This is a genomic window from Gammaproteobacteria bacterium, from assembly GCA_036381015.1.
In the GTDB taxonomy this organism is placed as follows: Bacteria; Pseudomonadota; Gammaproteobacteria; order Steroidobacterales; family Rariloculaceae; genus ZC4RG20.
The window spans coordinates 1-57,402 of sequence record DASVDR010000041.1 but is presented as its reverse complement, the minus strand read 5'-3'; the positions used below and the strand labels follow the sequence as shown (position 1 = coordinate 57,402).

At 69.9% G+C, this 57,402-nt stretch carries 50 protein-coding genes and 1 tRNA gene (1 of these 51 only partly in view); 21 read left to right on the top strand and 30 right to left on the bottom strand.

The genetic code is table 11. The annotated features are described in order from the left end of the window. The 5 genes in view from VF329_14005 to VF329_13985 are tightly spaced (each overlapping or abutting the next) and all read right to left on the bottom strand, a layout consistent with a single transcriptional unit that may run on beyond the window. Positions 1-294 carry the 5' end (the start) of a hypothetical protein gene (locus tag VF329_14005; protein HEX7082118.1) on the bottom strand. 693 nt of this gene lie to the left of the window's left edge, so only the first 294 of its 987 coding nucleotides appear in the window; it begins with the start codon at positions 292-294; its stop codon lies beyond the left edge, outside the window. Continuing rightward, on the bottom strand, positions 291-1,280 hold the full coding sequence (mvaD, locus tag VF329_14000) for a diphosphomevalonate decarboxylase (GenBank protein HEX7082117.1): 990 nt from the start codon (positions 1,278-1,280) through the stop codon (positions 291-293). Before mvaD ends, VF329_14005 begins: the two co-directional genes overlap by 4 nt. Then, on the bottom strand, positions 1,270-2,283 hold the full coding sequence (gene hpnA, locus VF329_13995; GenBank protein HEX7082116.1) for a hopanoid-associated sugar epimerase: 1,014 nt from the start codon (positions 2,281-2,283) through the stop codon (positions 1,270-1,272). Before hpnA ends, mvaD begins: the two co-directional genes overlap by 11 nt. After that, the gene (locus VF329_13990) at positions 2,280-3,017 is read right to left on the bottom strand and encodes a purine phosphorylase (protein HEX7082115.1); all 738 of its coding nucleotides are present in this window, start codon (positions 3,015-3,017) and stop codon (positions 2,280-2,282) included. The genes hpnA and VF329_13990 overlap by 4 nt, the downstream gene beginning before the upstream one ends. Then, a complete protein-coding gene (locus VF329_13985) occupies positions 3,007-4,128 on the bottom strand; it encodes a phytoene/squalene synthase family protein (protein HEX7082114.1) in 1,122 nt (373 codons plus the stop codon). The genes VF329_13990 and VF329_13985 overlap by 11 nt, the downstream gene beginning before the upstream one ends. 31 nt (positions 4,129-4,159) lie before the next feature. Here VF329_13985 and VF329_13980 point away from each other — a divergent pair, with 31 nt between their 5' ends. Continuing rightward, positions 4,160-5,068, top strand: coding sequence for a farnesyl diphosphate synthase (locus VF329_13980; protein ID HEX7082113.1), 909 nt, complete (start codon positions 4,160-4,162; stop codon positions 5,066-5,068). Positions 5,069-5,252: 184 nt separating this feature from the next. Here VF329_13980 and VF329_13975 read toward each other — a convergent pair whose 3' ends face one another. Then, the gene (locus tag VF329_13975) at positions 5,253-5,780 is read right to left on the bottom strand and encodes an adenine phosphoribosyltransferase (GenBank protein ID HEX7082112.1); all 528 of its coding nucleotides are present in this window, start codon (positions 5,778-5,780) and stop codon (positions 5,253-5,255) included. A gap of 78 nt (positions 5,781-5,858) precedes the next feature. Here VF329_13975 and VF329_13970 point away from each other — a divergent pair, with 78 nt between their 5' ends. After that, on the top strand, positions 5,859-7,091 hold the full coding sequence (locus VF329_13970) for a sulfotransferase (protein ID HEX7082111.1): 1,233 nt from the start codon (positions 5,859-5,861) through the stop codon (positions 7,089-7,091). Between the two features lie 68 nt (positions 7,092-7,159). Here the strand turns inward: VF329_13970 and VF329_13965 are convergent, their stop codons facing one another. Next, a complete protein-coding gene (locus tag VF329_13965) occupies positions 7,160-9,019 on the bottom strand; it encodes a M2 family metallopeptidase (GenBank protein ID HEX7082110.1) in 1,860 nt (619 codons plus the stop codon). A gap of 242 nt (positions 9,020-9,261) precedes the next feature. Continuing rightward, positions 9,262-10,551, bottom strand: coding sequence for a M48 family metallopeptidase (locus tag VF329_13960; protein HEX7082109.1), 1,290 nt, complete (start codon positions 10,549-10,551; stop codon positions 9,262-9,264). Positions 10,552-10,711: 160 nt separating this feature from the next. On the opposite strand from VF329_13960, the gene VF329_13955 reads away from it, so the two are divergent. Beyond that, a complete protein-coding gene (locus tag VF329_13955; GenBank protein ID HEX7082108.1) occupies positions 10,712-11,539 on the top strand; it encodes a tetratricopeptide repeat protein in 828 nt (275 codons plus the stop codon). On the opposite strand, the gene VF329_13950 is transcribed toward VF329_13955, so the two are convergent. Further along, positions 11,511-12,623 carry a glycosyltransferase family 4 protein gene (locus VF329_13950; GenBank protein HEX7082107.1) on the bottom strand — a complete coding sequence of 371 codons (1,113 nt, stop codon included), beginning with the start codon at positions 12,621-12,623 and terminating at the stop codon, positions 11,511-11,513. The genes VF329_13955 and VF329_13950 overlap by 29 nt on opposite strands. Before the next feature lie 305 nt (positions 12,624-12,928). Here VF329_13950 and VF329_13945 point away from each other — a divergent pair, with 305 nt between their 5' ends. Next, positions 12,929-13,273, top strand: coding sequence for a TraR/DksA C4-type zinc finger protein (locus VF329_13945; GenBank protein HEX7082106.1), 345 nt, complete (start codon positions 12,929-12,931; stop codon positions 13,271-13,273). Between the two features lie 58 nt (positions 13,274-13,331). Here the strand turns inward: VF329_13945 and VF329_13940 are convergent, their stop codons facing one another. Further along, positions 13,332-16,811 carry an indolepyruvate ferredoxin oxidoreductase family protein gene (locus VF329_13940; GenBank protein ID HEX7082105.1) on the bottom strand — a complete coding sequence of 1,160 codons (3,480 nt, stop codon included), beginning with the start codon at positions 16,809-16,811 and terminating at the stop codon, positions 13,332-13,334. Between the two features lie 101 nt (positions 16,812-16,912). Between VF329_13940 and VF329_13935 the strand changes: the two genes are divergently transcribed. Next, positions 16,913-18,490, top strand: a complete 1,578-nt coding sequence (locus VF329_13935; GenBank protein HEX7082104.1) for an ATP-binding cassette domain-containing protein — start codon at positions 16,913-16,915, stop codon at positions 18,488-18,490. On the opposite strand, the gene VF329_13930 is transcribed toward VF329_13935, so the two are convergent. Then, positions 18,462-18,878: a MerC domain-containing protein gene (locus VF329_13930; protein ID HEX7082103.1), complete on the bottom strand. Its 417-nt coding sequence runs from the start codon at positions 18,876-18,878 to the stop codon at positions 18,462-18,464. The genes VF329_13935 and VF329_13930 overlap by 29 nt on opposite strands. Positions 18,879-19,022: 144 nt before the next feature. On the opposite strand from VF329_13930, the gene VF329_13925 reads away from it, so the two are divergent. From VF329_13925 to VF329_13900, 6 genes are all read left to right on the top strand, one after another. Next, entirely contained in the window at positions 19,023-19,784 is a 762-nt protein-coding gene (locus tag VF329_13925) for an SDR family oxidoreductase (GenBank protein ID HEX7082102.1), read from the top strand. A 104-nt stretch (positions 19,785-19,888) separates the two neighbouring features. Then, on the top strand, positions 19,889-20,572 hold the full coding sequence (locus VF329_13920; GenBank protein HEX7082101.1) for a DUF2064 domain-containing protein: 684 nt from the start codon (positions 19,889-19,891) through the stop codon (positions 20,570-20,572). Beyond that, the gene (locus tag VF329_13915) at positions 20,569-21,273 is read left to right on the top strand and encodes a TVP38/TMEM64 family protein (GenBank protein HEX7082100.1); all 705 of its coding nucleotides are present in this window, start codon (positions 20,569-20,571) and stop codon (positions 21,271-21,273) included. The genes VF329_13920 and VF329_13915 overlap by 4 nt, the downstream gene beginning before the upstream one ends. Next, entirely contained in the window at positions 21,266-22,762 is a 1,497-nt protein-coding gene (locus VF329_13910; protein HEX7082099.1) for an FAD-dependent oxidoreductase, read from the top strand. The genes VF329_13915 and VF329_13910 overlap by 8 nt, the downstream gene beginning before the upstream one ends. Position 22,763: 1 nt before the next feature. Then, positions 22,764-23,549, top strand: a complete 786-nt coding sequence (locus VF329_13905; GenBank protein HEX7082098.1) for a TIGR04283 family arsenosugar biosynthesis glycosyltransferase — start codon at positions 22,764-22,766, stop codon at positions 23,547-23,549. Positions 23,550-23,618: 69 nt separating this feature from the next. Continuing rightward, complete coding sequence (locus tag VF329_13900) at positions 23,619-24,533, top strand: radical SAM protein (protein ID HEX7082097.1); 915 nt, start codon at positions 23,619-23,621, stop codon at positions 24,531-24,533. A gap of 83 nt (positions 24,534-24,616) precedes the next feature. Here the strand turns inward: VF329_13900 and hisN are convergent, their stop codons facing one another. The 14 genes from hisN to VF329_13830 all read right to left on the bottom strand — a co-directional run bounded on the left by hisN (position 24,617) and on the right by VF329_13830 (position 40,928). Beyond that, the gene (hisN, locus tag VF329_13895) at positions 24,617-25,414 is read right to left on the bottom strand and encodes a histidinol-phosphatase (GenBank protein HEX7082096.1); all 798 of its coding nucleotides are present in this window, start codon (positions 25,412-25,414) and stop codon (positions 24,617-24,619) included. A 112-nt stretch (positions 25,415-25,526) separates the two neighbouring features. Continuing rightward, a complete protein-coding gene (locus VF329_13890) occupies positions 25,527-26,531 on the bottom strand; it encodes an AgmX/PglI C-terminal domain-containing protein (protein ID HEX7082095.1) in 1,005 nt (334 codons plus the stop codon). 10 nt (positions 26,532-26,541) lie between these two features. Beyond that, complete coding sequence (locus tag VF329_13885; protein HEX7082094.1) at positions 26,542-27,060, bottom strand: biopolymer transporter ExbD; 519 nt, start codon at positions 27,058-27,060, stop codon at positions 26,542-26,544. Between the two features lie 21 nt (positions 27,061-27,081). Continuing rightward, complete coding sequence (locus VF329_13880; protein HEX7082093.1) at positions 27,082-27,594, bottom strand: biopolymer transporter ExbD; 513 nt, start codon at positions 27,592-27,594, stop codon at positions 27,082-27,084. Positions 27,595-27,597: 3 nt separating this feature from the next. After that, positions 27,598-28,263, bottom strand: coding sequence for a MotA/TolQ/ExbB proton channel family protein (locus tag VF329_13875; protein ID HEX7082092.1), 666 nt, complete (start codon positions 28,261-28,263; stop codon positions 27,598-27,600). A 5-nt stretch (positions 28,264-28,268) separates the two neighbouring features. Continuing rightward, complete coding sequence (locus VF329_13870; protein HEX7082091.1) at positions 28,269-28,802, bottom strand: hypothetical protein; 534 nt, start codon at positions 28,800-28,802, stop codon at positions 28,269-28,271. Continuing rightward, a complete protein-coding gene (locus VF329_13865; protein ID HEX7082090.1) occupies positions 28,799-29,479 on the bottom strand; it encodes a tetratricopeptide repeat protein in 681 nt (226 codons plus the stop codon). The genes VF329_13870 and VF329_13865 overlap by 4 nt, the downstream gene beginning before the upstream one ends. Then, positions 29,460-32,264, bottom strand: coding sequence for a tetratricopeptide repeat protein (locus VF329_13860; protein ID HEX7082089.1), 2,805 nt, complete (start codon positions 32,262-32,264; stop codon positions 29,460-29,462). Before VF329_13860 ends, VF329_13865 begins: the two co-directional genes overlap by 20 nt. Beyond that, a complete protein-coding gene (locus VF329_13855) occupies positions 32,261-34,174 on the bottom strand; it encodes a hypothetical protein (GenBank protein HEX7082088.1) in 1,914 nt (637 codons plus the stop codon). Before VF329_13855 ends, VF329_13860 begins: the two co-directional genes overlap by 4 nt. 4 nt (positions 34,175-34,178) lie before the next feature. Continuing rightward, positions 34,179-34,832 carry an AraC family transcriptional regulator gene (locus tag VF329_13850; protein HEX7082087.1) on the bottom strand — a complete coding sequence of 218 codons (654 nt, stop codon included), beginning with the start codon at positions 34,830-34,832 and terminating at the stop codon, positions 34,179-34,181. Between the two features lie 79 nt (positions 34,833-34,911). Next, positions 34,912-35,421 (bottom strand): TlpA disulfide reductase family protein, encoded by a 510-nt coding sequence (locus VF329_13845; protein ID HEX7082086.1) that lies wholly within the window; start codon positions 35,419-35,421, stop codon positions 34,912-34,914. A gap of 431 nt (positions 35,422-35,852) precedes the next feature. Next, positions 35,853-39,746 (bottom strand): phosphoribosylformylglycinamidine synthase, encoded by a 3,894-nt coding sequence (gene purL / locus VF329_13840; GenBank protein HEX7082085.1) that lies wholly within the window; start codon positions 39,744-39,746, stop codon positions 35,853-35,855. Positions 39,747-39,804: 58 nt separating this feature from the next. Then, positions 39,805-40,560 (bottom strand): MBL fold metallo-hydrolase, encoded by a 756-nt coding sequence (locus VF329_13835; GenBank protein HEX7082084.1) that lies wholly within the window; start codon positions 40,558-40,560, stop codon positions 39,805-39,807. An 11-nt stretch (positions 40,561-40,571) separates the two neighbouring features. Continuing rightward, positions 40,572-40,928, bottom strand: a complete 357-nt coding sequence (locus tag VF329_13830; protein HEX7082083.1) for a DUF1820 family protein — start codon at positions 40,926-40,928, stop codon at positions 40,572-40,574. Positions 40,929-41,193: 265 nt separating this feature from the next. Here VF329_13830 and tagH point away from each other — a divergent pair, with 265 nt between their 5' ends. Continuing rightward, positions 41,194-42,951, top strand: a complete 1,758-nt coding sequence (gene tagH, locus VF329_13825; protein ID HEX7082082.1) for a type VI secretion system-associated FHA domain protein TagH — start codon at positions 41,194-41,196, stop codon at positions 42,949-42,951. Between the two features lie 75 nt (positions 42,952-43,026). On the opposite strand, the gene VF329_13820 is transcribed toward tagH, so the two are convergent. Both VF329_13820 and VF329_13815 read right to left on the bottom strand, forming a co-directional pair. Next, positions 43,027-43,908, bottom strand: a complete 882-nt coding sequence (locus VF329_13820; GenBank protein HEX7082081.1) for a protein phosphatase 2C domain-containing protein — start codon at positions 43,906-43,908, stop codon at positions 43,027-43,029. Next, on the bottom strand, positions 43,905-45,206 hold the full coding sequence (locus tag VF329_13815) for a serine/threonine-protein kinase (GenBank protein HEX7082080.1): 1,302 nt from the start codon (positions 45,204-45,206) through the stop codon (positions 43,905-43,907). Before VF329_13815 ends, VF329_13820 begins: the two co-directional genes overlap by 4 nt. A gap of 416 nt (positions 45,207-45,622) precedes the next feature. Here VF329_13815 and VF329_13810 point away from each other — a divergent pair, with 416 nt between their 5' ends. The 3 genes from VF329_13810 (at position 45,623) to VF329_13800 (ending at position 50,106) form a co-directional block, all read left to right on the top strand. Continuing rightward, positions 45,623-46,402 carry a MerR family transcriptional regulator gene (locus VF329_13810; GenBank protein ID HEX7082079.1) on the top strand — a complete coding sequence of 260 codons (780 nt, stop codon included), beginning with the start codon at positions 45,623-45,625 and terminating at the stop codon, positions 46,400-46,402. A 53-nt stretch (positions 46,403-46,455) separates the two neighbouring features. Then, the gene (locus VF329_13805) at positions 46,456-48,738 is read left to right on the top strand and encodes a cation-translocating P-type ATPase (GenBank protein ID HEX7082078.1); all 2,283 of its coding nucleotides are present in this window, start codon (positions 46,456-46,458) and stop codon (positions 48,736-48,738) included. Between the two features lie 225 nt (positions 48,739-48,963). Next, positions 48,964-50,106, top strand: a complete 1,143-nt coding sequence (locus tag VF329_13800; protein ID HEX7082077.1) for a fumarylacetoacetate hydrolase family protein — start codon at positions 48,964-48,966, stop codon at positions 50,104-50,106. Here VF329_13800 and VF329_13795 read toward each other — a convergent pair. Beyond that, complete coding sequence (locus VF329_13795; protein HEX7082076.1) at positions 50,103-51,527, bottom strand: FAD-binding oxidoreductase; 1,425 nt, start codon at positions 51,525-51,527, stop codon at positions 50,103-50,105. The two genes, VF329_13800 and VF329_13795, sit on opposite strands and share 4 nt — an antisense overlap. A gap of 139 nt (positions 51,528-51,666) precedes the next feature. On the opposite strand from VF329_13795, the gene VF329_13790 reads away from it, so the two are divergent. Beyond that, a tRNA-Ser gene (locus VF329_13790) sits at positions 51,667-51,757 on the top strand. Between the two features lie 110 nt (positions 51,758-51,867). Here the strand turns inward: VF329_13790 and VF329_13785 are convergent. Next, positions 51,868-52,110, bottom strand: coding sequence for a hypothetical protein (locus tag VF329_13785; GenBank protein ID HEX7082075.1), 243 nt, complete (start codon positions 52,108-52,110; stop codon positions 51,868-51,870). Between the two features lie 612 nt (positions 52,111-52,722). Between VF329_13785 and speD the strand changes: the two genes are divergently transcribed. From speD to VF329_13765, 4 genes are all read left to right on the top strand, one after another. Then, on the top strand, positions 52,723-53,217 hold the full coding sequence (gene speD, locus VF329_13780) for an adenosylmethionine decarboxylase (GenBank protein ID HEX7082074.1): 495 nt from the start codon (positions 52,723-52,725) through the stop codon (positions 53,215-53,217). After that, entirely contained in the window at positions 53,214-54,095 is an 882-nt protein-coding gene (gene speE, locus VF329_13775; GenBank protein HEX7082073.1) for a polyamine aminopropyltransferase, read from the top strand. Before speD ends, speE begins: the two co-directional genes overlap by 4 nt. A 295-nt stretch (positions 54,096-54,390) precedes the next feature. Beyond that, positions 54,391-54,600, top strand: coding sequence for a hypothetical protein (locus tag VF329_13770; GenBank protein HEX7082072.1), 210 nt, complete (start codon positions 54,391-54,393; stop codon positions 54,598-54,600). An 82-nt stretch (positions 54,601-54,682) separates the two neighbouring features. Then, positions 54,683-55,654, top strand: coding sequence for an isoaspartyl peptidase/L-asparaginase (locus tag VF329_13765; GenBank protein ID HEX7082071.1), 972 nt, complete (start codon positions 54,683-54,685; stop codon positions 55,652-55,654). Here the strand turns inward: VF329_13765 and VF329_13760 are convergent. Continuing rightward, positions 55,651-56,556 carry a mechanosensitive ion channel domain-containing protein gene (locus tag VF329_13760; protein HEX7082070.1) on the bottom strand — a complete coding sequence of 302 codons (906 nt, stop codon included), beginning with the start codon at positions 56,554-56,556 and terminating at the stop codon, positions 55,651-55,653. The two genes, VF329_13765 and VF329_13760, sit on opposite strands and share 4 nt — an antisense overlap. Before the next feature lie 167 nt (positions 56,557-56,723). Between VF329_13760 and VF329_13755 the strand changes: the two genes are divergently transcribed. Continuing rightward, positions 56,724-57,402: TonB-dependent receptor plug domain-containing protein (locus VF329_13755; protein ID HEX7082069.1), on the top strand; the 679-nt coding region annotated here is incomplete at its 3' end.

Here is a 57,402-nt window from a genome sequence, read left to right as displayed (position 1 = left end):
GCCGGCGACGAAGAAGGCCCGCGAGTCGAGCGTTGCGGCCCACGGCTCGCGCTCGCCCCCGAGCGCGTCGCGGACGACGTCGACGAGGCGAATGCCGGTGGACGTGCCGGGCGCGGTTTCGGTCACGAGCGCGTCGGGGAAGCGGGTCTCCAGCCGGTTCACGGCTCCGCGGCCGGCGCCGATCTCCGCGCGGCAATGTCGGTCCACGGCGAGGACGAGCGCCGGCGCGCCGTCGAGCACCGCGTACTCGCCGAGCACGGCAACTTTCCCCGGTGCGCGCGCGCCGACTTTCACGCCGGCTCCGGCTCGCGGACCACCTCGAGGCCGGGGCCCAAGCCCGTCCGCAGCACCTCGATCACGCCCGGCACCTCGGCGAGCGCCGCCTCCACCCGCGGCCGGGCCTCCGGCAGGCAGACCGCCTTCAGCTGCGGCCCGGCGTCGATCGTGAAGAAGACCGGCACGCCCGCGCCGCGCAGCGCCCGCACCGCGGCGATGCATTCGACCGTGACGCCGTTCCAATAAATGAGAGGCGGATCGGCGGCGATCGCCGCCGCGTGCATCTTCAAGCAATTGTGCTCGGCGACGGCCGCCAGAGCCTCGAAGTCGCGGGCCGCGATCGCACGCCTCGCCCGGTCGAGGTCGTCGGGCTGCCCGCGGACCCAGCTTTCGTAGTACGGGGACGAGCCGGCCGAGCGCGCCATGCCCTCGCCCGAGCCGACGGCCTTCTCGCCCCGGGCGGTGATCGCGATGACGACCTCGAGGGGCCACTCCTCCGCCGCGAGCAGCGGCTCCGCATAGCTGTCGGCGCCGTCCGGGCGCCGCCCTGCATGCATCTCGACGTACCCGCCGAAGATCGATCGCGCGGCGGAGCCCGATCCGCGACGCGCGAGGAGGCTGAGGTCGCGCGGACCGAGACGCAGGCCGAGCGCCGCCGCCGCCGCGCCGACGAGCGCAGCGAAGCCGGAGGCCGACGACGCGAGCCCGGCCCCGGTCGGGAACGTGTTGCGGCTCACGACGCGCGCGCGAAGCTCGGTGCCGGCGCGCTCGCGGAGCAGGTCCAGGCAGGCCGACACGCGGCCGAGCCGCTCCGGGCGGGGCGCGCCATCGAGGATCAGCTCGTCCGCGTACAGCGCCGTATCGAAGCGGACGTCGGTGTCGGACCAAAGGTCCGCGAGCGTGATCGAGATGGAGCCCACGGCCGGAATCTTCAGGCGCTCGTCGGCCTTGCCCCAATACTTCACGAGAGCGATGTTCGCCCGGGCGCGCGCGCTAGCTTGCATTCGCCAGATCCTTTCCGTTCAAGTACCCGTTGCGCGCAAACCAAGCGATCGCATCGGTCACGGCCTCGGCCGGATCGCGCCACCGATAGCCGAGCTCGCGCTCGGCCTTCCGGCTCGAGAAGTACATGTGCTTTGCAGACATCCGGACGCCGTCGAGGCTGACCCTGGGCTCCCGGCCGGAGAAGCGCGCCGCGATCTCGGAGGCGACCGCCACCGGGTAGACGGACCAATGAGGCAAGCGAACTCTCGGCGGCGCGCGCCGGCATCGCTCCGCCACGAGCCGCAGGATCCGCTCGAGGCTCATGTCCGCGCCGCCGAGAATATAACGCTCCCCGGGGCGTCCTTTCTCGAGCGCGAGCAGATGCCCGCGCGCGACGTCGTCGACGTGAACGAGATTGAGGCCGGTGTCGACGAAGGCCGGGATGCGGCCGCGGGCCGCGTCGAGGATGATCCGGCCGGTCGGCGTCGGCTTGACGTCGCCGGGACCGATAGGCGTCGACGGGTTGACGGTGACGACGTCGAAGCCGAGCTCCGCGGCACGCCGGGCGACGGCCTGCTCGGCGAGATACTTCGATCGCTTGTACGGACCGATCATGTCGGCGAGCGAGACCGGCGTGTCCTCGTCCGCCGGCGCGCGGTCGGCGCGCAGGCCCAATGTCGCGACGCTCGACGTGTAGACCATGCGCCGCACGGCGGCGCCGGACGCCGCTTCGAGCACGTTCAGCGACCCGCGCACGTTGGTCTCGAGCATCGCGTCCGCGTCCGGTACCCACAGCCGGTAATCGGCCGCGACATGAAACACGGCCGTGCATCCGCGCATCGCGCGGGCGAGCGTGTCCGCCGCGCGAATGTCGCCTTCCGCGATCTCGACGTCGAGCCCCTCGAGATTGCGCCGGTCGCTTCCGGCGCGGACGAAGGCGCGCACGCGCTCACCGTCATCGAGCAGCGCGCGCACGACGGCCGCGCCGACGAAGCCGTTCGCACCGGTCACGAGCGCCGTCATCGCTCGAGCAGAAAACCCTGCGGGGCGAGCGCTCGCCCGACGCCCTCCAAAGCGCGGCGCGCCGTGCGGTGGCGCAGCGCGAGGGTCCAGAGCGCGGGCCAGCAGGAGGGCCGAAGCACGGCATCCACGGCCGGCGTCAGACGCAAGTTGCCGTGCGCATCGATCCACCGCTCGATGCCGGGAGGCAGCGCGTCTGCCGCGCCGTCCGCGACCGCCCGCACGACGACGAACGGCACGCGGGCCCGCACGGCGGCCGCGGCGATCGCCGCCGATTCCATGTCGACGGCCGCCGCGTCGTGGGCTCGCGCAGCGCGGCGCTTCGCCTCCGGTGCCGAGAGCACGGCGTCGGCGGCGAGGAGCGCGCCGCGGATCAGCCGGAAGCGCCCGTCGAGAGCCGCCGCGATACGCTCCGACCAGGGCCGATCCGCCGAGAACTGCTCCCCTCGAGACGTGACCACGACGTCGGGCAGCACGATGCTTCCCGGCGCCGCATCACCGTCGAGGCCGCCGGCGAGCCCCCAAGACACGAGGCCTTTCGCACCGCGCTCGAGAGCACGCGCCGCGGCCGCGGCGGCCCGCGCGGCGCCCGGCCCGCATTGCATGACCGAGAGCACGGACGGCGCGACGGCGAGGCGCGTGAGACACGCGCCTTCGAGGCCGAGGGCCGCGATCACGGCAACCGGCGCCCGCACGGCCGAAGGCCGAGCGAGCGCCGCGGGACCGTCAGCGAACATCCAGCCGGCCCGACAGCCGATAGGCCCTCTCGAGCATCGCGCGCGGCTCGAGGCTGACCAGCGGAAGCCCGTCGGCCGCCCGCTCGAACATCAAGCGCAGCGCCCGATTGCTCATCAGCGTGAGATTGGTGGTGACGACAGTGGCCTTCACCGTGCGGCGCGAGACCTTGACCTCCGCGCCGGAACGGAAGCCGGGGTTGCGGTGAATCTTGCGCAGCGTGAGGACGGCGAGACCGATCGCCCACAGACAGAAGCGGCGGATACCGACCTCGCGCTTCGGGATGAGGCACGTGTACTCGAGCGCGTTCCGAAGATGCGCGTGGGCCACGCCGAGCAGATGATTGAGGCCCTCGCGGAAGCTCGTGGACAGATGCGCTTCCTCGAGGCGCTCGAGGTTGAACGTATCGCTGCCGAATACGGAGCGCGGCAGCCAGCACGCGTCGGCGTGACGGTCGTCCCAGATGTCCTTCAGGATGTTCGTCATTTGCAAGCCTTGTCCGAACGACACGGCGAGCCGCATCAGACGCTCGCGGTGGCGCTCGAGATCCGGGCAATGCAGCAGGAACAGCTCCGTGAGCATCTCGCCGACGACGCCGGCGACGTAGTAGCAGTACTCCGTCATCTCCTCGAGATCGCCGAGACCGCGCAGGCTTCTGTTGCGCTGGAACTCGGGCATGCCCTCGCACATGACGCGCACGCAGCGCGTGAGCGCCGCACGCTCGGCGGGCATGAAGCTGTGCGTCACCCGGATCACGGCCGGTGTGTTCGCGACGAGATCCTTCTCGGCCGGCAGCGCCCGATCGGACAGCAGCGGCGCGAGCTCCGCGGCGAACGGCTCGACGGGCTCACGCCCTTCGACTACCGCGATGAAGCGCTCGTGGAAGCGGGACTTTTGCTCGTTGTCGAGACCGATGTCGTCCTCGACCGTATCGGCGATCCTGCAGAGCAGGTATGCGTTCGTGACGACCTCGGCAAGACGCTCGGGCAGGACCGGAATCGTCAACGCGAAGGTTCGCGAGACGCCCGGAAGGATCTTCGCCTGATACTCGAGATCGGAGGCATCGGCGCCGTTGCTTCGGCTCGATTCGACGTTCACGAATGCTTGCGCCACGCGCGGCATTTCAATGTTACGATGGCCCGCCATGATAGCACGAGGCCCGAAGCAGACGTTTGAGAACCGCGTCGAGCAATACAGACGCAGGGTCGAGGCTCGTCTCGAGCAGATCCTCGCCGTCGACGACGGCACGCCGGAAAGACTGCGTGCTGCAATGAAGTATTCGGTGCTCGGCTCCGGCAAGCGTATTCGGCCGCTGCTCGCCTATGCGAGCGGCGAGCTTTGCGGGCTCGACGACGCAGACGTGGACGCGATCGCGGCGGCCGTAGAGCTCGTGCACGCCTACTCGCTCGTTCATGACGACCTCCCGGCGATGGACGACGACGACCTGCGTCGAGGCAGGCCGACGACCCATCGCGCCTTCGACGAAGCGACCGCGATCCTCGCAGGCGACGGGCTCCAGGCCCTCGCGTTCCAGATCCTCTGCGGAGACGCCGCGCTCGCCGCCCGCCCCGAACGGCAGATCAAGATCATCGCGCAGCTCGCGGAGGCCGTCGGTCCGGCCGGTATGGTCGGCGGACAGGCGCTCGATCTCGATGCGGAAGGAAGGCGGGTGAACGAGCAGGCGCTCGAGGACATTCATCGCCGCAAGACCGGCCGGCTGATCCGCGCCTCCATCATGATGCCGAGCGAGCTCGCGGATCTCGACGATCGATCGCGCGCGCTGCTCGATCGCTTCGCCGGCGACATCGGTCTCCTCTTTCAGATTCGCGACGATCTGCTCGAGGTCGAGCAGGACACGCAGACGCTCGGCAAGAACGCGGCGAGCGACAGCGCGAACATGAAGTCCACCTACCCGTCCGTGCTCGGCATAGACGGCGCGCGGCAGCGCGCGGACGAGGTCCACCGCGGCGCGATGGACGCGCTGGCCTCGCTCGGCCCCGGCAGCGAAGGGCTGCGTTGGCTCAGCGAGTTCATCCTGAACCGCGCATATTAGATCGTCCCGCAAATACCTATACATCGTGCTTGCAGGGACGCTCGCGCACGCCACCCCAGCGCCCACTCCGTTTGCGCTGGGGACCCCGGCGCAGGGACGCGCGCGAGCGAGCCTACAGGGACGTATTCACGGCGGTCCCTGCAAGCACGATGTATAGGTACTTGCGGGACGCCACATTGAGGAATCACGCCGAGCAATCGATCAGCGCGACGATCGGCGCGTCGCCTAGGGCGCGACGGCCGTCGAGGAACGAGAGCTCCACCACGAAGGCATAGCCCGCGACGACCCCGTCCTGCCGCCGCACGAGCTCCGCGGCGGCGGCCGCGGTGCCGCCGGTAGCGAGCAGGTCGTCGACGATCAGGCAGCGGCCTCCCGGGCGCACGGCATCGGCATGCACCTCGAGGTGATCCACGCCGTACTCGAGCTCGTAACGCACGCTGACGGACTTCCTCGGCAGCTTCCCGCGCTTGCGCACGAGGTGCATCGGCAGCGCCATCCGCCGCGCGAGCGCGGCGCCGAAGATGAAGCCGCGCGACTCGATCGCGAGAATGCGCTCGGCGCCGAGCTCCGCCGCGCCTTCCGCGAGCCGCTCCGTGATCTCGCCGAACGCAAGCGGATTCTCCAGCAGCGGAGTGATGTCCTTGAAGACGATGCCGGGCTTCGGAAAATCCGGAACGTCGTGGATGAGTGTGCGAAGCTCTTCGGGTGTCATGCCTGCGTTACCGTTGCCGCCGTGAGGCGCGTAAGGGACAATGCCGCGCACGAATAGTAGCAAAGCCCGTTCCACCCGATGAATTTCTCCCGGAGCTGCGTTGCGGCCGCCGTTGCCGCGCTGAATGCAAGCGGCCGCGCGCTGCGCGGCATCGGCGTGGAAGCCCCCGCGCTCGACCAAGCCGCGCTCGTGCGGGCGGCGCGGCGCCGCGCGGAGTTGCACGATTTCGGTGCGTGGCCGTTCGATGCGCCGCTCGAGCGCCTGCTCGACGCGTACCGCCGCGAGGCGAGCCTCACGATGCTCGGGCGGATCACCGTTCGCGAAATGGTCGTGAGCCTGCTCGAGAACCTGCTCCACCTCGAAGCCGAGCGCGCGGCGCAGCCGGACGTCGAGCGGCGGCCCATCGCGCGCCCCGTCTTCATCATCGGTCTGCCGCGCACCGGCACGACGCTGCTGCACGGGCTGATGAGCCGAGACCCGGCGAACCGTGTGCCGCTGACATGGGAAACGATGTTCCCCGCGCGCAAGGACCGGCCGGACGTTCTTCGCCGCCGCACGGCCGCAAGGCTCGGGTGGGCGAATCGTCTCGCACCCGAGTTCAAGCGCATCCATCCGATCGCGCCCGATCTGCCGCAGGAGTGCATCGCGATTACCGCGAACGTCTTCATGAGCATTCAGTTCCACACGACCCACGACGTGCCGTCGTACGAGAACTGGCTCGAGCAGGATTCGCAGCGACTCGCCTATGACTTCCATTATCGTTTTCTGCAGCACCTCGATGCTCGGGCGCCGGGCCGGCGCTGGGTGCTGAAGGCCCCCGGGCATCTCTTCGCGCTTCAAGCGCTCCTCGAGCGATACCCGGACGCGAAGATCATCCAGACGCATCGCGACCCGCTTCGCGTGATGGCGTCGATGGCGAGCCATGCCACCGTCTTGCGGCGCGCGTTCAGCGACCGTGCAGAGCCGGCTCGAATCGCGGCCGACTGGGCGGATCGCTGGTCGCGCGCGCTCGACGGCTTTCTCGCCGTCCGCGATCGATCCGCGCCGGAGAAGTTTCTCGACGTGGCTTACGACGACGTCGAGCGGCGGCCCGCCGAGACGATCGAGCGGATTTACGACTTCCTCGGCTGGCCGTTCACGGAGGACGCACGCGCGGCGATGCAGACGTTCCTCGCGGCGAACCCGAAGAACAAGCACGGCGTGCACCGCTACTCGCTCGCCCAGTACGGGCTGGACCGCAAGACGGAGCTTGCGCGCTTCCGGCGCTATACCGAGCGCTTCGACATCCCCGTGCAGCCCGAGGGCGCCTGAGCCGGATCCGCGCGGCCTACCCCGCTGTCGGGCCCGCGCGCCCTATCCCACCGCCGGCTGCTCGGGCATCACCACCCGCATTGACGGCCGGCGTTCCGCTCCTCGAGGTAGGCCATCAGCGGCTCGAAGTAGGCGATGATCGCCGAGCCGTCCATCTCGCGCGTGCCGGTGAACCGCTCGAGCGCGTCCTGCCAGGGCACCGACTTGCCGAGCTCGAGCATCGCTCGGAGCCGCCGCCCGACTTCCTCGTTGCCGTAGATCGAGCAGCGGTGCAGCGGCCCCTCCCATCCGGCCATCTCGCACGCCGCCTGATGGAACTGGAACTGCAGAATGAACGCGAGGAAGTAGCGCAGGTACGGGACGTTCGCGGGAATGTGGTACTTCGCTCCGGGATCGAACGCCTCCGGCGGCCGCTCGCCCGGTGGCCGCACGCCCTGATAGCGCTCACGCATCGCCCACCACGCGTCGTTGTAGTCCTCGGGGCCCACCTCGCCCCGCAGCACGGCCCAGCGCCACTGATCGACGAGCATGCCGAAGGGCAGGAACGCGATCTTGTCGAGCGCCTGCTGCATCAGCAGGCCGAGGTCGGCGGAAACGCCGGGAACCTCGTCGATGAGGCCGATCTGGCGCAAGTATTCGGGCGTGATCGACAGCGCGATGAAGTCGCCTAGAGCCTCGTGGAAGCCGTCGTGCGCGCCTTCCCGGAACAGAAAGTCCTGATCGCTGTAGGCCCGTTGATAGAAGTTGTGGCCGAGCTCGTGATGCACGGTCTGAAAATCCTCGGCGTTGATCTCCGTGCACATCTTGATCCGCAGATCGTTCATCGCGTCGACGTCCCACGCGGAAGCGTGGCAAACGACGTCGCGGTCCTGCGGCTGCACGAACAGCGAGCGTTCCCAGAACGTCTCCGGCAGCGGCTCGAAGCCGAGCGACGTGAAGAATGCCTCGCCCGTCTCGATCATCCGGCGCGGCGTGTAGCCCTTCTCGCGCAGCAGGCTCGTGAGGTCGATGCCCGAGTCGGCGCCTTCGGGGGCGACGAGGTCGTAGATGTTCGACCACTGCTGCGCCCACATGTTGCCGAGCAGGTCGGCGCGGATCGGCCCTTCGTCGGGCTGCACCTCGTCGCCGTAATGCTCGTTGAGCCGCGCGCGCACCTCGCAGTGAAGCTGCTCGTAGAGCGGCTCGACCTGGCTCCAGAGCCGGTTCACCTCCGCCTCCATCTCCTCCGGCTCCAAGCCGTACGTCGACAGCCACATCTCGGCGAGATTCTCGAAGCCGAGCTCGCGTGCGCCCTCGTTCGCGATCTCCACCATGCGCGCATAGCGCTCGGCCATAGGCGGCGAGACCGTTCGCCACCCGGTCCACACCTCGGCGAGCTCCTGCGGATCGCGCGACGTGTCGATGATGCGCTCGAGCGCCGGCAAGTCGAGCTCCTCGCCCCTATACTCGTACGTGCCCGTCGAATACGTGGACTCGAGCCAGGTCGTGATGTCCGCGAGCTCTTGCGCCGCGCCCTCGCGCGACGGCGCCGGCAGCGTGATACCCGTGCGCAGAATGTTCATCTTGCGCTCGAGCGTCTCGGGCAGCTCGAGCCCCTCGAAGCGCTTCGTGCCGTTCGCGAGCCGCACCGCGAGCTCGGTGCTCTCGGCGCCCGCGCGCGCGGCGAGCCAGTTCGTGTCGAAGGTGATGAAGTTCGCCTGCACCCAGAACGTGCGCCCGACGAACTCGGCGTTCTCTTCGAGCTCGGCCTCGGCCGCCTCGATGAACGCTCGCGCGTCCTCCACGGAGACGTTCGAAGCCGCCACGCCGGCCGCGGCGGTACCCTCCGACGGGCTCGACGAGGACGGCGGCTGCGCGGGCGCCTCGCCCGTGCAGCCGTTGAGCGCGAGCGCGACGGCGGCGGCGAGCAGGCTCGGACGAACGTTCATGTGTCCCCTCCTTCTGCAGCGGAGCCGGAAGACGGAGGCCTTCGGACGGCTCCGTTTTAGTGTGGCGTCCCGCAAATACCTATGCATGCTGCTCGACGGGACGCTCCGCGTACGCCACCCCAGCGCTCACTGTGTTCGCGCCGGGGCCCCGGGCAGGGGCGTCGCGGAGCGAGCCTACAGGGAGGCATTTACGGCGTTCCCGGCAAGCATCATGTATAGGTATTTGCGGGACACGATACGCTCTACTGTAGCACCGGCTGCTCGGACCGCGGGCCGGCGCACGGCGGCGGCAACGGGACGGCCCTGAGGCGCGCGACCCGCACGAGCGCGGGCGGATGCGAGTCGTAGAACGCGGAGTACCAGCGATCCGGCAGGAGATTCGACGCGTTGTCGCGGCAGATCTTGAGCAGCGCTCCGGCGAGATCCCGCGCGTTCGCGTGGCGCACCGCGAAATCGTCGGCCTGAAGCTCGTGACGCCGCGACCACCACGCGGCGAGGGGCGTCGCAAAGAACGTGAACGCGGGCATCGCGATCGAGAACAGCAGGAGCGCGGCGTGCGCGGAAGGCGAAGGGACGCCGAGCGCCGCATAGAAGCTCGGATGGCGCGCGAGCCACGCGAGCAGCGCGAGGCTTCCGAGCGCAAGCGCGGCGGACACGACGAGGCGCTGGCGAACGTGATGCAAACGAAAGTGACCGAGCTCGTGAGCGAGCACGGCCTCGATTTCCGCCGGCCCGAGCTTCGCGAGAAGCGTATCGAAAAACACGACTCGCTTGCTCCGTCCGATGCCGGTGAAATAAGCATTCGAGTGGGCCGACCGGCGCGAGCCGTCCATCACGAACACGCCGCCGGAAGTGAAGCCGCATCGCTCGAGCAGCGACGTGAGACGCTTCTCGAGCGCCGTGTCGGCGAGCGGCGTGAAGCGATTGAACCAGGGCGCGACGAACCGCGGCCAGGCCCAGGTCGTTCCGAGCATCACGGCGAGCCAGCCGACCCAAGCGAACAGCCACCACGCGGGCCCGGCACGCTCCATCAGCAGAATCGCGCCGGCGGCGAGCGGCCCGACGATCGCGACGGCGAGCACGGTGCGCTTCGCGAGATCCGCCGCGAACAGCCGCGGCGGCGTGCGATTGAAGCCGAAGCGCGCCTCGAGGCCGAACGTGCGCCAGACGGAGAACGGCAGCTGCACGAGCCGGAACACGGCGAGCACGGTCAGCACGACACCGACGCCGAGCCACGGCTGCGCAAGCCCGGTGCTTCGCCAGAGCGCATCCGCGGCGGCCACGCCGCCGCCGAACGTGAGCACGAGCGCGAGTACCGCGCCCGCCACGGCGCCGACGCGGGCGATGCGCATGCGGGCGACCGCATAATCGGCCGCGGCCTCGTGATCGGCGACGGCGATCTCGTGCGCGAAGAGCCGCGGCACCTTCGAGCGACGCGCCCGCACGGCCGCGATCTGGCGCGACGCGAGCCACAGCCGCACGCCTACCCTCGACAACACGGCGATCAGGAAAGCCGCGCCGATCCAATGCATGACCTCGACTCCTCCGTCCTCGGCGTCGCTCGCGTTCGAGCCGGATCAAGATACCCCGACGGCGCTCGCGCGGCCATCTCGGGACGCGCTCGGCGGCTCCCTCGATGCCCGTCGCTCGTTGCAATAGAATCGCGGCACACGTAAAGGGGAGCGACGCCCGATGAGGGCCTACTCGACGCGCGAAGTGGCAGAGCTGCTCGGCATGGCTCCGGAGAGGATTCGCGCGCTCGCCCGCACGGTGTTCGTGAACCCCGATCGCGACGCTCGCGGGCGCCTCCGGTTCTCGTTCCAGGACATCGTGCTGCTGCGCACGGCGCAAGGCCTGCTGAAGAACGGCAGCCGGCGGCGCGTGTGGCGCGCGATGCGCACGCTCGGGCGGCAGCTTCGCGGACGGCCGCTGTCGTCGATCCGAATGCGCATCGAGGGCCGCGACGTGCTCGTCTCGGCCGGCAACACCACGTGGAATCCCGAGTCCGGCCAGACGCTGTTCGACTTCTCCGCCGACACCCGGGCCGATCGCGTGTCGCTCGCGGAGCGGCGATCGGCGGCCATCGCGTCGCGCCTCGCCAAGTCCGCGGACGACTGGTTCGAGCTCGGAATCGCGCTCGAGAGCGTCGGCGCCACGCTCGACGCCGAGGCCGCCTATCGCAACGCCTTTCGCGTCGACAAGATGCACGTCGACTCGCGGATCAACCTCGGGCGGATGCGCCATGCCGCCCAGGCGCTCCAGGAAGCGGAGTCGCTCTACCGGCAGGCCATTGGAATCTGCCCCGGCCACGGCGTCGCTCACTTCAATCTCGGCGTCGTGCTCGAGGATCGCGGAGAGGTCGACGAGGCGATGGCGATGTATCGGCGCGCGCTCGAGTGCGAGCCGCCGGTTCCGGAAGCGCACTTCAACCTCGCCCGCCTCTATGAGCAACGCGGCGACGAGCGCGCCGCGATCCGCCATCTCGCGTCCTTCAAGCGCCTGAAGGATCGCTCGAGCTGACGAGCTCGCGATAGAGCGCGAGCGTTTGCGCCGCCGTACGCTCGACCGTGAAAGCGGTCGCGATGCGACGGCGGGCGTTGCGGCCGAGGTCGCGGCATGCGTCGCGGTCCACGTAGAGCCTCAGGATCGCGGCGGCGAGCGCCCGCGCGTCCCCGGCCGGGACGATGAGCCCGGAGCGCTCGTGCTCCACGAGCTCGGGGCTTCCACCGGCATCCGTCACGATCGGCGTCGTCTCGTACGCCATCGATTCGATGACCGATCTCGGCAACCCCTCGCGGCGCAGGCTCGGAAGCACGGTCACATCGCTCGCAGCCATGATCTGCGGTGCATCCTCGCGGAAGCCGAGCACATGGAAGCGGTCCCGGTACGGCGACCGGCGAATCAGGCGCGTGATCTCTGCCGACGCCGTGCCGACGCCGACGAGCAGCACGTGAATCGGCAGCCCGGCCGGCAAGTGGTCGCAGGCCCGTATCAGCACCGGAATCCCCTTCCGCGGCCGCACGTTCGCGACGCAGGTCACGACGAACGCACCGCGCGGCACGCCGAGCACCGCGAGGTCGAGCGGCGCGTCTCGATACCACGAGAGGTCGTGCCCCTTGTGAATCGTGACGACCTTCTCCGGCGGCAGCTTGAACGGCGGCACGCCGAGCTCGAGAAAGCTGCGACGCACGGCTTCCGCGACGCAGACGATGCGGTCGACGCGCGGATTGAGGAAGCTCATCCAATCGAGCGGATTGAGCATGCTGACGTTGCCGACGATGCCGCGGTACAGCACGATCTTCACCGGCCGCCCTTTCGCCGCAGCGAGCCCGTTGAAGATCGGGCGCTTTCTCATCAAATGCAGGATGCTCGGCCGGAAGTCGTCGAGGTGCCAGCGAATCGCTTCGATGCCGGAGCGGTCGCGCTTGCCGAGCAGCATGAGCGGGACGAACGGGACGCCCTCCCGCTCGAGCCACTCCGCATACGGGGAATCGCTCCAGCCGAGCACCTTGACCCGCACGCCGGCGCGGTGGAGCGCGATGAAGAGGGCCGTCTCCGGCCGATCGCCCCGGTCGGTGACGACCAGGGCGGAAAGGTCCCTCACGTGAGCCGCTCCCCCCCGTCGCCGCTCGGGCTTTTGGCGACGAATACGCCCCTTGCGGGAAGCTTTCGAGCGGCGCGCGCCGGCTTCGGGGCATCGCCCGGGGACGGTTGGGGATCGCGGCTGGACGAGCTATGCTTGAGTGAAAGCATGGTACCGACGGCTGCGGATGCCGCCGCATCCTAGACGGGTCTGACCGAAAACCGCAAGCAGCCGAGGAACGCCGCCGCCCCGCATTGAAGTGCTCTCGGTCCGGCCAGTCAGGCGAGAGCGCGGCGGCGTAGACACCCGAGGGGAGAGCGCTGACGATGGATCCTTACGCCGACATTCGCGAAATTCTGTTAGCCAAGCAAAGGGAACTGTCCGTGCGCCTCGAGAATTTGAAGCAGAATTTGCGCAGCGCTCGCAGCGCGGATTCGCAGGAGCAGGCGCAGGAGCTCGAGAATGCGGAGGTCGTGGACGCGCTCGGCAACGAGACGCGCATCGAGCTGAACAAGATCGCGAAGGCGCTCGATCAGATCAAGAACGATACGTACGGCATCTGCGTGGATTGCGGGCAGGACATTCCGATGGCGAGGCTCAAGGTGCACCCGTTCGCCGACCGCTGCATCCGCTGCGCCACGGCCGCGGAAGAATCGCGGGGGAGACGCTGATCGCCGAAAAAGGGCCTGCCATCCCCAGGCTTCTCGCTTCCCCGCTTCCGGCCCCCGCTCACGCCGACATCGGAAACACGGATCCGATCCCTTCGTCGGCGCCGGGTGCGGTCGACCAGCGCTCGAGCAGCTCGCGGCGCTCCCGTTCGTAGCGCTCCACCGCGCGCTCCTTCACCGGCCCGAAGCCGCGCACGCCGTCGGGAAGCTTCGCGAGCGCAACGGCGAGGTCGAATCGTTCGTCGTCGAGCTCGGCCTCGACCCGGTCGAGAAAGCGCTCGTAGTCCGCGATCAGCCGGCGCTCCATCCGCCGCTCCTTCGAGTAGCCGAACACGTCGAGCTTCGTGCCGCGCACCCTCCTCAGCCGAGCGAGCAGCCTCATCGGCCCGAGCACCCACTCGCCGACCTCGTACTTCCGCGGGCGCCCGGAATCGGGATCGATCCGCGCAATCAGCGGCGGCGACAGCTGAAAGCGCAGCTTGAAGTCGCCGCCGAAGTGCTGCCTGAGGCTCTCGAGGAAACCGGTTTCCGTATGGAGGCGGGCGACCTCGTACTCGTCCTTGTAAGCGAGCAGCTTGAAATAGTTGCGCGCCACGGCGGCCGTCAGCGCCGAGCCGCCGGGTCGCACCCGCTGCTCGCTGCGCCGAATGCGCTCGATCCGGTCGCGGTAGCGCGCGGCGTACGCGCGGTCCTGGTACTGCTCGAGAAAGGCCTCGCGCCGCTCGATCGCTTCGTGCAAAGAGCGGCTGGCCGGCACGGGCTTCCGCCGGCCGCCGGCCGCGAGCGTCTCGACGGCCGCGGGGTCGTGCGCCGTGAACCGGCCCCAATCGAACGCGAGCTTGTTCTGCGCGACGTTCACGCCGAAGAGCTCGAGCGCGCGGTAGAGGGCGGCGCCGCTCACCGGAAGCTTGCCGCGCTGGAACGCGAAGCCGAGGAGGAACACGTTCGCGGCGACGCTGTCGCCGAGGAGCGCTACGGCGAGACGCGTGGCGTCGAGCGTCGCGAGATCGCCCGGCCGGCAGCGCTGCCCGAGCGCGTGGAGCAGGCGTTGATCGTCCACCCGGAAGTCCGGATCGCGGACGAATTCCGGGGGCATCTCGTGGTGCGTATTGACGATCACGGCGGAGCGTTCGGTCGAGAGCGACGCCAACGCCTCCTCGCCCCCGGAGACGACGAGATCCGCGCCGAGCAGCAGATCCACCCGGCCGCGCGGAATACGCGGCGTGTGCAGACGCTCGCGCGAGCCCGCGATCCGCACGTGCGACAGCACCGCGCCGAAGCGCTGCGCGAGACCGGTCTGATCGAGCTGCCGGACGGCCTTGCCTTCGAGATGTGCGGCAAGGCCGATCAGCCCGCTCGCGGTGACGATGCCCATGCCGCCGACGCCCGCGAGCAGGATGTTGTAGCTGTCGGCGATCTCGGCCGCGGCCGGCTCGGGCAGGCTCGGCACGGCTTCCGCCGCGAGCGGCACCGGCGGATTCCGGTGCGCGCCGTCGAGGATCACGAAGCTCGGGCAGAAGCCCCGGAGGCAGCTGAAATCCTGGTTGCACGACGACTGATTGATGCGGCGCTTACGGCCGAACTCCGTGTCGAGCGGAACGACCGACAGGCAGTTCGACAACGTATTGCAGTCCCCGCAGCCTTCGCACACGAGCTCGTTGATCGCGACGCGCCGCGTCGGCGTCGGGACCTGCGCGCGCTTGCGCTTGCGGTGCAGCTCGGCCGCGCAGGGCTGATCGTAGATCAGCGCGGACACGCCGCGGCACTCGCGCAGCTCGAGCTGCACGCGGTCGAGCCGGCTCCGAGGCTGGACGCGGACGCCGGCCGGAAGGTCGGCGCGGCCCGCGTGCTTCGCCGGATCGTCGGTGACGACGACGATCGGATCGACGCCTTCGGCCGCGAGCTGCGCGGCGATGCTCGCGACCGTCGGCCGGCCCTCGATCGGCTGGCCGCCGGTCATCGCGACCGCATCGTTGAACAGGATCTTGTAAGTGATGTTGACTCCCGCCGCGACCGCCGCGCGGATCGCGAGGCTGCCGGAGTGGGCGTACGTCCCGTCGCCCAGATTCTGAAACACGTGCCGCGTGTCGGTGAAAGGCGCCTGCCCGATCCACGTCGCGCCTTCGCCTCCCATCTGCGTGAACGTCGCGGTGCTGCGATCCATCCACGCCGCCATGTAATGGCAGCCGATGCCGCCGATCGCGCGGCTGCCGTCCGGCACGACGGTGGACGTGTTGTGCGGGCAGCCGGAGCAGAAATGCGGCAGCCGCGCCTCGGACGCGAGCGCCTCCGCCGAGCGCACGTGCTCGTCGTGCGCACGGATGTGCTCCTCGAGCAGGGGCACCGGCCCGAAGCGGCGCAGCCGCTCGACCAGCACCCGGGCGATCAGCGCGGGCCGGAGATCGCCGGAGGACGGCAGCAGCGGAGCGCCCCGCTCGTCGTGCTTGCCGATCACGAGCGGCCGCGATGCCGCGGGCCGATGATAAAGGTGCTCCTTGATCTGGGTCTCGACGAGCGCGCGCTTCTCTTCGACGACCAGAATCTGCTCGAGCCCGTCGGCGAACTCGAGGACGGCCTCCGGCTCGAGCGGCCACGTCATGCCGATCTTCAGCAGGCGGATGCCGAGATCCGCGGCGCGGGCGCGGTCGATGCCGAGATCCTCGAGCGCCTGAAGCGTGTCGAGATGCGCCTTGCCGGCAGTGACGATCCCGAGACGCGCGTGCGGCGCGTCGAGGATGATCCGGTCGAGACGATTGGCCCGCGCGAATGCGCGCGCCGCGGGCAGCTTGTACCGCTCGAGCCTGCGCTCTTGCTCGGTCGGGGGATCGGGCCAGCGAATATTCAGCCCGCCCGGCGGGATCTCGAAGTCCGGACGGACGATCGAGAGCGGCGGGTCGAGCCGCACGACCTCGGTCGCGTCGGCGGTCTCCTGCGTGAGCTTCAAGCCGACCCAGCATCCGCTGAACCGGGACAACGCGTAGCCGAGCAGCCCGAGCTCGACGATCTCCTCGACGTCGGCGGGGCTCAGCACGGGAATCATCGCGTCGACGAACGCGAGCTCGCTTTGATGCGGCAACGACGACGATTTGCAGGTGTGATCGTCGCCCGCGACGACGAGCACGCCGCCGTGAGCCGAGCTGCCGGCGGCGTTGCCGTGCTTCAGCGCGTCGCCGGACCGATCGACGCCCGGGCCCTTGCCGTACCAGAGCCCGAACACGCCCTGGTGGCGGGCTCCGGGAAACAGATTCGCCTGTTGCGAGCCCCAGATCGACGTCGCGGCGAGATCCTCGTTCAGGCCCGGCTGGAAGCGAATCTGCGCCGCGTCGAGAAAGCGCTTCGCCCGCCAGAGCTCCCGGTCGAGCCCGCCGAGCGGCGAGCCGCGATAGCCGGAGACGAAGCCCGCCGTGTCGAGATTCTCGCGCCGGTCGCGGTAACGCTGGCCGAGCAGCAGCCGGACGATCGCCTGCAAACCCGTGATCAGCGCGACGCCGGCTTCGGGGTCGTAACGTTCGTCCAGATCCTCGATTCGGCGCAGCGGCATCGGCCGCTATTATGGTCGATTCTCGCCGCCACGCACGAACGGATTCGCGGCACCGCTTTTGATGCTAAGGTACGCGCCGAGCGCCGCGCCCGATATTCGCAATGAACCGCAGCCCTGCTCCGCTCGTCGACCTCGACGGCGTCGACGTCGACATCGACGGCACGCCGATCCTGCGCTCGGTCGACTTTCGGCTCGAGCCCGGCCGGCATTGGGGCGTCGTCGGCGCGAACGGCAGCGGCAAGAGCACCTTCCTCGCGCTGATCGCCGGTCTTCGATGGCCGGCCCCGGGGCGCGGCACGCGCACCTACGATTTCGGCCGGGGGCCTGCGCGCGACGCAATCGACGCGCGGCGCGAGATCACCCTCGTCGGACACGAGCTCCAGGACCGGTATACGCGGCTCGAGTGGAACTTTCCCGCCGAGGACGTCGTGCTGTCCGGCGTCTTCCGGACGGACGTGCCGCGAATGGAGCCGACGCCCGCGCAGACCGCGCGCGTCCGCGCGCTCCTCGACGAGCTCGCGCTGTCGCACCTCGCGGACCGGCCGTTTCTCGAGCTGTCGCGTGGCGAGCAGCGCCGCGTCTTGATCGCGCGAAGCCTCGCGTTCCGGCCCCGCGTGCTGCTTCTCGACGAGCCGGCGAGCGGTCTCGACGCGAGCGCACGCGCGGCGCTCGACGCGATGCTCGCGCGCGTCGCCGAGCACGTGCAGCTCGTGATCGCGGCGCATGCGGCGGAGGATCTGCCGGACGTCGTGACGCACGTCCTGGTGCTCGAGCACGGGCGCATCGCCGCGTCGGGTCCCCGCGAGCGGCCGGCGCCCGCCGCAGCCGCGCGGGCCGCGGGCGGTCCCGCTCCACGGCCGGCGCGAGTCGATGCGGCCGCCGGGCGCACCGCGCACGGATCGGGGGGCGCGACGGCCGGGCCCGCGGGCGCGGCACGCGCGCCGAGCCCGGGCGCTCCGCCGCTGATCGACGTGCGCGGCGCCGACGTCTGGCTCGGCGCGCGCCGCGTCCTGCACGGTATCGACTGGCAGCTCCGCGACGGCGAGCACTGGCTCGTGAAGGGACCGAACGGCGCCGGCAAGAGCAGCTTTCTGCGCCTACTGCACGGCCAGCATCGGCCCGCGCGCGGCGGAACGATCCGCTGGCCCGGTCTCGGCGACCCCGCGAGCGTCTGGACGCTCCGCCGCCGCGTCGCGTGGGTCTCGCCCGAGCTTCAGGCCGGCTATCGCTACCGTGCGACCGTGCGCGATGCCGTCGGCTCGGGATTCGACTCGAGCCTGGGCCTCGTCAGGCGCCTTCGGCCGGACGAGCGCGAGCGGGTCGAAGTCCTTCTCGGGCGGTTCGATCTCACGGCGCTCGCGGATCGGCTGTTGACCGAGCTCTCGTACGGGCAGTTCCGGCGCGTGCTGCTCGCGCGCGCCCTCGTGCATCGCCCTCGGGTGCTGCTGCTCGACGAGCCCTGGGAAGGCCTCGACCGGACCACGGCGGCCCTGCTCGCCGAGCGGCTGGACGAATGCGCGGCCGAAGGCACGCAGCTCGTTTGCGCCTCGCACCTCGCGATCGACGGCGCGCGGTACACGCACGCGCTCGCGCTCGAGGAAGGGGTCGTCGTTGCGGCGGGGCCCGCCCGGTCGTTCGGCGGCCGGCCGGTTATTCCCCGTGCCGATGCAAGCGCTTGACCTCGCGGAAGTTCATCCAATGCGCGGAGGCGAGCGCGAGGCTCGCCGCGACGCTCGCGCCGGCCTCGGCCAGCAGCGGCCAAACGCCGTGCGCGTAGATCGAGACCGCGGCGAGCGCGATGACGGCCGCGGCGCCGAGCGCGACGATGCGGCGCCGGCGGTGGACGCGCCAGCCGAGCACGAAGCCGAGCGCGCTCGTCGGGACGACGACCCACAGCATCAGCGCGTGGAAATGGCCGCCGCCGAAACCGAACGCGGCGATCGGCAGCACGGCGACGATCAGCGGCACGGCGAGGCAGTGGACGATGCAGATCGTCGACAGCGCGATCGCAATCCGGTCGAAATGCCTGGACCAGCTCATCGGGGCGGGGTCGTGATATCGGGTCAACGGAAGCGACTCGCAGTGCGGGGCGGCGAGCATATCACTATTTGGCGCCGCGGCCCCCAACCGTGACGGACCGACCCCGTTCGGCGGCGGAGGGCCGGAAGGGCTGATAAGCTATCCGCCGGTAGGACGTCGTCTCGGTATCGCATGGACCTCCAAGGCAAGACCGTTCTGATCACCGGCGCGGCGCGCGGGCTCGGCGCCGCGATGGCCAAGGCGCTCGCGGCGCGAGGTGCCGATCTCGCGCTCGTCGACCTCGACGCGGCCACGGTCGAGCCGACGCGCGCCGCCTGCGCGGAAGCGGGCGTCGCCGCCCGCGCCTACGCCGCGAATGTCGCCGACGAGAGCGACGTCGTCCGCGTCTACGAGCGCGTGGTCGAGGATTTCGAGCGCCTCGACGCGTCGATCGCGAACGCCGGCATCCTGCGCGACGGTCTGCTCGTGAAGGCGAAGGAAGGCAAGCCGATCGAGAAGCTCGCGCTCGCCGACTGGCAGGCCGTCATCGACGTGAACCTCACCGGCGTGTTCCTGTGCGGGCGGGAAGCCGCGGCCCACATGGCGCGGCTCGGCCGCGGCGGATGCATCCTCAACATCTCGAGCCTTTCGCGCGCAGGAAATTTCGGCCAAAGCAACTACTCGGCCGCGAAGGCGGGCGTCGCCGCGCTGACGGTCGTGTGGGCGAAGGAGCTCGCGCGTCACGGCGTTCGCGTGAACGCGATCGCGCCCGGCTTCATCGAGACCGAGATGGTGGCCGCCATGCGCCCCGAGATTCTCGCGAAACTGACCGCCGGCATTCCCGTGGGCCGGCTTGGGCGCCCCGAGGAGATTGCGCACACCGCCGTATATCTGCTCGAGAACGACTATGTGAACGGGCGTGTGGTCGAGGTCGACGGCGGGCAGCGCATCTGACCGCGGCGGCGCACGCCGTTCCCGCGTCCGGCCCGGTTGCACGCACCGAACGCGTTGCCGCCGGGTCCGAGCGGCCGGGGCGCGCCAATGCGCCGGACCGAGCGATGTCCGACCGCGCCGCGCGTGAGACCTGCCTCGTGCTGATGCTGAAGGCGCCCGCGCGGTCGAAGCGCCGCCTCGCGGCCGAGATCGGCCGTTCGGCGGCCGCGGAGGCGGCCGCGAAGCTCGCGGCTTGCGCGCTCGAGGATCTCGCGTCGTGGCCGGGGCCGACCTGCGTGGCACCGGCCGCCGCGGCCGATCTCGACTGGCTCGCCGAAAGGAGCGCCGCCGAGCACACGGTAGTGCTCCAATCACGGGGCAATCTAGGGGTGCGGATAAATCGGTTGAACCGGACGCTGCACGCGCGCGGACTTACCCGGCAGATTTTCATCGGGATCGATTGCCCCGAGATCGACTGCGCCTACCTGCGTCGCGCCGCGGCGCTTCTCGGCGAGCGGGATGCGGTGCTCGGTCCAGCCGACGACGGCGGCGTGGTTCTGATGGGCGCGCGTCGCCCATGGCCCCCGCTCCGGAATCTCGAATGGAGCACGCCTCGGCTCGGCGCGCAGCTTCGCGCCGCGTGCGAGGCCGCAGGGTTCGGCGTTGCGGCGTTGGACCCGCGGGCCGATATTGATACTTTCACCGACCTCATCGGGCTCGGCGCGAGGCTCGGGACCGATCGGCGTCCGGCACGCGAGGCGCTCGCCGCATGGCTCGCGTCGCTCGCCGCCACGCGGGACGGAAGATGACGACACGCCTGAAGCCGCTCGTTCTCGTCGTGCTGCTGTGCGCGCTGATCGCCGCGGCGCTCCTCTTTCCGCTCGGCGAATGGGCGGTGCTCGGCGCGGCATGGATCGACAGCCATCCCCGCGTCGCGTGGATCGCGTTCATCGCCGCGTATGTCGCGGCCGCCGTGCTCGTCGTGCCCGGGTCGATCCTGACGCTCGCGGCCGGCTTTCTGTTCGGCCTGCCGGTCGGCGTCGCGCTCGTCTCCGCGGGAAGCGTGCTCGGCGCGGCGGCCGCGTTTCTCGTCGGACGGTTCCTGGCGCGCGATTGGGTCGCCCGCCGCATCGCCGGGATGCCCCGCTTCCGGGCGCTCGACTCGGCCACGCGCCACGAGGGCTTCGTGATCGTGCTTCTCGCGAGACTGTCGCCGCTCTTCCCGTTCAATCTGCTGAACTACGGGCTCGGCCTCACGGCTGTGCGCTTCCGCGACTACGTGCTCGCGTCGTGGGCGGGCATGCTCCCGGCCACCGTCGTCTACGTCTACATCGGCACGCTCGCGAAGGATCTGACCCAGATCACGACCGGCCGCATCGAAGGCGGCCCCGCCGGCACGGCGCTGCTCGTCGCGGGATTCGTCGCCACCATCGTGCTGACCGTTCTCGTCACACGCAAGGCGAACCGGACGCTCGCCGCGCACCTCGAGCGGGAGGCGGGCGATGCCTGATCTCGTCGGCCGAACCGATGCCGCGCTCTACCCCGGCAGCGAGCACGACGCCGAATGGCGCCGTCTCGTGATTCCGGCCGAATACCGCGCGCCCGAGCCCCGCGAACGTTACCACCTCGTCGTCATCGGCGCCGGACCGGCCGGGCTCGTGACCGCGATCGCCGCAGCCGGCCTCGGCGCGAACGTCGCGCTCGTCGAGCGGCACGCGCTCGGAGGCGACTGCCTGAACGCCGGGTGCGTGCCGTCCAAGGCGCTGCTCGAGTTCACCCGCGGCGGCGTCGACGCCGACGACTTCGACGACGCGTTCCAGTGGCTGCGCCAGGTGCGGGCATCGATCGCCGCCCACGACTCCGTGCGCCGCTACACCGAGGCCGGCGTGCACGTGTTCCTCGGCGCCGCGAAGTTCCTCGATCAGGACGCGGTGCAGGTCGGCACGGCACGCCTCGCGACGCGCCGCACCGTCATCGCCACCGGATCCCATCCGGTGCTGCCGCCGATCCCGGGGCTCGCGGAGAGCCGGCCGCTCACCAACGAGACGCTGTTCGACCTGAAGCGCCGTCCGCGGCGCCTCGGGATCATCGGCGGCGGGCCGATCGGCTGCGAGATCGGTCAGGCCTTCGCGAACATGGACGTCGAGGTCGTGCTGATCGAGCGCGAGCCCCGCGTGCTGCCGAAGGAGGCCCCGGACGCGAGTGCGGCCGTCGCACGCGCGCTCGAGAACGCGGGCGTCGCGCTGCGGCTCGGCGTCGAGGTGCGCGAGGTCGCGCGGCGCGGAGCGACGATCTCGGTGCGGCTCGCGCGCGAGGGCGGCCGGCCGGAAGAGATCGTCGTGGACGAGCTGCTCGTCGCGGCAGGCCGCCGCGCGACGACGGACGAGCTCAATCTCGCGGCCGTCGGCGTGGAGATGGACGCTGCCGGCAGCATCGTCGTCGACCGCTACCTCCGCACGACGAACTCGCGCATCTACGCGGCCGGCGACGTCTGCTCGCCGAGCACGCAGCTCACGCACGCCGCAGACGCGCACGCGCGCATCGTCGTGCAGAACGCGCTGTTCGCGCCGTCGGCGACCACGGACGGGCTCGTGATCCCGCGTTGCACCTATACCGACCCGGAGGTCGCACAGATCGGACGGCTGCAGCACGAGCTCGAGCGCGACGGCATTGCATTCGACGTCTATCGGGTCGAGTTCGGAGAGGTCGATCGCGGCCGGATGCAGAACGACGAGGACGGGTTCGCCGAGGTCCTGACCGCGGCGGGCAGCGACCGAATACTCGGCGCGACGATCGTCGGCCGCGACGCCGGCGAGCAGATCGCGCCGCTCTCGATCGCGATGACCGTCGGCCTCGGCCTCGGCGGCCTCGGCAAGGCGGTCCTCCCCTATCCGACGCGCGCCGAGTACCTGCGCAAGCTCGCGGACGCGTACGGCCGCACGCGGCTGACGCCGCCGGTGCGACGCCTGATGCGCGCATGGCTGCGGTGGCGGGCGTGACATGGACGCGGTTCGCGCCGGCGAGGCGGCGGCGGGCAGCGGGCGCGCGGATTCGGCCGCGGTGCCGAAAGATCTCAGCGTCGCGGTCGTGATTCCGGTGCTCGGCGACGGCGACGCGGTCGAACGGCTGCTGAATGCGATGGCGGGATGGACCGTGCCCCCGGCCGAGATCGTCGTCGCGTCCGGCGCGCCGGACGCCGCGCTCGCCCGCCTTTGCCGCGAGCGCGGCTGCCGTTATGTCGAAGCGCCGGCGAATCGCGGCGCTCAGCTCGATCTCGGCGCCCGGGCGAGCACGGCACCCGTGCTGTGGTTCCTGCACGCGGACGCGGCGGTCCCGCCCGACGCGCTCGCGGTGCTCGCGCGCGCGATCGCCCGCGGTTTCGAGAGCGGGTGCTTCCGGTTCGCGTTCCAGGGCGAGCCGACGTGGTACAAGCGCCTGATCGCGTGGCTCGTCGGCGCCCGGGTCAAGGCCGGAGGAACGCCGTACGGCGATCAGGCACTTTTCGCGACGCGGGCGGCGTACGACGCGTGCGGCGGCTTCCCGCATCAGCCCCTGTTCGAGGAGGTGAGGCTCGTGAAGCGCCTGCGGCGGCGCGGAACGTTCCGCGTGCTGCCGGCGTCCGTCGGCGTGTCGACGCGCCGCTGGGAGCGCGATGGCTGGGCGCGCCGCACGCTCGAGAACCGCTGGCTCGCGCTGCGCTACGCGCTCGGGACGCCGCCGGAACGTTTGGCCGCCGCATACGGTCCACTGAACGAGACGCGGGAGCCGAAGCGGAGAGACGCGTAAGATGCCGGACATGCGAGAAGCCCTACCGACGCCCGGAGCCGACCGGACGCCTTCGTCGAGGGTCGGTCCGTGAACGCGCGCCTCGATCCGCTTCGCTTCACGCCGACCGGAGAGCCGCGGGGCTACATTCAGCCTCACGCGCTCCGAGAGCTGTGGTTCCACACCGGCACCGCGTGCAATCTGTCGTGCCCGTTCTGCCTGGAAGGATCGAAGCCCGGGGATCGAAGGCTCGATCGGATCCGTCTCGACGACGTCCGCCCGCTGATCGACGAGGCCGTCGCGCTCGGCGTCGAGCAGTTCTCGTTCACCGGAGGCGAGCCGTTCATCGTCAAGGATTTCGTGAACATCCTCGCCCACGCGGCTGCACGCCGGCCGTGCCTCGTCCTGACGAACGGCACCGATCCGCTGCTGAAGCGCCTGCACCAGATCGAGACGCTGCGCGCCCTGCCGCACCCGGTCGCGTTTCGGGTCAGCATCGACTATCCGGACCGCGAGCGGCACGACGCCGGTCGCGGGGCGGGCAGCTTCGACAAGTCGTGGAAGGCGCTCGTCGAGCTGCACCGCCGCGGCTTCAAGGTCTCGCTCGCCCGGCAGATCGACCGCGGCGAGGACGCGCCCCGCGTCGAGGCCGCGTTTCGAGCGCTGATTCGCGCGCACGGCCTGCCCGAGGACATGACGATCGTCGGCTTCCCCGATTTCCTGCCGCCGTGCTCCACGCCCGACGTCCCGTTCGTCACCGCGCATTGCATGACCACCTATCAGACCGAGGAAAGCCGCCGCGCCTTCATGTGCGCCTTCTCGAAGATGGTCGTGAAGAAGAACGGGCGGATGCGTGTCTACGCCTGCACGCTCGTCGACGACGACGAGTCGTACGATCTCGGCGGCACGCTGGCTGAGGCGATGGGGAAGCGCATCGTCATGCGCCACCACCGCTGCTATAGCTGCTTCGCGTACGGATCCTCGTGCAGCGAGCTCGGGCGCTGAGTCCTGCCGCCGACCGGAAAAGGTGTCTGACACCTTTTCGCGAGAAAAGGTGTCAGACACCTTTTTTCGTGCGACGAGGAGGCTCAGAACCGCCGCAGGATCTCGAGCGCGGCGCGGTGCAGCTGCGGCGTGGCGGCGGCAACGACCGAGCCGCCGTTCAATGGGCTCCTGCCTTGCCAGTCCGTGACCACGGCGCCGGCGCCCTCGAGGATCGGGATCAGCGGCACGATATCGAACGGCTTCAGCTGCGCCTCGACGACGAGATCGACGAACCCCGCGGCGAGCATCGCGTAGTTGTAGCAGTCCCCGCCGAAGCGAGTCATCAGGCATTCGCGCCCGAGCGCGGCGAACGCGTCCGCGGCCGCGCCTTCGAACAAGCCGGGATGCGTCGACGCGAGCACCGCGCTCGCAAGCTTCGTGCAGCGCCGCGAGCGCAGCCGATCGCGGCCCTCGGGCTTGATGAGCCAGCTGCCACTCGTCGAGCCGAAGAACACCTCCTCGAGCACGGGCTGGCAGAGCAGGCCGAACAACGGCACTTCGTTGTACGTGAGCCCGACGAGAGTCCCCCATAACGGCGAGCCGGTCATGAACGAGCGCGTGCCGTCTATCGGGTCGACGTACCAGCGATACGGAGCGCTGCCGCTTCGGTTGCCCTCCTCCTCGCCGATGATGCCGTGATCCGGGTAGCGCTCCGAGATCGTTGCGCGCAGCAGCTGCTCGATGGCCTTGTCCGCGTTCGTGACGGGATCGAAGCCGCCGCGTCCCTTGTTTTCGATCGTGAACGACTTGCGGAAATGCGCCTTCGCGATGCCGCCGGCGGTGTGTGCGAGCTCGATAGCGAAATCTTCCAGCTCGAGTATCGGGATCTCGCTGCGCGGCATTCGGCCATTATGGCGGAGGAACCGCCCGGCGGGTACCGACGGTGCCGGGGAACGACGGCGCCGCAGCCCGGCCGAGCGGGACGGCCGCGGCAACGCTCACCTCGATCGTCCGCTATGCCGGGAAGAAGTCGATCGGTTTCGTCGTCGTGACGGGTGCGACGTCCTTCGGCTCGAACTGAAAGAGCATGACGCGCTGCACGAGCCGCCGTTCGAGCTCGGGATCGTTGAGCTCGGAGGAGACGACCTCGCAGGACGTGACGCGCCCGTCGGGCGCGATCGTCAAGCGCAGCACGAGCTTGCCTTGCAGCGCGGGATTCTGCCGCAGCGCGCGATTGTACAAAGCGTAGATCGCGCCTTTGTTTTGATCGAAAACGCGCTCGATCTCCTCGCGGCTGCGCGACGGCCGATCGCTCGCATCGCCCCGCGCGACGGGCCCGCCGCCGGCCGGTGCGAGCCCCGCGACCGGGCTTTCGACCTCCGTGGTCGCCCGCCCGGCGAGACCGCCGCCGCCCGTATCGCGGCTGAGCGCGGCGGTGTCGATGCCGCCGCTGCCGCGCCCGGCGCGGGACGTGATCAGGGATCGCTCGGGAACGGCCGACCCGGCCCCGGCCGGTCCCGGCCGAACCGTTTCGGTCTCGGCCGCGCCGAGCGCGTCGAGGACCTCCTCGTCGCGGAGCGCGGCGAGCTGCGACGCGAACGGCAGAAGCCCGGCGCCGCGCGCGCGCTCGCGCGCCTGCACGGTGCGGTCGACCGGCGGCTCCGCGGGTGTCGGCTCGACGGCCTCGGGCGTAGGCTCCGCCGGCTCCGGCTCCGGCACCGGCTCCTCGGCCACGGGCTCGGGCTCAGGCGCCGGCTCCAACTGCTGGGGCGGTTCCTGCACGACCGGAGGCGGCGGTGGCGGCTCCGGCTCCTCGATGACGAGGCGCGCGAGGCGCGGCGGAATCTCCTCGATCGCGGCGGGGTCGGGTTCCGGAACCGGCAGCAACGAAAGCAGCAGCGCGAGCGCGACGACGATCCCGAGCGTGCGCCGGAGGATCTTGCGGAAGCGCTCCTCCTGCTCGTCCGAAGCCGCCCACGGCAGATCGTAGACGCGATAGAGCACCGCGGCCTGCGCCATCGGCTTCGCCTCAAGCGTCCCCGGCCGCCGCGACGCGCTCATCGGGCGCTTTCTGCAGCACCGCGAGCGACAGGCGGCCGTAGTCCGCTTCGGTGCACGTGGCCATGATCTTCTTCAGGAGCCGGTACGGCAGCTCCTTGTCGCCCATGATCGTGACCTCGCGCTCGGCCGGATCGTCGTTCGCGTCGCGGCGCAGCACGCGGGCCGTCTGGTTCTCGAGCGCGGCGCGGAGCGCCGGGATCACGAGCGCGTCGTCCGCCATCACCTCCGCGACGCGCGCCACCAGCTCCCCTTGCACGAGCACCGCCTCGTCGGTGACGAGCACGACGACCGTCTCTCGCGCAGGCGTTTCGGCGATCGACTCGGGCAGTTGCACGTCGCGCGAGCTCGGCAGCACCTCGACCTCTCCCGAATTCACGAGCAGGAAGAACACGAGGATCGTGAAAATGTCCATCATCGAGACGAGGTTCAGCGAGTAGCCTCGCTTGTGGCGCTTGTGATGGCGCCCCATCCGCGCCGCTCGGCCCATGAACCGCATCGCCCGCGCCCCTTATCGCGGCCTCGCGGCCGGTGCGTCGCCGATCGCAATCTCGGGGAAAAGCTCCGTCCCGGCCGGCAGGCCCGCGCCCGCGTCGCCCGGCCCGGCGACCCGCAGACGATCCATCACGTCGACGATCAGCTCGTACGGGATGTCCGGCTCGAGCAGCAGCGTGGCGTCGAGCTTGGCGGGGAATTGCCGCTTCACCTCCGCGAGATACCGGGACAGCCCGTCGAGGTCGTGACCGTCGGCGCCGCTCTCGAAGCGCCGCAGGAGCCCCGCGGTGCGGTCGCCGACCTCGATCGCCGACTCGCGCACGATCACCTCGAGCTGAAACTCGGGCGCCTGCTGCTCGCTCGCGTTCGCCTGCGACGTCGGCAGGTTGAGCTCGAGGATCGCGAGACGCGAGAACACCGCCGTGATCAGCAGGAACGGCACGAGAACGACCATCAGGTTCATGAACGCGGTGATGTTCATGTCCTCGGACGCCTCGTGGCGCTCCTTTCGCGAGCGGCGGCGGCGCATGGCTCAGCCCGCGTTCCCCGCAGTCCTCGGATCGGCGGTCGCGCGCTCCATCACCGAGTTCAGGAATTTCACCGACGCCATCTCTAGGCTGTCGATGATCTCCGTCGTCTTCGTCTGCAGGAGCGCATGGACGAGCAGGAGAGGGATCGCGACGATCAGGCCGAAGGCGGTGGTGTTCATCGCGACCGAGATGCTGGACGATAGAAGATCCGCCTTCTCGGCCGGATTTGCGTTGGACACGGCCGTGAACGCTTGGATCAAGCCGATGATCGTGCCGAGCAGACCGAGCAAGGTCGCGATGTTCGCGAACGTCGCGAGGTAGTGCGTGCGCTTCTCGAGCCGCGGCATGACCTCCATCAAGCTCTCCTCCATCGCCTGCTCGACGTCCTCGCGGCGGCGAGCCGAGCGCACGCGGTTCAGCCCGTAGGTCATGATCTGCGCGATCGCGGCCTTCGATTTGCTCGTGACCTGCATCGCGCCCGTGATGTTGCCCGCCTTCAGGTACGGCGCGACCTTGTTCCAGATCGCCTTGTTGCTGGCCGTGGCCATCGTGAGATAGACCCAGCGCTCGATCGCAATCGCGAGGCCGAGTGCGAACACGAGCACGATCGGATACATGAACACGCCGCCGTCCTGAAAGAACTCCACGATGGCGGAATAGCTATCCATTCGAATCACTCCTCCTCGGATTTCGCATCCCCGGTCGCAGCCCGGGCGCCTTGTCCGTAAAGCGCTTGGTAATAGTCGAGATGCCGCTCGAACACCTCGGGATCGACCGGCGCGAGCACCTCGTCGAGCAAGCTGTTCACGGGCCTGCCGACGAGATCGCCCAGATCGGACCGCTTCCAGGGCACGATGTAGAGCACCTTAGGCAATTCGCGATTACCCGTGATTGACGTGGTTCCCAGATCGAGGGTGTCGTACGCCGACGCGCGACCTGCGCCGGCGGCGGCCGCGGCGCGGGCCGATTCGGGCGCCGGCGGGGGCGGTTCGCCCACGTCGATCGCGGGCTCGAGGCCCACGCTCTCGCCCGCTGCCGCGGAAGCCGGCGCGGGCGCCGGCGGCGGCGATCCGCTCACGTCGACCGCGGGCTCGAGCTCGGCCACGGCGTCGCGCTCGGCGCGGCGCGCGTCGGCGTCCTGCGTGCGGGAAATTTCCGGCGCGGCGAGCAGCGCGGCAAGCAGCAGCAGAGCCGGCGTTCGCGTCATCCGCCCTCCTCCTTCGCGACGCGCGCCGCGGCATCCTCCGCCTCGACGCGTCGACGCAAATCGATGATCCAAAGCGCCACGGTCTCGTCCGGCTGCGGCCTGACCGCCTGGTATCGCTCGTAGAGCGCGAGCGCCTCGGCCGGGCGGCGCAGATAGAGATCGAGCAGCACGCCGAGGTTGTAGAGCGCGAGCGGATAGTCGGGCCGGGTCTCGAGCGCGCGGCGATAGGCCTGCTCGGCGCCCGCGAAATCGCCGCACTCGCGCAGCAGGATGCCGAGCTGATTGTTCGCCTCCGGGTGTCCCGGATCGATCTCGAGCGCGCGCTCGATCGCCGCGAGCGCATCCGCGTCGCGGCCGTCGCGCCGATAGACGATCGCGGCGTTCACGTACGGCCCCGGCAGCTGCGGATACGCGAGCATCAGCTGCTCGAGCTCGAGCTCGGCCTCCGTGAAGTCGCCTCGGCGCATCGCCGCGATCGCGAGCTCGTGCGACCGGACCGCCGCTTCCGGCACGTCTTCCGGTGCGGCGCCCGGTACGCTCTCGGCGGGCGCCGGAGCTCCGGCCTCGTCCGGGCGCGTCGGCGCGGACGCGCCGCAGCCTGCGAGGAGCAGCGCGGCCAGCACGCCGATCCAGGGCGCGCATCGATGCACGACGAGCTCAGCGCAGCGTGGCGACAATGGTCTCTCCGATCTCGTGCTTCGCGTACCGCACGGGCACGAGCGTTGCGAGAGCCTCGAAGCTCTTGCGCACCCATTCGTCGTATACGCCGTCCGCCGCGCGCGCCGTGTTGACCTCGTGCACCTCGATGGCCCGTTCTTCGAACGGGAACGCCTGCTCCTCGAGAAGAATCTCGTACTGCTCGAGCGCGAGCGCGTCGAGATCCGCGGGGCGCTCCGACTCGATCAGGTCACGGCCGAGCGTGTGGTAGAGCTCGGCGATCTCGTACGTCGCCGCGGTCGTCACGTCGGCAATGCCGTAGTCCACCGCCTTCGTGTATGCCGCGAGGGCCGCCTCCATGCGCTCGCGCTTCACGGCCAGGCTCTCCTCGAGCGGAGCGACCAGGCGCACGGCGCGGAACGCGTTGCGGAGCGGCGCCGCGAGCTCGAGCTGGGCGCGCGCGGCGAGGAGCCGCGTGCGGTCGGTCCGCTCGTCCCCCGCAGCGGCGTCGGCCTCGACGATCGCAGCGAGCCAGCGCATCTGCGCCGTGTAGTCGTCGTGCTCGATCGCGAGGTCGGCGAGGCGGCGGCGGGCCTCGATCGCGACCGGCGCCGGGCGAGGATACTGCTCGACGTAGCGCTCGAGCGCGGCCGCGGCCTGCGTGTCGAGATCGCTCTGCATGTAGAGATCGGCCGCGCGCCACAACGCTTCGCGCTTCACGGCCGTGTCGCCGTCCGCTTCCGCGACGCGCTCGAACTCGGCGGCCGCGCGCGCGAGGTCCCCCGTCTCGACATACGCGACCGCAAGCTTCGCGGTCACGTCCGCCGCGAGCTCGTGCTCGGGAAAGCGCTGCCTGAAACCTTCGAGCACGGCGGCGGCGCGCGGCCAGTCCTCGAGGCGGATCAGCGCCGCCGCGGCGTCGTACTCCGCCGTCGCGCGGATCGACGAGCCCGGCGCGGCCGTGCCGACGCGGAGAAAATGCTCGACGGCCGCGCGATCGTCGCCGCGCGCCTGCGCCTGCTCGCCCTGCTTGTAGATCGACGACGCGATCCGCTCGACGAGCGCGTCGTGCTCGGGATCGTCGGGCGGCACGAACGCCGCGAGCCGCAGGTAAGCGGCCTCGGCCGCGTCGTACGCGCCGAGATCGAATTCCGAGTGCGCGACCACGGTCCACGCGACGCGTTGGAGCCCGGGATCGGCGGCCGGCTCGCGGGCCAGCACGCGCTGCGCGACGTCGCGCGCGGCCGCGAGCTCGCCCAGCTCGAACAGCCGCTCGGCCGCATCCGTCTCGACGGCGGGCGCGCGTGCGTCCGCCGGATACGTCGACGCGAATCGAAGGGCGCTGTCGATGCCGCGCCGATGCCACTCGGCGCGCGCCGTCCCGTCGAGCGTCTCCTCGTGGCGGCCGTAGGCGAGCAGCGCCGCATAGCCCGCCTCGGCGCTTTGCTCGTGGTAGGGATAGGCATACGCCGTGCGCTCGTACTCGATGGCGGCGTCGCGATACGAGCCGCTCTCGAACAGGACCTCCGCGAGCAGGAAGTTCATCTCGGGCGCCTGCTCCGCGGACGGGAAGGACGCGAGGTAGGTCCGATACCAGCGGGCGGCCTCGGCATACTCCTCCGGCGCGCCCGTGCGTTGCGCCTCGGCATGATGGTACGCGGCGAGATCCGTCAGATCGCCCTCGAGCCGAGCGGCGACGTCCGGCTGCTCCTCGAGCGAGTAGCGCTGCCAGTACGGGCTCGCGGGACCGTAGCGCTCGACGAACGCCCGCTTCGCGTCCAGCACGAGATCGGGGAAGCCGCCGCGCTCGAACGCTTCCTCGACCTCCGCCTGGAGCAGCGGCGCCTTCTCGTGCCACGGATCCATGTCCGGGAACGCGCGGTAGGCCGCCGCCGCGTCCTGGAATCGCTCCTGCTCGAGATACAGGTCGCCGAGGCTCTTGTAGACGATGTAGGCGTAAGGCCGCGTGCCGTGTATGTCGAGGTAGCGCGCGATCGACGCGGGACCGTCGAGGTAGGAGAAGCTGATCGATACGACGCGCAAGCTGTCCGTGACGAGCTCCTGCTCCGCGCGCCCCATCCGCTGATACACGAGAGCGGGATCCCCGCCGTCGGTCACGGCGAGCTCGCGGTCGAGCAGCGCGAAGAACGAGTCGAGCGCTTCTTCGTAGCGCAGCTGCTTGAACAACGACCAGCCGTGCTTGTAGAGCGATTGCTCGTAGAACGCCGTGCCCGGACCGGCGTCGAGCACGCGGCGGTAGGCCTCCTCGGCCTCCGCGTAGCGCTCCGCGACGAACAGCGCCTCCCCGCGGCGGAAGTTCGCCTCGTGCAGGTGCGGCGTCCGCGGATACTCGGTGACGAGCCGATCGAGCGTTGCGAGGGAGCGCTCGATGTCTCCGCGCGCCTCGTATGCACGCGCGAGCTGATACAGCACGAGATCGTTCTTCGCATAGCTCGGGTAGCTCTCGAGCAGGCGGCGATAAAGCTCGATGCTGTCCGCGAGAGCGGCGCCGATCGCGTCGAGGTCGCGCCCCGCCTGCTCCGCTTCCGCCGTCTCGATCTCGAGATCCGCGAGCCGGCGCATGGCCTCGGCGCGGAGCAGCGGATCCTCGGAGGCGAGCTCGAGAAACGCGCGATAGCTTTCGATCGCCTTCCGCTCGCCGGCGTCGATCTCGGTCTCCGTATCGACCTCGACGACGCGCGACTCGAGATCCTTGATCGTGCCCGTCGCCTCGTCGCCGCGATCGCGATTGAACGGCCAGATGGCCGCGAGCGCCGCGAGCGCGAGAATCGGTCCCCCGCTCACGACCCCTCCCCGGCGGCCTCGGCCGTCGGCGGGGCCGCGCGCGCCGCTGCCCGGTCGTAGAGCGCCGCGAGCGAGAAGCGCGCCTGGAGTCGATAGGTCGAGAGTCGCTCGCGCCGCGCCTCGAGCTCCTCGATCGCCATCGACTCGAGAAGGCGGCGCTCGCGCTCGAGCGCGGCGCGTGCGGAGTCTTGCAGCCGGCTGAGCCGCGGCTCGAGCGCGGCCACGCGCTCGGTCAACGCCGTGAACCGTTCAGGCCACGCGTCGCGTGCGGTCGTCACGCGGTAGCGCCGCGCCTGCGCCTCCTTCAGCGCGAGGTCGAGCTTCTGGAGAGCGGCCTTCTCCTCCCACAGCCGCGCCTTGTAGTCCCGTTCGAGCTCCCATTGCAGCACGCCCTTCAGGAAGCGCTGCTTCACACGCAGCGCATCCGCCTCCGCGTCGCGGCCGAGAAGCGCAAGCCGGGGCTCGAGCGCGTTCAGCTCCCGCCACAGCCGCTGCTGATCGGGGGAGCCGAGCGCGACGGCGTCGTGCGTCCGCTCGATGATCGTGAGGCGCGACTCGAGCTGCACGCGGCGCGTCGTCATCCGCTCGAGGTCGATCTCCTCGAGGCTGCGATTGATGGCCGGCAGGCGCTGCTCGTACGCGCGCTGGCGCGTATCGAGAATGTCGTCGAACGCCGCAACGCTCGCCGACCACTCGTCGAGGTTGCGGACGAGCAGCTTCAAGTCGCGGTAGCTCTTCAGCGCCTCCTGAAAACGGTGCGTCGACAGAAGCTCGTAGAGATAGCGGCTCTCGACGGTGTCCGGCACGCGCTCGAGACGCCAGTACCAGCCGCTCGCCTCGTCTCCCGGCTGCGCGAGCAACGCGTCGATCGGGCCGCCGCCGCGCAGCGCCTCGATGGAGCGGTCGATGCGCCCGATTTCCTCGTCGAGGACCGCGACGGCGTCGAGATATTGATCCGCGGCCTGCGCATCGGCGCCGAGCTCGGCGAACGCATACGGCACGGCGAGCAGCGACTCCTGCACGGCGGCGTCGAGCACGTTGCGGTCCTTCAGCTCGAGCCACGGCACGAGCGCGCTCCGGTAATCCGCGAGCTCGGCGTCCGCCCACCCGACGCCGAGCAGCGCCTTGCTCGAGAACGGACCGTCGAGCCGCACACGCTGCAAAGTGGGTTTCGCGAACGCGGGCCTGCCGGCTTGCAGCCACGCATAGCCGAGCGCGACGTTCGCCTTGTCGCGCAAAGCTCGCCGTTCCTCGTTCGCCGTCTCGTCGAGCTCCGCCGCTCCGACGCGCTCGAGCATCACCGCGCCCTCGTCGATCCGGCCGAGCCGCACGAGCGCAACGCCGAGGTTGTAGCGCGCATAGCCGACCCACTCCTCGGTCGGCTCCTCCCAGGCCTCGAGCACGGCTTCCGCGTCATCGAACCGCCCTTGATCCATCAGCACCTGCGCTTCGAGCAGGCGCCGCGCGGGCTCGAGCTCGGGCGGCAGATTGCCGCCGATTCGCGCAAGCGCCGCTTCGGCCTCGGCGAGATAGCCGCGCTGGCGCCAGATCTTCGCGAGGAAGAACCACGCACGATCGTGAACGGCCGGGTCCTCGTGCGCCGCGAGCACGCGCTCGAAGATCTCGCCCGCGAGGCGGTGTTGCCCGTACGAGAGCCAGAGCCCGCCGAGCAAGAGCTCCGACTCGGCGTCGTTCGCAGGCAGCTCGCCGCGGGCGCGGGCGGCCAGCAGGCGCGTCAACGCGGCGAAATAGTCCTCGCGGTAAAAATGAAACAGCACCTCGCCGAACACGAGATCGCGCACTGCGTCGTCGGGCTCCTCGGCCGCCGCGGCCGTGCCGTGCACGGCGAACGCGACCCAAGCGGCCGCGACGGCCGCGGCGAAAGCGGAACGCGCGTCGGCGCGGCGCACGTTTCTACTCCCACTCCCTCACGACGAACTCCGGCTGCAGGCGGCTTTCGCTGTCGGAGATTTGCAGCTCGATGTACTTCGGACCGATGCCTTTCTCGAACGCGAGCGTGGCGCCGCGGCGATAGTCGCGCTCGTGAGGCCCGCGGCCGGTAAAGAAGGCGACCAGCTCGTGCTCGCCGGCGCGAAGGTTGCCGACGTAGAGCCGCTGCACGCCGCCGCGGAACAGCGCGTCGACCTCGCGGTCCGTGTAGAGGTAGTTCGTGACGTTCTTGCCGTCGATCTCGAGCTCGACGGAATCGAGCGTGAAGAACTCGCCGACGTCCATCGAGACGAATACCGCGACCTGCGTGCTCGACGGGAATAGCAGCTCCTCCTCGAGCAGGAAGAGATCGCGATTCAGCTCCACCGCGAGCTCCTTCAGGTCCTGCACCTCCTCGTCCAGCGTGCGGACCTCCGCGGCGCTCGCCGCCGCGGTCTCCTCCGGGCCCGCGCCGAAGTCGGGCGCGGGCGCGGCGGCAGCCGGCGAAGACGCGGCCGGCGCGGCAACGTCGTCCGCGGCGACGATGCCCGTCGCCGCCGTGGTCAGCAGCAGAGCCGCAACGGCCGCTCGCGCATGCGCGCGGCGCCCATACCTCGCCCTCGTCGAGATTCTTCTCATTGCTTCGCTCCGGCGGCCGTCGGCCGCTCCCGGTTCATCGCCTTCGCCGCGGTCCGTTGTCGAGCACCGATGACGGCGATCAAAGCTCGCGCAGCAGGTCGCGTACGCCGGCGCGGTAAGCCTGCTCGTCGCCGGTCTCGTAGCCGACGAAAACCCGGCGCACCACGCCGCGCCGATCGACCAGGATCAGCGTCGGCAGCGAATCCACGTCGTAAAGGCGCCCCACGAATCCGCCGGCATCGTGCAGGACCGGATACCCGGCGCCGAGAGATCGGGCTGCGGACGCGGCGTCGTCACGGTCCTCGTCGAGACTCACGGCGACGAGCGCGAGCCCCGCGTCGCGATAGACCGAGTGAAGCTCGGCGGCGTGCTCGAGCTGAGCGCGGCAATCGTCGCCGCACCACGCCGCCCAGAAGACGACCATCACGACCTCGCCGCGATATTCGGACAACCGAACGTTGTTGCCGGCGACGCTCTTCAAGACGAAGTCCGGGGCTTGCGCCCCGGGAGATGGCAGTGCCGCATGTCCCTCGCCGGCCGCGATCGCGGCGACGGCAACCGCAAACTTAATCGAACGGCTAACTATCATTGCTGCGGCTTCGACCATCGTTCCCGAGCTGCATCGCCGTCTGACGGCGCCGACGCAAGGCGGTGCCGGCGAACGTGGACCGCAGCAGCGCGGTGCGTCCCGATACCGTCGATACTCGATTCGCGCGGTTGGGTCGCGTCCCGGTTCGGCTCCCACACCTTATGTCGCGCGTACCGGCCGAATCTATGAGCCAGGTCTCACTCTTCCCGCGGCGCCGTTTCGCAGCGCTCTCCGCGCGCAGCCCGGCCGCCGCTTCTGCACCCTAGAGCTGCGATTTCGCCTCGGCAACGTGTCTCCGCTTGGAGACGTCGCGATCGTACGACGTTTGCCGACGCGGCTCGTGTATTACGGCGTGCGGAAAAGGCCCGAAACGGGAATGAAGGCGAGCGGCACTCGAGGAGCCGGGCCGGCGCAGACGCGAAGGCGCACGTTCAGCTCACGGAGCCGACCCAGTCGCGCGCGTTGTCGAATAGTTTTTGCCACGGCGCGTGCTCGCCCCAATCCGCCGGATGCCACGAGTGCTGCACCGTGCGGAACGCGCGCTCCGGGTGAGGCATCACGATCGTCACGCGTCCGTCCTCGTTCGTCAGGCCCGCGATGCCTCGCGGTGATCCGTTCGGGTTCGCGGGATAGCGGTCGGCCGGCTCTCCCCGATTCGTGATGTACCGCAGCGCCGTGAGCCCGGCGTCGCAGCGCTCGAGATGCTCGGCCGCGGCGAAGGCGGCACGTCCCTCGCCGTGCGACGTGACGATCGGCAGCTCGGACCCGACCATTCCGCGAAGCAGGATCGAAGGGCTCGGCTCGATCCGGACCATGGACAGGCGGGCTTCGAACTGATCGGAGCGATTGCGTACGAACTTCGGCCATGCATCCGTGCCGGGGATCAGCGACTTCAGCGCGGCGAGCATCTGGCAGCCGTTGCAGACACCGAGTGCGAACGCGTCCTCCCGCGCGAAGAACTCGGCGAACATCTCGCGGAGGCCGTCGTTGTAGAGAATCGACTTCGCCCACCCTTCTCCGGCGCCGAGCACGTCCCCGTACGAGAAGCCGCCGCACGTAACGAGACCGCGCAACCCGTCGAGCCGCATCCGTCCGGCGAAGAGGTCGCTCATATGCACGTCGTACGCATCGAACCCGGCGCGCTCGAGCGTCGCAGCCATTTCGCGATGGCTGTTCACGCCCTGCTCGCGAAGCACCGCCACTTTCGGGCGCACCCGGCGCGCGTGCGCGCGCGGCCGGGCCTCGACCTCGGCCGCGAGATCGAACGTCAAGCGCGCGGAGAGCCCCGGATCGTCCTCGTCGAGCCGGGCGTCCCTCGCTTCGCGCGCGCAGTCCGGATCGTCGCGGAGCGCCTGCATCCGATACGTGAGCTCGGACCAGTGCCGATGCAGCGCGACGCGCGGCGCGCGGAACACGACGTCGCCGCGGTGGCGCACGACGAAGTCGCGGTGCGCGGCCGGGGCCGCGACCGGCCGGGCAGCCTGCTCGAGGCCGTGCGCGGCGAGAATCGCGCGCACGCTCGAAAGATCCGCGCGCCGCACCTGCAGCACGGCGCCCGGCTCCTCGGCGAACAGCCACGCGAGCGGATCCGCGTCGTCCGGCACGTCGACGTCGAGGCCAGCGCGCGATGCGAAGGCCATCTCCGCGAGCGTGACGAGCACGCCGCCGTCGGAGCGGTCGTGATATGCGAGCACGAGCCCGGCCTCGCGAAGCGCGCGCTGCGCCGCGAAGAAGGCCTTCAGCTTCGCCGGATCGTCGAGGTCCGGCGGCTCGCCGCCGTACACGCCGAAGCTCTGCGCGAGACAGGAGCCGCCGAGCCGGGTGCGGCCGCCCGCGAGATCGATCAGCACCAAGAGCGTGTCGCCCGCGTCGCTCCGCAGCTCCGGCGTCAGCGTTCGACGGACGTCGCCGACCGGCGCGAACGCGGACACGATCAGCGACACGGGAGCGGTCACGGAGCGCTCCTCGCCGTCGTCGGCGCGCCAGACGGTACGCATCGACAACGAATCCTTGCCGACCGGCACGGCGATGCCGAGCGCCGGGCAAAGCTCCTCGCCGACGACTCTGACCATCTCGTAGAGCTGCCAGTCGTCGTCACGGAATCCGGCAGCGGCCATCCAGTTCGCCGACAACCGCACGTCCCCGAGCGCCTCGACGTCGGCTGCAGCGATGTTCGTCACGGCCTCGGCGACGGCGAGCCGCGCGGACGCCGCGCCGTCGCCGATCGCGACGGGGGTTCGCTCGCCGACGGCCATCGCCTCGCCCGTGTAGCCCGTGTAGCCGGACGTCGTGACCGCGACGTCGGCGACCGGCACCTGCCACGGCCCGACGAGCTGATCCCGCGACGACGTGCCGCCGACCGTGCGATCGCCGATGTGGATCAGGAAGGACTTGTCGGCGACGGCCGGGAACGCGAGAACGCGCTCGACGGCTTCGTCGAGCCGGATACCGCGCGTATCCCATGCGTCGAGCGTCGGGGAAACGCGCCGGGCGCGGCGCGTCATCTTCGGCGGCCGCCCGAGCAGCACGTCCATCGGAAGGTCGACCGGACGGTCGCCGAAGTGCGCGTCCTCGACGACGAGATCTCGCTCCGCGGTGAGCTCGCCGATCACTGCATAGGGACATCGCTCCCGCTCGCAGATGCGCTCGAAGACCGGCAGCGCGTCGGCCTCGATCGCGAGCATGTAACGCTCCTGAGACTCGTTCGCCCAGAGCTCCATCGGGCTCATGCCGGGCTCGTCGCTCGGCACGTTGCGAAGCTCGATCCGCGCGCCGCAGCCGCAGTGATCGACGATCTCCGGCACGGCGTTCGAGAGCCCGCCGGCGCCGATGTCGTGGATGGCGGCGATGGGATTGCGCTCGCCCAGGGCCCAGCACGTGTCGATCACCTCTTGGGCGCGCCGCTGCATCTCCGGATTGCCGCGCTGCACGGACGCGAAGTCGAGCGCTTCCTCGCCCGCGCCGCTCCGTTGCGACGACGCGGCGCCGCCGCCGAGACCGATCAGCATGGCCGGACCGCCGAGCACGACGAGCTTCGCACCCGGCCCCGCGCGCCGCTTCTCGACGTGCTGCGAGCGCACGTTGCCGACGCCGCCGGCAATCATGATCGGCTTGTGATAGCCCCGCCATTCCCCGTCCGCGCGAAGAAGGCAGGTTCGGAAGTATCCCGCGAGGTTCGGCCGGCCGAACTCGTTGTTGAACTGCGCGGCGCCGATCGGCGCCTCGAGCATGATCGAAAGAGGCGTCGCGATACGGTCCGGCGTCCCCGGCGAACGGCTCTCCCAAGGCTGCGGCCAATCCGGCACGTGGAGGTGCGAGACCGTGAAGCCGGTGAGCCCCGCCTTCGGCTTCGCGCCCCGCCCGGTCGCGCCTTCGTCGCGGATCTCGCCGCCCGAGCCGGTCGCCGCGCCGGGAAACGGCGAGATCGCGGTCGGATGGTTGTGCGTCTCGACCTTCACGACGAGATTCGCCGCCTCCTCGATGCCGCGGTATTGACCCGTGGCGGGATCCGGGAACCACCACTCGGTCATCGCCCCGCGCAGCACGGCGGCGTTGTCCTTGTACGCCGAAAGCACGCCGTGCGGCGCGGCCGCGTACGTGTTGCGGATCATCTGGAACAGGCTCTTCGGCGCGGCCTCGCCGTCGATGAGCCAGTCGGCGTTGAACACCTTGTGCCGGCAGTGCTCGGAGTTCACCTGCGCGAACATCATCAGCTCGACGTCGGTGGGGTTGCGGCCGAGCGCGGCGAATTGCGCGGCGAGGTAATCGATCTCGTCGGCCGAGAGCGCGAGGCCGAGATCCGCGTTCGCGCGCTCGAGCGCTTCCGCGCCGCCGCCGAGCACGTCGACGGCCGCGGCCGGGCGCGGCGCATGCTCGGCGAACAGCACCTCCTCGCCGGGGGGCGCCGTCAGCAGCGTCTCCGTCATGCGGTCGTGGAGCAGCGGCGCGATGCGGCCGACGTCGGCCGCGCCGAGGGGAGCGGCGACGCGCAACGCGTACACGCGCCCGCGCTCGATACGGCGCACCGGTAGCGCGCACATCTTCGCAATGTCCGTGGCCTTCGACGCCCACGGCGAGATCGTGCCGAGGCGCGGCACGACGTGGAGGAAGCAGGACGCCGATTCGTCGCTGCCGGCGCCTTCCCCGTATGCGAGCAGCGCAGCGAGGACTTCCCGCTCGCGAGCGTCGAGCGGCCGCGCGAGATGAACGTAGTGGACGAAGCGCACGGACACGTCCTCGATGCCGGGGACCCGCCCGCGCAGCGCGTCGCGCAGCTTGCTCAGCCGGAACGCCGTCTCGGCCGTCGGGCCGGCCAGCTGCAGCATCGTCATCGGGTAGCTGCCGAAGCTCAGTGATCGCGGTGGGGAAGCACAGATGATACCACTACGCGATCTCGAGCCAGCCGCTCACGCGATCCTGCTCGGCGACGTGGAGCGGGATTCGGGCCGGGTCGAGCGCCGGGGCGAGGGCGCCGCGCACGCGCTCCGGCGAGTTGTTGCGCTCGCTGACGTGCATCGCAACGACCCATTGCAGCTCGGCGTGCACGCAGCTCTCGACGAGAGCGGCGGCTTGAGCGTTGTTCAAGTGGCCGTACGGCGACGCCACGCGCATCTTCACGGACGGGGGATAGCTGCTTCGCGCGAGCTCCTCGGCATCGTGATTGCACTCGAGCGCGAGCGCGTGGCAGCGCGAGAGCCGCTCGCGGATGTGGAGCGTGACGTGCCCGGTATCCGTGAGCACGCCCAGGCGCCGCCCTCCGGCCCGCAGCACGAACTGACACGGCTCGCGCGCGTCATGCGGCACCGGGAAGGGCTCGACCGCGATGCCGCCGATCCGAAACGGGCGGTGGCTGCTGAGGACGTTGACCTCGCCGAAGCCGTCGGCCGCCCGCGCCGTCCCGGGCGTCATCCATACCGGCACGTCGTGACGCCGAGCGAAGGGTGCGACGCCCCGCAGATGGTCGTGGTGCTCGTGCGTGACGAGAACTCCCGCGACGTCGGCGGGGCAGCGGCCGAGAGCGCCGAGCCGCTCCTCGACGTCGCGGAGCGTCAAGCCGCAGTCGATCATCAGCAGCGTGTCGCCGAACTCGACGAGCAGCGCATTGCCCCGGCTGCCGCTCGCGAGCGATGCGAAACGCATCGTCGCGCCGCTCAAGACTCGCGCGGACCGCTTTTGCCGCCGGTGCCGGGCGGGGAGTACATCGCGAGCGGAAACTGCGCCACGTTCCCTCCCTCGACGTTCGTGATCTTGCTCGTGCCCTGCTTGTCCACCTCGTCGATTCGAAGGACGGAGTGGAGCGGCAGGTAGGTGCGCTTGACGCCCTCGAACTCGCTCCGGATCCGCTCCTCCGACGGGTCGACGACCACCGTGGAGCGGGTACCGAAGACCAGCTTCTCGACCTCGATGAACCCGAACAGGCCTCCATGGCTGACCTGCCGAGCGTAGATCTCGTAAATCTTGCCTTGATTCACGAAGATGACTTTGTAGATCGGCTTCGACGACGACATCCTGCAAACCCCGGCCCCGGGAAGCCGTTCGAGCTTAGCACAAGGGCTGCGGGAGCGGCCCGCACCGCCCGCTCCGGCCGCTCGCTCTCCCGCCCGCGCGCTCGGCGCACGGCTCGCTCGGGCATGCCTGAGAAGCTCGTCACAGTACGAGCATCGCGCGACGCGGCGCGTTCGGCGCCGCCGTTATACTCGCGCGAGCCGTCATTCGTCTGACATAAGGAAGCCTCCCGGCATGATCGCCCCGTATCGCACGAGGTCGCGCTGAATGGCCCTCCGTCTCAGGGTCGTCGGCCGCAACGCCCAGAAGCTCGGTCCGCGCAGCGTCAAGGAATTCGGCCGTAAAGGCGGCACTATCGGGCGCTCGCTCGACTGCGACTGGGTGCTGCCGGACGGGCAGCGCTACGTGTCGAGCCGCCATGCGAGCATCGACTTCCGCTCGGGCAGCTACTACATCGTCGACACGTCGACGAACGGCGTGTACGTGAACGGCGCCGATCAACCCGTCGGTCGCGGCAAGCCGCAGCGCCTCTTCAACGGCGACCGCATCAGGCTCGGGGAATACGAGATCCGCGTCGAGGTCGAGGACGAGTCGGAGCCGCTCGACGAGAGGCACATCGATCCCGTCGATCTCGCGCAACGCGTAGAAGCCCCGGAGCCGGTCGGCGAAGACCTCGTGGATGCATACGAGATCACCGGCGTCGGCATGGAGATGTTTCTGTCCGACGAGGAGATCGAGTCGCTGACGCCGCCTTCGCGGAATGCGGGCTTCGAGCTCGAGCTCGAGCCGAGCGAGGGCGACGACATGACGCGAACGAGGCCGCACATCCAGCGGAAGGCACCTCGCCCGGCCGCACCCGCCTCCGCGCCGGCCAAGGCCGGGGCGGCGTCGGCTGCCGAGCCCGCCGATACCGTCCGCGCTTCGGTCAAGCGCGCCGAAGCGACCGCGAGCGGTTCGGCGACGTCCGCGACCGGGCTCCACCGCGTGCCGCCGCGCGCGGCCGCGAAGACGATCGACCCGGGGCAGAGCGCGAAGATCGCGATGCCGAGGCCGCGTTCTGCGGCCGCCGGCGAAGCCGGCCGCCCGGCCCGGCGGCCGGCCGCGGTCGCCCCGAACGGGCCAGCGGCGCCCGCCGCCCCCGCGCGGATGTCGACGGCCGCGACGGCTCGCACGCGCTCCGCGCCTGCCGCCTCCGCACGCCCCGCCGCGCCGCAGCAGCCGCCGACGGCGACGTTCACCGGGCGAATACCGGCGCGCATCACGAACGGATCGGGCGCGTCGTCCGGGCCGTCGTCTGCGCCGCTTTCGCCCCGGCCGGCCACGGCGTCGAGCCGTTCCGCTCCGCCGCGCCCGGCCGCCGCGGGCAAGCCCGGCGCCGCGGTCGCGTCGGTGGATGCAGCCCGCGCGGTAAAGACGCTCGAGCCGTTCTTCGTCGGCGCCGGCCTCGAGCCGCTGCCCGTCGACGCCCAGCAGGCCGACGCGATCCTCCGGCGCGCCGGACGGCTCCTTCGCGAGATGGTCGTCGGCATCGCCGAGAGCCTCGAGGTGCGCGCCGAGCAGAAGCGCATGCTGAAGCTGCCGACGACGCCGACCGAGCCGCAGGACGACAATCCGTTGAAGTTTTCCGAGGGCGTCGAGGAGATGCTGCTGAACCTGCTGCTGCTCGACTCGGACGAGTACGTGGCGCCCGTCGATGCGATCCGCAACGTGTTCGCGGACGAGAAGCGGCACCAGCAGCGGCTGCTGAAGGCGCTGCACGAGTCTCTCGAGGTGTTCGTCGCGCGGCTCGCGCCCGAGGAGCTCGAGCAGAAGTTCGTGCGCGGCAAGCCCGGACGCCTGATGAGCGCCGCGAACAAGCTGAAGTACTGGGACTTCTACAAGGACCTGTACGACGTCGTCATGCACCATCCGCCCGGCGAGCTACCGGCGCAGTTCGTCGACGACTTCGCGCACGCGTACGAGCAGACCATCGAGTCCCCGCCCGGGCCCGAGCACGGCGCCGCTCCGAAGGCCCAGGCGAGCTGAGGCGCGCCGAGCCGCTCGGCTCGTGCCGCAAACCGCTCCGCGCGATGCCGGCCGGGGCCGTGGACGGCACGCGGCCTAGGCCGAGGGGGGAACCGCGTCCTCGGGCGGACGCGGCAGCGGCTTCATGACTTGGGCCTTCGGAACGTAAGGCCGGAACAGGATGATCGTGAGGTCATCCGGCTTGCTCGGCTGACCCGAGCCGTTCGTCTTCATCCTCCTCAACGCCTTCTCCACCAGCCGGTCGGCGGCCGCGGCGATCGGCCCGATGCGGATGATGTCGACGATCTCGTCGGCGAAGAGGTTGTCGAGCAAGCCGTCGCTCGCGAGCAGCACGGTATCGCGGGGCGCGAGCTTCACCGAGCCGCCGATCTCGACGCGCATGTCCTCGGCGCCGATCACGTTGAAGAGCACGTGCCGCTGCTCGTGCTGCACGGCTTCGTCCTCGTCCATCAAGCCGGCCTCCACGGCGAAGCCGGTCGGCGAGTGCGGCACGACGCGGCGCTTCACGCGCCCGCGCTGGCCGACGGCAATCAGCTCCGAGTCCCCGACGTGATAGCTGCGCAACCGGCGGGCGACGATCTCGGCGACGACGAGCGTGGTCGCGGCGCCGCGCGCGAGATCGATCACCGAGCGGTTGGCCTGCTCGATCGCATCGAGAATCGCAGGACGCAGGCTCGCGGACTCGTCGGCGCGGCGGCCGAGCACGCTCGAGAGCGTCGATACGGTCAAGTTCGAGGCTTCCCTGCCGGCCGGCGTGCCGCCGACGCCGTCCGCGACCGCGAGCACGAGCGCATCGTCGGACAACGCAATGATCGCGGCTGCGTCCTCGTTCGGCGTGTCCTTCTCCGGCGAGCGGATGCTGCGGAGCGCGACGAGGCCCTGCGGAAGCTCGCGATCGACCTCCGCCCGCTCGGTCGCGCCCAGGAACAGCTGGACGCGCTCTTCGAGCACGCTCATCGGGCGAGCGCTTTCGTGCACCACGGGCAATGGTGCCAGAAGTCCGTGTCGACGCCCCATTGGCAGGACGGGCAACGCGTCCGGCTTCCGGGGAGCATCCATGCGCGCTTCACCTTGCTGCGGCACCACGGGCAGTAGCGCATGAACGGCATCAGCGGCCCGCGGCAGCTCGGGTTCTCGCAGTGATGCGAGTAGCGGCGGTCGGAGAATCTGCGGTTGGTCTCGACCTCGAACCCGACGCCGTAGCACCACGGGCAGTAGTGCCAATCGAGCTTCGAGCCGCGGTGACAGCGCGGGCAAGTGGCCGGGTACGACGTGACGAACTTGTCGAGCGGCTTGTCGGCGCCGCACCAGGGGCATGCGAGCATCGGCTCGGAGACGGGCCCCGAGCAGTAGCGGCACTCGTGGCGCGTGTCGAGCGCCTTGCGGTACTTCCGCTGGAACTGCTGGAACAGCACTTTCTGCCAAAGCGCCGGGTCGCAAGTGTCGTTGTGCTTGCGCGAGGTGCGCTTCTTCTTCAGCGCGCCGTTACGCAGCCGCTTGAACTCGGAGTACATGACCACGGCGTTCTTGTAGCGGTCCTCCGGACGCACTTCGAGCGCGCGCCGCAGCCAGTCGACGAGCTTCGGCTTCAGCTTCGCGCGCACGCGCTTGATGCCCTCCGGCGGCCAGTCGTACGGCCACTCGACCAGATGCCCGGAAAGCAGCTCGTAGATCACGAGGCCGAGCGAGAAGACGTCGGACTGGAACATCGGCCGCCCCACCGCCTGCTCGGGAGCAATGTAGCCGACGGTGCCCGATCCCGACGCCTTCAACGTGTGCTGCGCCACCTTCGAGTATCCGAAATCCGTGAGCTTCAGCTGATTATCCGGAAACAGAATGAAGTTATCCGGCTTGATGTCACAATGTATGACGCTGCAGCGGTGGGCGTGGGCCACGGCCGCGAGCGCCTGCTCGATCAGGTGCAGGGCCGTGTCGGTGGAGATGCGCCGACGCATGCGATCGGCCAGCGAGAGCTCGCCGAGCGGCATCGAGATCACGAAATGCCCGTCGATGTACGACGCGTCCCGAATCGGCATGATGTTCGGATGCTCGAGCTTCGGCGCGAGCCGCGCCTCGCGCTTGAAATCGACGAGGAAGTAGTCACTCATGCCGTTCTCGTGCGGCACCTTCAGCGCCACGCGCATGTCTTGAATCGTATCGAGCGCTTGATAAACGGCCGCGACCGGACCGTTCGAGATGCGCCGCTCGATACGATACTTGCCGAGTTTCTGTCGCGCTTTCAGCACGCCCTGCATGATGTAGTTCGAAGTGCTAACGAGCCGACCGGGAACGGGCGACCGGCCGGGCGTCCTCTGCCGTCCGGCCTCCCTCGTCCGCGCGGTGACCCCATTTGTTAGAGAAGACGCGGCGCACGCCTCTTATCGGACGGGCTTCGTCGCCAGGTCGCTCCGGAAGCCCGAGTCCGTCGCCGAGCTCCGTCGCGGTAATCATCCGATGCGAGCCGCCTTCGGTCAAACCTCGATCGCCGACAAAATGGTGTCCGAAAAAATGGTGTCAGACACCTTTTTCCCCCGAGAAAACGGTGTCAGACACGTTTTTCCCCAAAAAGGTGTCTGACACCATTTTTTCGGACGCCATTTTGTCGGGCCGCCCTTGTGCCGCCCGGGTAGGACAAAGGACACTACGGGCCGGTTCTCCGGCTGGGAGCACGATGGCCGAGTTGACGATCGGGGAGTTGGCCAAGCTGGCCGGCGTCTCGCGCTCGATGCTCCGGTACTACGAGGAGCAAGGGCTGCTTCGGCCCGCGGCGCGAACGGCCGCCGGCTATCGCCTGTACTCGCCGTCGGCGGCGCAGACGCTGCTCTTCATCCAGCGCGCCCAGCGCCTGGGGTTCTCGCTGGCCGACATCCAGGTGCTCCTCGACCGGCTCGAGCGCGGGGCGCTGCTCGACGAGACGGTCGTCCAGCTCGCCGAGGAGCGTTACCTCGCGATCGAGCGCCAGCTGACCGAGCTCCTCGTGCTGCGGCACGAGATGGGGGCCTTCCTGTCCGACCTCAACGCGCGCGTGCGAACCGGCGACGGCGCCGCCCGGGATCTGTACGACCGGCTGATCCGGCGCGTCTGCGGCCACGAGCCCGGCGCGACGCCGCCGCAGGAGAGTCTCGCCCGGCTGCTCGATCGCACCGGCTGCGCGCTTGCGAGCATCGAGCGCGACGAGCTGCTCGCGGTCCTTCAGGGGCGCCACATTCACGTGTGGCGAGACGACGACGGCTACAAGGTGCTGGTTCCGGGGCACGAGCCTGCGCTCGAAGCCGCGCTGGCCGCGGTCGCCCGAGTCGAAGCCGATTGCCACGCGCACCGGACGCCGCGTCTCGAGCGCACCGACGAGGGATTCCTGTTCATCGCCGACGGCGACAAGGCCTTCCTGTTCGCGCAGTTCTTCCTCGATCTCGAGTCCGGCCAGCGCGCTCCTGCGACGCCTTCGGCTTGACCTTCAACCCGGGTTGAAGGTCTAGGCTCCCGCCGAGTCCGCGAGAGCCTGGAATGTCAGCGACGACCCGTTCGCCACGCGCAGCCGCCCGGCCGTTCCGCTACAAGGTGGAGGGCATGGACTGCGCAAGCTGCGCGAAGACGATCGAGCAAGGCCTGAAGGCCGTCGACGGCGTCGACGAGGTGCGCGTGAATTTCACGACCGAGACCGTCGAAGGGAGCGGCTGCGTATCGCCGTCCGCGCTCCGCGAGCGGGTCGAGGCCCTCGGTTACCGCCTCGCCGATGACGGACCGCCGGCGCCGTCCGCCGGCGAGCCGACCGGTCCGGCCGGCTTTCTTCTTTTCCTCTGGCGGCAGCGGAACCTGCGGATCGCGCTCGGTCTCGGCGTCGCGGTCCTCGCCACCGCCCCGCTGGGGCTCGTCGGCGCGGCCGGCAGCGCAGTCGATCTGCTCCGGTGGGCGGTCATCGCGATCGTCGGCTATCCGATCGCCCGCCGCGGCATCGGCTCGCTGCTCTACGCGCGGCGGGTCACGATCGACCTCCTGATGACGGCGGCGACGATCGGCGCGGCAGCGATCGGCGCGTCCGGCGAAGCCGTCACCGTCGTGCTGCTCTTCACGCTCGGCGAAGCGCTCGAAGCCTACAGCGCCGCCCGCTCGCGCGCTTCGCTCGGCAGTCTGCTGGCGCTGCGCCCCGACGACGCCGTGGTGATCCGCGACGACGCGCGCGGCGAGCACGCGGACGATTGCTGCGACGAGCCGGGATGCGCCGCGCCGGAGGCCGCGCGGCAGCGGCGCTACGTCACGCGCCCGGTGGCGACGCTACGGCCCGGCGAGCGCGTGCTCGTGAGGCCCGGCGAGCGCGTGCCGGCCGACGGGCGAATCGTGCACGGCGTCTCCGCGATCGATCGCTCGCCTATCACGGGAGAGTCCGTTCCCGAACGCGGCGCGCCGGGCGACGAGGTGTTCGCCGGCACGATCAACGGCGACGGGACCCTCGAAGTCGAGGTCACGCGCGGCGCGGCGGACTTCACGATCTCGAGGATCGCGCGCCTCGTCGAGCAGGCCCAGGCGCAGCGCTCGCCCGCGGAGCGCTTCGTCGACCGCTTCGCGCAGTGGTACACGCCGGCCGTCGTCGCGCTCGCGGCCATCGTCGCGGTCGTGCCCCCGGTGGCGTTCGGGCAGCCGTTTCTCGCGCCGGCCGGCGAGGCCCCCGGCTGGCTCTACCGCGGGCTCGCCTTGCTGATCGTCGCCTGCCCGTGCGCGCTGATCATCAGCATTCCGGTCACCGTCGTCAGCGCGCTGACGCGCCTTGCGAACCTCGGCGTCCTCGTCCGCGGCGGCGGCCGACTCGACGAGCTCGCGCGCGCGACCGTCTTCGCGTTCGACAAGACCGGGACGTTGACCCACGGGCGCCCGGTCGTCTCGAACGTGCGATCGCTCGAGTGCCGGCAGGCCGGCGCGCATCGCGAGGATTGCGCCCCTTGCGACGACCTGGTCGCGCTCGCCGCGTCGGTGGAACGCGGCTCGGCGCATCCGTTCGCGCGCGCGATCCTTCATGCCGCCGAGGAGCGGCGCCTCGAGCACCGCTATGCGCACGCCGCGGAGATCAGGTCGCATGCCGGTCGCGGCGTCACCGGAATCCTGAACGGGCGGCGGATCACGGTCGGCAGCGCCGCCCTCTTTCGCCGCTCGGCCGAGATCGACGCGCTCGTTGCGGAGACCGGCGCGCACACCGCGTCGCTGATGCTCGTCGGCGAAGGCGACGCCGTGCGCGGGTACATCGCGGTCGAGGACGCGCTCCGGCCTTCGACGGCCGGCGCGCTGCGGGAGCTGAAGTCGATCGACTCGGGCTTCCGCCTCGTGATGCTGACGGGCGACCGGAGAGGCGCGGCGGAGTCGCTCGCCGGTGAGCTCGCCGAGATCGACGAGGTCCATGCGGAGCTGATGCCCGAGCAGAAGCTCGAGACGGTGCGCGCCCTCGAGGCCGAGCACGGCGCGGTCGCGATGATCGGCGACGGCATCAACGATACCCCGGCGCTCGCCGCCGCGCGCCTCGGTATCGCGATGGGCGGCGCCGGGTCGCATCAGGCGATGGAGGTCGCCGACGTCGTGCTGATGCAGGACGACCTCGGGCGCCTCCCGCAGGCCGTGCGCATCGCCCGCAAGACGCAACGGCTGATCCGCGAGAACATCGCTCTCAGCCTCGGGCTGAAGCTCGCGTTCCTCGCGCTCGCGGTGCCCGGCATCGCGACGCTGTGGATGGCCGTCGTCGCGGACGTCGGTGCCACGGTGCTCGTCACGCTGAACGGGATGCGCATGCTGCGGGCGGAATAGCCGCCGTCGAGCGGCAGAACGCGGCCTCCGTCGAAAGCAGAACGGCGCTTCGTCGACCAGCCGAACGGGTCGGATCGCGGCAGCGGGTGCATGTGCCGGCGGCCCGGCCCCGGCGGCGGCCTGCGCCGCCCGAGGCCCGCGCGCGGAGGCCGCAACGTTACAGGCTCCGCCCGGCCGGAGTAGTATCTGGGCGACCGGTCGTTTGGGAGCTCAGGGGGGTTCAGCATGAGACTCGTCACCGTTCTCGGCGTCTTCCTCGCCTTCGTGATTCCCGTTCCCCTTGCCGCGCAGCTCGCAACGACGAGCGCCGAGCCGTTCAAGGTCGGCACGTTCGAGATTCGCGGCGTGCCCACGGTCGGGCTCGTGCTGCGGGACAGCCTCGTCGTCGAGCTCGATGCGGCGAACCGCGCGCTCGAGCTGAACCCGCTGTACCCGAAGATTCCGATGCCCGAGGACATGCTCGAGCTGATCGGCCGCTACGAGTACGGCCTGAAGCTGCGGCTGTACGAGATCGTGAACCGTCTCGTCGCCGACGATCTCCTCGCGGCCGAGAGCCGCCCGGCCTACGTGCACGACGTCGCCGACGTGCGCACGCTGCCGCCGATCATGTACCCCGGGAAGATCCTGAACGCCGCGGTGAACTTCTACTCGCACGTCAACGAGACCGGGACACCGGAGGAGATCGCCGAAGCGCGCCGGCAGCGGCGCGAGAACCGCGGCGTTCCGTACCTGTTCCTGAAGCCGAGCCGCGGCGCCGTGATCGGCCAGGGAGACCCGGTCGTGATCCCGTACGGCCGCGACCGCACCGACTGGGAGGTCGAGCTCGGCACCGTGATCGGCCGCCCGGCGAAATACGTCTCCGCGAGCGAGGCCGAGGACTACATCTTCGGCTACATGATCTCGCTCGACATCTCCGACCGCGGCGGCCGGCCGCCCGGCGGCGCGCCGTTCCAGCTCGACTGGTTCGTCGGGAAGGGGCACGACACGTTCGCACCGCAGGGGCCGTGGATCGTGCCGAAAGAATTCTACGGCGACCCGATGGAGCGGTTGCATCAGACGTTGACCGTGGACGGCAGGCTGATGCAGGAAGCGCGCGCCGGAGACATGATCCACTCGCTGTACGAGCTGATCGAGTACGCCTCGTCGATCATCACGCTGTTTCCCGGCGACGTCATCAACAACGGCACCTCCGGCGGCGTGGGCATGGGCACGGCCGTGCGGGGCGAGCAGCGCTTCCTGCGCCCGGGCGAGGAGATCGTCGCGACGATCGAAGGCATCGGGACCCTCCGCATCCCGGTCGTGGCCGAGGAAGCGCCGCCCGAGGGGACGGGCTCGCAGCTGCCGCCCGTCGCGAGCTACGCCGACTAGATGGGACCGCGAAGCACCTTGCCCGGATTCATGATGCCTTTCGGATCGATCGCGGCCTTCACCGCGCGCATCATCGCGAGCGCCTGAGGCGACGCGTAGCGCTCGAGCTCGTCCGCTTTCAGGACGCCGACCCCGTGCTCGGCGCTGAAGCTGCCGCCGAGCCGCGCGGCGAGGTCGTGCACGCGGCGGGACAGCCGGTCCGCGGCGCCCCCCGCCCGGAACGCGTCGAGCGAGGTGCCCTCAGGCGGCAGCAGGTTGTAGTGCACGTTCCCGTCGCCGAGGTGGCCGTAGACGGATGGCCGGTGCGGCGCGATCGCCCCGAGTTCCCGACCGGCGAGCTCGAGGAATTTCGGCACGTCCGTGATCCGCACCGAGACATCGTGCTTCACGGAGCCGCCTTCGCGGCGCTCGGCTTCCGGCACGCGCTCCCGGAGCATCCATAACGCGTTGCGCTGCGCTCCGGACTCGGCGAGCACGCCGTCCTCGACCTCGAAGGCGGCCAGTCCGCCGGCGAGAATGCGCTCCAGCTTCTCGCGCAGCACCGATTCATCGTCGCCCGACGCAAGCTCGAGCAGCAGGTAGTGCTCGTGCGGCGCGTCGAGCGGATCGCGCGCACCGTCGACGTGGTGCAGCACGAGATCGAGCGAGCGCCGCGACACGTACTCCGCGGAGACGACCTGGTCGCCGCTTGCGCGGCGCGCCCGCCCGAGCAGCGCACATGCGGCCGCAAGGCTCGGGACGGCGAGCCACGCCGTCTGCCGGGTGCGCGGCGCCGGAAAGAGCTTCAGCACGGCCGCTGTGATCAGCCCGAGCGTGCCTTCGGCGCCGACGAAGAGGCTCTTCAGGTCGTAGCCCGTATTGTCCTTGCGCAGGCCCTTGAGCTCCGAGAGCACGGTGCCGTCGGGCAGCACGACCTCGAGACCGAGCACCAGATCGCGCATCGTGCCGTATCGGAGGACGGCGAGCCCGCCTGCGTTCGTCGACAGATTCCCGCCGATCCGACACGAGCCCTCCGAGCCCATGCTGAGCGGGAACAGCAGCCCGTGCTCGGCCGCGGCCGCCCGCGCGTTCGCGAGCACGACGCCGGCCTCGACAGTGATCGTGAAGCCGACCGGATCGATCTCGCGAATCCGATCGAGGCGCGACGTGGACAGCAGAATCTGCCGCTCGGCATCGAACGGAGTGGCCCCGCCGCAGTACCCGGTGTTGCCGCCCTGCGGAACCACGCCGAGGCCGGCCTCGTGGCAGACCCGCAGGATCGACGCGCACTCATCGACCGTCCTCGGACGAACGATCAGCGCGGCGGCGCCGCGGTAGAGCCCGCGCTCGTCGCGCAGGAACGCGTCGGCTTCGGCGGCGCCGACGACGCCCGCGGGTCCCGCGATGCGAGCGATCCGCTCCAATGCGATGCTTCGGTCCACTCTCCCCTCTCCGTTCGAGGTTCCAAGGGGATTATCGCAGCCGCGAGCCGCGTCGGCGGCGCGGGCCGATCGGCGCCTGCAACGGATCCGAATCTCGTCGGGAAGCGCGACCGCTGCTCGAGTTGGTACAATCGCCCGCGGAGGGATGCCGGAGTGGTCGAACGGGCTTGACTCGAAATCAAGTGTACGGGTTACCCGTACCGTGGGTTCGAATCCCACTCCCTCCGCCAATATTCGGCGTCGCGGCGGCCATGCTTTGCGAGGGCTGAAACCGCGACGCGGCGTGCGCTCCTCCCGCGGCCGTGTCGGGCCGTCACTCGGTCGACGGCGAGGATCAGCCCTACGGCTCCCGGGCACCGCTCGCCTTACTGAGAATCTCCTTCAGCTCCGCCACGGCTTGCCGCAACGCGGCGGTGATCTGCTCGTCGTCGTGACGGTCGCTTTCGAGCACATCGAGCAGCCTGCGCTGCATTCGGCTCGCCGTGCGTTCCGGTGCGTGCGCGCAAAGCCAGATGAAATTGATGAGATAGTCTTGCTGCCGCGGCGACAGGCGACTGCATGCGGCCATCAACTTGTCACGCACGCTTTCCCTTTCTTTTGGTCGTTTCGCCGCCAAGAGTACAGCGAAATCGCTGTCGTGCGAGTTGCGGTCGGCCCGAGATTAGTCGTTGCGTAACGTTACGATCTATGACGACCGTCACGGAGGCGCGCAATTCAGGGAGTCCCTCAAAGCGACTATGGCGATTCCCACACATCGACGCGCAGTTCGTTCACTACGGTGCTGCGCAGGAAACCGACATCGCGCGGCGCGCGCGCCGAAAGCTCGTACTCATGCTGTGAGCCGCTTCACGGAACAATTTAGCAGGCACACATACCTTGAGCGGCCGGCCGAGCAGTCTGCTGCGATGCGAAGACGCTTGCCCACGACGTCGGAGCGGGCTGTTCGGCCGCCACCCGCCCGCTCGAGGCTCCTTGATCCAGCACCGCGATCCGCGCTCCACGCGTAACCGCACGCTCTCGATTCGAGCGAAAACCGCTTAACTCTCGTATCTACGATGTTCTCGAAAGCGTGCGTCGATCACGAACGATCGAGCGGGGGCGGCGGCCGCAGCCCGTTGACACTCCGGATCGTGCCTTTATAGTAACGGCCCCTCGGACTGCCGCGATTCATCTGCTGGTTGGGGAGGAGGACGCCATGTCTGACGCCGCCCTCTTCCAATTGGGGATGGGATTGGACGCACCAACGACCGCCCAAAAGGAAGACCTGAAAAAATCCACGCCTGAATGCGGGCGTGCGCCCTGCCCGGACGACGCCGCCCCGGACTTCTTCATCGAGAAGGACGGCACCCGCTGCGCCGGGTCGCATTTCATCATCGACCTGTACGGCGCCAAGCGCCTCGACGATCTGGAGCACGTCGAGCGGACGCTGCTCGAGTGCGTCGATGCGGCCGGTGCCACGCTGCTGCACGTGCATCTGCACCCGTTCGAGCCGAACGGCGGCATCAGCGGGGTCGCGGTGCTCGCCGAGAGCCACATCTCGATCCATTCCTGGCCCGAGCGCGATTACGCGGCGCTCGACATCTTCATGTGCGGGCGAACGAAGCCGGAGCGCTGCCTCGACGTGCTCGAGACCGCCTTCGCGGCAAAGAAGATGACGGTGCGCGAGATCCTGCGGGGTAAGGAAGCGTGAGAGACGGCCGCTGGTTCTCCGAGACGTCGACCGGCGGCGTGCGTTTCTCCTTGGAAGCGAGCAAAGTTCTCCTTCACGAGCGGACGGGAGCCCAAGAAGTCGCGTTGATCGACAACGACGTCTTCGGGCGCGTGCTTCTGCTCGACGGGGTCGTGCAGCTCACCACCCGCGACGAGTTCGTGTATCACGAGATGCTGGCCCACGCGCCGCTTCTCGCCCACGGGACGGCCGAGGACGTGCTGATCGTCGGCGGCGGCGACTGCGGGCTCGCGGAGGAGGTGCTGAAGCACGAGAGCGTGCGTACGCTCACCCAGGTCGAGATCGATCCCGCGGTCGTCGAGCTCGCCCGGCAGCATCTCGCGGACGTGAACTCGCCGGTGTTCTCCGATCCGCGGTTTCGCCTCGTGATCGACGACGGAGCGGCCTTCGTCGAGCGCGAGGCGGGCAAGTTCGACGTCGTCCTCGTCGACTCCACGGATCCGATCGGCCCCGGGGCCGTGCTCGCGTCGCGGCGTTTCTACGCGGCTGTCCGAGAACGGCTCGCGGCCGGCGGGCTCCTCGTCACTCAAAACGGCGTTCCGTTCCTTCAAGCGGCCGAGCTCAGGCGCGCGATCCAGAACCTCGCGTCGACGTTCCGGCACGTCGCGTGTTGCGCGATCACGGTGCCGTCCTACTTCGGCGGCCAGATGGCGCTCGCGTGGTCGGCCGACGACGACACCGCGCTCTCCGTGCCGCTCGAGACGCTCGTCGAGCGCTTCGAGCGTGCGCGGATCGACACGCGCTGCTACACGCCGGCCGTGCACAAGGCCGCATTTGTGCTGCCGCGCTTCCTCGCCGATGCCGTGAGCGACGCGGTCGCGGCCGGGCGCCGCGGCTGAACGCCACGGGTCGCGCGCCGCGACTGAACGCCCTCGGCCGCGCGGCCCCCAAGCGGCCGTCGGAACCGAAGACGCTCGCCGAGCCGCATCGTGGGCCCCGGGGCGCGCAGCGCCGCCGTCCGCACGCCCTCGACGCGTGGGCTTCGACCTCGTCCGGCCGCCGAGTGTGACGCACTTCACAGAACCTTTTAGCTATGCGAACTATTTTTGTCGCCCGAGGCCGAGCGCCGGCCCTCCGCGATCCGTCCGGGGGCGCCGACGCTCGGCTGCTTTGTCCAAGATCGTCTAGATTCCCATGGAGCACGAAGCCACGGTCGTTCTGGAGCACGGCCTCCGCGAAGCGCCGCGCAATCGCCGGCGCAGCAGCGGAGACACGTTCGCGATGCAGCTTGCCCAGCACTATCTCGAGGGGCGGCGCGACGCGCCGCAGGAATCCGCGCCCCCGCCGCATCCCGCGGCGATCGAGAGCGCGCTGCAAAAGCCGGGCTGGTTCGGCCGTCGCTGATCTTCGACCGGTCTCCACCGCCGCCCGCTTCTGCGGGTTCGCCCGTCTCCGCCGTCGCCTCTCCGCCTGCTAATCTCGGCGGATGGCGCACGCACGTCGATCGGCCCCTTCCGTCTGGGCGCTCGCGATCCATGGAGGCGCCGGGTTCGGCGGCGAGGAAGCGCACGGTGCCGAGCAGGACGCCGCGATCCGCGCGGAGCTCGCAGCCGTTCTCGAGGCCGGCGCAAGGATGCTCGCGTCCGGCGCTCCGGCCCTCGACGCCGTCGAGGACGCGGTCCGGCGCCTCGAGGACTGCCCGCTTTTCAACGCCGGCCGCGGGGCCGCCTTCAATGAGCGGGGAGAGCACGAGCTCGAGGCGTCGATCATGGACGGTCGCACCCTCGCGGCCGGCGCCGTCGCCGTGCTTCGCGGAATCAAGAATCCCGTCTTCGTGGCGCGGCTCGTGATGGAGCGTTCACCGCACGTGTTCCTGCAAGGCGAAGGCGCGGCGGCTTTCGCCGCACGGCACGGCATCGAGCGAGTCGGAGACGAGTATTTCCGCACGGAGCGGCGTCTGCGTGCGCTGCATGACGCGCAACGCGCGGCCGTCACCGGGCCGCCCGGGGACATCGAGCGAAGCCCGCCGCCGCCCGATGCCGGCACGGTCGGAGCCGTCGCGCGTGACGTCGACGGCAACCTCGCCGCCGCGACGTCGACCGGCGGCTTGACGAACAAGGCCCCGGGACGCGTCGGCGACTCGTCGATCATCGGCGCGGGCACGTATGCGAGCAACGCCTCGTGCGCGGTGTCCTGCACCGGGCACGGCGAATACTTCATTCGGGCGACCGCCGCGCGGGATGTCGCCGCGCTCGTCGAGTACGGGGGACTGGATCTCGCCGCCGCCGTCGACCGAGTGATCCGCAGCCGCGTGGCCGCGCTCGGCGGCCAAGGCGGAGCGATCGCCGTCGACCGCGCGGGGTACGTCGCTTGCGCGTTCAACACGCCCGTGATGCTCAGAGGCCGGGTGACCGCAACGTCGCCGCCGGCCGTCGGCATTCGGGCCGAAACGGACTAGCGCGGCACGCCGGGGTCGACCGCCGTCGGCGCTCCCGGCGACCGTTTCGCCTTCCGCGCCCTGATCGGCCAGAGCAGCGACGCGGCCGGCCGCGCAGCCCGAGCCTCGGCCTCGTACGACACGGCGATCATCCAGCTCTGGTACTCCTCGTTCTCGCGCTTCAACGCGGCGAGCAGCTCCGGCACGAAGACGGTCTCGATCGGCCCGCCCCGATTCGGCCAGATCCTGAACTTGAGACGGAGGTACTCCTTGCCGGACGACACCCGCTGCCTGCCTTCCACGGACGGGGGCGTCAACAGAATCCCCGGGAACTGCTCGTGGAACGCATACGTTCGACGCGCGGCGGCATCGTGCATTCTCGCCTTCGCGGGCGCGTCGCCGAGCAACGTGACGTCGACGAGGCACCGCACGTAGCCGCGGGGATAGTTGATCACGTTGCCGATCGTGCGGTTCGGGATGAATACCGTCGCGCCGAGCGGGTTCTCGAGCTCGACGAAGCGCATCGTGATGCTGCGGACGACGCCGGTTTGGCCGGAAATCTCGACGAGATCGCCGACGTCGATCAAATCGGAGAAGATCAGCGTCAACCCGGTGATCACGTCCTGCACGATGCCTTGGGATCCGAAGCCGACGGCAAGGCCGATGACCGTTGCGCTGGTCAGATAGGCGGTGAGCGAGATGCCGAACTCGCTCAGGATCAGCCCGAAAAGAAGGAAGTAAAGCGCGAAGAAGGTGGCGCTCATCAGCACGGTGGCAAGCGATCGGAGCTTCCGGTACCGCCGCGCGTCCGTGTTGCGCAGGAAATGCCCCGCTAGGTGCCGGATCACGAGCACGACCGCGTGGATCGCGGCGGCGATGCCGATGTAAGCGAGTATGCGCCAGGGCAGAATCAGAGATTCCATCGCTCGGGGCTCGACCGAGAGAGGATCAGTATATGCAAGCCGCCGGGCGGAGGACGCCGGATAGGTTACCGAGCATATTTAACCGTTAATGAACCGTAGATAACTTTCGGTTCCGGGCGGCCCGCTCCTACTCTGGAACGCATCGGTCCTTCACGTTCGGGGGTTGCATGTCCCCGCTGTCTTTTCCGATCTTGCGCGCTCTCCCGGCCCTGTGCGCGGGCTCCGCCGCCCTCCTCCTCGCCGCGCTCGTCGCGGCGCCCGCCCCGGCGCAACCGCCGGCGCCGGACGCGCAGGAGGAGGTCATCGTCGTCGGCCGGCGCCTCGAGGAGAGCATTCCGCTCGATCTCGAGCAGTTCGGGAACCGCGTGGAGATCATCACCGCCGACCAGCTCGAGCTCGGCGGCTTCGACGACATCGGCCAGACCTTGCAGATGCAGGTGCCGGGGCTCTATCTGGCGCCGAAGAACGGCGCGTTCGATTACATGGACTGCTCGCTGCACGGCTCCCGGTGCCAGGACATCCTCTGGCTGATCGACGGCGTGCGCATCAACAATCGTCTCTACAACACGACCGCGCCCCTCGACACCGTGCCCGCGCACCTCGTGGAGCGAATCGAGGTGCTGTACGGCGGCCAAGGCATCTTCTACGGCACGCAGTCGGTCGCGGGCGTCGTCAACGTCGTGACGAAGCCCTTCCGCGAGGAGCCTGCGGGAAACGTCGGCGTCGGCTTCGACGGCAACGGCGGTATCCACGCGAGCGCCGACTTCAGCATCCGCGTCGGCGATCATCGGCTCGTGCTGTACGCGTCGAAGGACGAGGCCGACGGCTTTCGGCCCTTCCGCGCTG

Bases quoted from the DNA above. Each gene is read 5' to 3' on its own strand.
- VF329_13940 (HEX7082105.1), bottom strand. From the start codon at position 16,811: ATGCCGCTGCGCCGAATCGAGGATCTGGACGAACGTTACGACCCCGAA.
- tagH (HEX7082082.1), top strand. From the start codon at position 41,194: ATGGCCCTCCGTCTCAGGGTCGTCGGCCGCAACGCCCAGAAGCTCGGT.
- VF329_13965 (HEX7082110.1), bottom strand. From the start codon at position 9,019: ATGAACGTTCGTCCGAGCCTGCTCGCCGCCGCCGTCGCGCTCGCGCTC.
- VF329_13905 (HEX7082098.1), top strand. From the start codon at position 22,764: ATGGACGCGGTTCGCGCCGGCGAGGCGGCGGCGGGCAGCGGGCGCGCG.
- VF329_13970 (HEX7082111.1), top strand. From the start codon at position 5,859: ATGAATTTCTCCCGGAGCTGCGTTGCGGCCGCCGTTGCCGCGCTGAAT.
- VF329_13800 (HEX7082077.1), top strand. From the start codon at position 48,964: ATGAGACTCGTCACCGTTCTCGGCGTCTTCCTCGCCTTCGTGATTCCC.
- VF329_13890 (HEX7082095.1), bottom strand. From the start codon at position 26,531: ATGGCGCAGGCCGCGGTGCTCTATCGCGTCTACGATCTGCCGTGGGCG.
- VF329_13910 (HEX7082099.1), top strand. From the start codon at position 21,266: ATGCCTGATCTCGTCGGCCGAACCGATGCCGCGCTCTACCCCGGCAGC.
- VF329_13960 (HEX7082109.1), bottom strand. From the start codon at position 10,551: ATGCATTGGATCGGCGCGGCTTTCCTGATCGCCGTGTTGTCGAGGGTA.
- VF329_13975 (HEX7082112.1), bottom strand. From the start codon at position 5,780: ATGACACCCGAAGAGCTTCGCACACTCATCCACGACGTTCCGGATTTT.
- VF329_13925 (HEX7082102.1), top strand. From the start codon at position 19,023: ATGGACCTCCAAGGCAAGACCGTTCTGATCACCGGCGCGGCGCGCGGG.
- VF329_13760 (HEX7082070.1), bottom strand. From the start codon at position 56,556: ATGGAATCTCTGATTCTGCCCTGGCGCATACTCGCTTACATCGGCATC.
- VF329_13820 (HEX7082081.1), bottom strand. From the start codon at position 43,908: ATGAGCGTGCTCGAAGAGCGCGTCCAGCTGTTCCTGGGCGCGACCGAG.
- mvaD (HEX7082117.1), bottom strand. From the start codon at position 1,280: ATGCAAGCTAGCGCGCGCGCCCGGGCGAACATCGCTCTCGTGAAGTAT.
- VF329_13805 (HEX7082078.1), top strand. From the start codon at position 46,456: ATGTCAGCGACGACCCGTTCGCCACGCGCAGCCGCCCGGCCGTTCCGC.
- VF329_13880 (HEX7082093.1), bottom strand. From the start codon at position 27,594: ATGCGCCGCCGCCGCTCGCGAAAGGAGCGCCACGAGGCGTCCGAGGAC.
- VF329_13945 (HEX7082106.1), top strand. From the start codon at position 12,929: ATGGATCCTTACGCCGACATTCGCGAAATTCTGTTAGCCAAGCAAAGG.
- hpnA (HEX7082116.1), bottom strand. From the start codon at position 2,283: ATGACGGCGCTCGTGACCGGTGCGAACGGCTTCGTCGGCGCGGCCGTC.
- VF329_13835 (HEX7082084.1), bottom strand. From the start codon at position 40,560: ATGCGTTTCGCATCGCTCGCGAGCGGCAGCCGGGGCAATGCGCTGCTC.
- VF329_13935 (HEX7082104.1), top strand. From the start codon at position 16,913: ATGAACCGCAGCCCTGCTCCGCTCGTCGACCTCGACGGCGTCGACGTC.
- VF329_13875 (HEX7082092.1), bottom strand. From the start codon at position 28,263: ATGGATAGCTATTCCGCCATCGTGGAGTTCTTTCAGGACGGCGGCGTG.
- VF329_13830 (HEX7082083.1), bottom strand. From the start codon at position 40,928: ATGTCGTCGTCGAAGCCGATCTACAAAGTCATCTTCGTGAATCAAGGC.
- purL (HEX7082085.1), bottom strand. From the start codon at position 39,746: ATGCTGCAGCTGGCCGGCCCGACGGCCGAGACGGCGTTCCGGCTGAGC.
- VF329_13765 (HEX7082071.1), top strand. From the start codon at position 54,683: ATGGCGCACGCACGTCGATCGGCCCCTTCCGTCTGGGCGCTCGCGATC.
- VF329_13815 (HEX7082080.1), bottom strand. From the start codon at position 45,206: ATGCAGGGCGTGCTGAAAGCGCGACAGAAACTCGGCAAGTATCGTATC.
- VF329_13810 (HEX7082079.1), top strand. From the start codon at position 45,623: ATGGCCGAGTTGACGATCGGGGAGTTGGCCAAGCTGGCCGGCGTCTCG.
- VF329_13850 (HEX7082087.1), bottom strand. From the start codon at position 34,832: ATGAGAAGAATCTCGACGAGGGCGAGGTATGGGCGCCGCGCGCATGCG.
- VF329_13885 (HEX7082094.1), bottom strand. From the start codon at position 27,060: ATGGGCCGAGCGGCGCGGATGGGGCGCCATCACAAGCGCCACAAGCGA.
- speD (HEX7082074.1), top strand. From the start codon at position 52,723: ATGTCTGACGCCGCCCTCTTCCAATTGGGGATGGGATTGGACGCACCA.
- VF329_13915 (HEX7082100.1), top strand. From the start codon at position 20,569: ATGACGACACGCCTGAAGCCGCTCGTTCTCGTCGTGCTGCTGTGCGCG.
- VF329_13980 (HEX7082113.1), top strand. From the start codon at position 4,160: ATGATAGCACGAGGCCCGAAGCAGACGTTTGAGAACCGCGTCGAGCAA.
- VF329_13770 (HEX7082072.1), top strand. From the start codon at position 54,391: ATGGAGCACGAAGCCACGGTCGTTCTGGAGCACGGCCTCCGCGAAGCG.
- VF329_13845 (HEX7082086.1), bottom strand. From the start codon at position 35,421: ATGATAGTTAGCCGTTCGATTAAGTTTGCGGTTGCCGTCGCCGCGATC.
- VF329_13870 (HEX7082091.1), bottom strand. From the start codon at position 28,802: ATGACGCGAACGCCGGCTCTGCTGCTGCTTGCCGCGCTGCTCGCCGCG.
- VF329_13990 (HEX7082115.1), bottom strand. From the start codon at position 3,017: ATGTTCGCTGACGGTCCCGCGGCGCTCGCTCGGCCTTCGGCCGTGCGG.
- VF329_13955 (HEX7082108.1), top strand. From the start codon at position 10,712: ATGAGGGCCTACTCGACGCGCGAAGTGGCAGAGCTGCTCGGCATGGCT.
- hisN (HEX7082096.1), bottom strand. From the start codon at position 25,414: ATGCCGCGCAGCGAGATCCCGATACTCGAGCTGGAAGATTTCGCTATC.
- VF329_13920 (HEX7082101.1), top strand. From the start codon at position 19,889: ATGTCCGACCGCGCCGCGCGTGAGACCTGCCTCGTGCTGATGCTGAAG.